Annotated in this window: 65 protein-coding genes and 1 other annotated feature (1 of these 66 only partly in view); of the genes, 46 read left to right on the plus strand and 19 right to left on the minus strand. The window is 54.1% G+C overall.

Translation table 11 applies throughout. From position 1 onward, the window contains the following. Positions 1-449: 449 nt before the first annotated feature. The 3 genes from clpB to rluD form a co-directional block, all read right to left on the minus strand. On the minus strand, positions 450-3023 hold the full coding sequence (gene clpB / locus CWM53_RS00940; protein WP_061153632.1) for an ATP-dependent chaperone ClpB: 2574 nt from the start codon (positions 3021-3023) through the stop codon (positions 450-452). A gap of 129 nt (positions 3024-3152) precedes the next feature. Continuing rightward, a complete protein-coding gene (gene yfiH / locus CWM53_RS00945) occupies positions 3153-3884 on the minus strand; it encodes a purine nucleoside phosphorylase YfiH (RefSeq protein ID WP_100730348.1) in 732 nt (243 codons plus the stop codon). Next, positions 3881-4861: a 23S rRNA pseudouridine(1911/1915/1917) synthase RluD gene (rluD, locus tag CWM53_RS00950; protein WP_100730349.1), complete on the minus strand. Its 981-nt coding sequence runs from the start codon at positions 4859-4861 to the stop codon at positions 3881-3883. The genes yfiH and rluD overlap by 4 nt, the downstream gene beginning before the upstream one ends. 131 nt (positions 4862-4992) lie before the next feature. Here rluD and bamD point away from each other — a divergent pair, with 131 nt between their 5' ends. The 4 genes from bamD to pheA all read left to right on the plus strand — a co-directional run bounded on the left by bamD (position 4993) and on the right by pheA (position 7752). Further along, positions 4993-5730, plus strand: a complete 738-nt coding sequence (gene bamD, locus CWM53_RS00955) for an outer membrane protein assembly factor BamD (RefSeq protein WP_061153630.1) — start codon at positions 4993-4995, stop codon at positions 5728-5730. A gap of 271 nt (positions 5731-6001) precedes the next feature. Then, positions 6002-6337, plus strand: coding sequence for a ribosome-associated translation inhibitor RaiA (gene raiA / locus CWM53_RS00965; protein WP_061153629.1), 336 nt, complete (start codon positions 6002-6004; stop codon positions 6335-6337). Between the two features lie 105 nt (positions 6338-6442). Then, positions 6443-6567, plus strand: a sequence feature (Phe leader region). Continuing rightward, positions 6444-6491, plus strand: coding sequence for a pheA operon leader peptide PheL (gene pheL, locus CWM53_RS00970; protein WP_100632159.1), 48 nt, complete (start codon positions 6444-6446; stop codon positions 6489-6491). It overlaps the preceding feature by 48 nt. A 24-nt stretch (positions 6568-6591) precedes the next feature. Beyond that, positions 6592-7752 carry a bifunctional chorismate mutase/prephenate dehydratase gene (gene pheA, locus CWM53_RS00975; protein ID WP_061153628.1) on the plus strand — a complete coding sequence of 387 codons (1161 nt, stop codon included), beginning with the start codon at positions 6592-6594 and terminating at the stop codon, positions 7750-7752. Here the strand turns inward: pheA and CWM53_RS00980 are convergent. The 3 genes from CWM53_RS00980 to aroF form a co-directional block, all read right to left on the minus strand. Beyond that, positions 7749-8621 carry an SMP-30/gluconolactonase/LRE family protein gene (locus CWM53_RS00980; RefSeq protein ID WP_061153627.1) on the minus strand — a complete coding sequence of 291 codons (873 nt, stop codon included), beginning with the start codon at positions 8619-8621 and terminating at the stop codon, positions 7749-7751. The two genes, pheA and CWM53_RS00980, sit on opposite strands and share 4 nt — an antisense overlap. A gap of 62 nt (positions 8622-8683) precedes the next feature. Beyond that, positions 8684-9805 (minus strand): bifunctional chorismate mutase/prephenate dehydrogenase, encoded by a 1122-nt coding sequence (tyrA, locus tag CWM53_RS00985; RefSeq protein WP_061153626.1) that lies wholly within the window; start codon positions 9803-9805, stop codon positions 8684-8686. Positions 9806-9814: 9 nt separating this feature from the next. Continuing rightward, positions 9815-10885: a 3-deoxy-7-phosphoheptulonate synthase AroF gene (aroF, locus tag CWM53_RS00990; RefSeq protein WP_074387822.1), complete on the minus strand. Its 1071-nt coding sequence runs from the start codon at positions 10883-10885 to the stop codon at positions 9815-9817. Between the two features lie 343 nt (positions 10886-11228). Between aroF and CWM53_RS00995 the strand changes: the two genes are divergently transcribed. From CWM53_RS00995 to CWM53_RS01005, 3 genes are read left to right on the plus strand one after another with little or no spacing between them, the layout of a single operon-like run. After that, entirely contained in the window at positions 11229-11738 is a 510-nt protein-coding gene (locus CWM53_RS00995) for a YfiR family protein (RefSeq protein WP_012540842.1), read from the plus strand. Then, positions 11731-12954: a diguanylate cyclase DgcN gene (dgcN, locus tag CWM53_RS01000; RefSeq protein ID WP_074387821.1), complete on the plus strand. Its 1224-nt coding sequence runs from the start codon at positions 11731-11733 to the stop codon at positions 12952-12954. The genes CWM53_RS00995 and dgcN overlap by 8 nt, the downstream gene beginning before the upstream one ends. A gap of 13 nt (positions 12955-12967) precedes the next feature. Beyond that, positions 12968-13450 carry an OmpA family protein gene (locus CWM53_RS01005; RefSeq protein WP_100675887.1) on the plus strand — a complete coding sequence of 161 codons (483 nt, stop codon included), beginning with the start codon at positions 12968-12970 and terminating at the stop codon, positions 13448-13450. Positions 13451-13458: 8 nt separating this feature from the next. Here CWM53_RS01005 and CWM53_RS01010 read toward each other — a convergent pair whose 3' ends face one another. Both CWM53_RS01010 and CWM53_RS01015 read right to left on the minus strand, forming a co-directional pair. Beyond that, positions 13459-14826: a PepSY-associated TM helix domain-containing protein gene (locus CWM53_RS01010; protein WP_100730350.1), complete on the minus strand. Its 1368-nt coding sequence runs from the start codon at positions 14824-14826 to the stop codon at positions 13459-13461. Between the two features lie 56 nt (positions 14827-14882). Next, complete coding sequence (locus CWM53_RS01015; protein WP_074387819.1) at positions 14883-15341, minus strand: DUF2946 domain-containing protein; 459 nt, start codon at positions 15339-15341, stop codon at positions 14883-14885. A gap of 487 nt (positions 15342-15828) precedes the next feature. On the opposite strand from CWM53_RS01015, the gene CWM53_RS01020 reads away from it, so the two are divergent. After that, positions 15829-16638 carry a hypothetical protein gene (locus CWM53_RS01020; RefSeq protein WP_085834605.1) on the plus strand — a complete coding sequence of 270 codons (810 nt, stop codon included), beginning with the start codon at positions 15829-15831 and terminating at the stop codon, positions 16636-16638. Positions 16639-16695: 57 nt separating this feature from the next. Here the strand turns inward: CWM53_RS01020 and CWM53_RS01025 are convergent, their stop codons facing one another. The 3 genes from CWM53_RS01025 to CWM53_RS01035 are packed head-to-tail and all read right to left on the minus strand — an operon-like array spanning position 16696 to position 18957. After that, positions 16696-17739, minus strand: a complete 1044-nt coding sequence (locus tag CWM53_RS01025; protein ID WP_085834604.1) for a site-specific integrase — start codon at positions 17737-17739, stop codon at positions 16696-16698. A gap of 24 nt (positions 17740-17763) precedes the next feature. After that, a complete protein-coding gene (locus CWM53_RS01030) occupies positions 17764-18102 on the minus strand; it encodes a DUF2511 domain-containing protein (protein WP_085834603.1) in 339 nt (112 codons plus the stop codon). 9 nt (positions 18103-18111) lie between these two features. After that, on the minus strand, positions 18112-18957 hold the full coding sequence (locus tag CWM53_RS01035) for a phage repressor protein CI (RefSeq protein WP_085834602.1): 846 nt from the start codon (positions 18955-18957) through the stop codon (positions 18112-18114). Between the two features lie 113 nt (positions 18958-19070). Here CWM53_RS01035 and CWM53_RS01040 point away from each other — a divergent pair, with 113 nt between their 5' ends. The 10 genes from CWM53_RS01040 (at position 19071) to CWM53_RS01085 (ending at position 25071) form a co-directional block, all read left to right on the plus strand. After that, complete coding sequence (locus CWM53_RS01040; RefSeq protein WP_085834601.1) at positions 19071-19442, plus strand: Cro/Cl family transcriptional regulator; 372 nt, start codon at positions 19071-19073, stop codon at positions 19440-19442. 32 nt (positions 19443-19474) lie between these two features. Next, on the plus strand, positions 19475-19984 hold the full coding sequence (locus tag CWM53_RS01045) for a phage regulatory CII family protein (protein WP_085834600.1): 510 nt from the start codon (positions 19475-19477) through the stop codon (positions 19982-19984). Between the two features lie 7 nt (positions 19985-19991). Next, entirely contained in the window at positions 19992-20192 is a 201-nt protein-coding gene (locus tag CWM53_RS01050; protein ID WP_085834599.1) for a phage filamentation protein Fil family protein, read from the plus strand. Positions 20193-20272: 80 nt separating this feature from the next. Continuing rightward, on the plus strand, positions 20273-20560 hold the full coding sequence (locus CWM53_RS01055; protein WP_004195894.1) for a hypothetical protein: 288 nt from the start codon (positions 20273-20275) through the stop codon (positions 20558-20560). Between the two features lie 65 nt (positions 20561-20625). Next, on the plus strand, positions 20626-20850 hold the full coding sequence (locus tag CWM53_RS01060) for a DUF2732 family protein (protein WP_085834597.1): 225 nt from the start codon (positions 20626-20628) through the stop codon (positions 20848-20850). Then, positions 20850-21071, plus strand: a complete 222-nt coding sequence (locus tag CWM53_RS01065) for a TraR/DksA family transcriptional regulator (protein ID WP_085834596.1) — start codon at positions 20850-20852, stop codon at positions 21069-21071. The genes CWM53_RS01060 and CWM53_RS01065 overlap by 1 nt, the downstream gene beginning before the upstream one ends. A 148-nt stretch (positions 21072-21219) precedes the next feature. After that, positions 21220-23295, plus strand: a complete 2076-nt coding sequence (locus CWM53_RS01070; protein ID WP_165784998.1) for a replication endonuclease — start codon at positions 21220-21222, stop codon at positions 23293-23295. A gap of 112 nt (positions 23296-23407) precedes the next feature. After that, the gene (locus tag CWM53_RS31790; protein ID WP_100730352.1) at positions 23408-23590 is read left to right on the plus strand and encodes a hypothetical protein; all 183 of its coding nucleotides are present in this window, start codon (positions 23408-23410) and stop codon (positions 23588-23590) included. 288 nt (positions 23591-23878) lie between these two features. Further along, on the plus strand, positions 23879-24364 hold the full coding sequence (locus CWM53_RS01080; protein WP_100730353.1) for an ImmA/IrrE family metallo-endopeptidase: 486 nt from the start codon (positions 23879-23881) through the stop codon (positions 24362-24364). A 68-nt stretch (positions 24365-24432) separates the two neighbouring features. Further along, positions 24433-25071, plus strand: a complete 639-nt coding sequence (locus CWM53_RS01085; protein WP_227521683.1) for a hypothetical protein — start codon at positions 24433-24435, stop codon at positions 25069-25071. A 397-nt stretch (positions 25072-25468) separates the two neighbouring features. Here the strand turns inward: CWM53_RS01085 and CWM53_RS01090 are convergent, their stop codons facing one another. Together CWM53_RS01090 and CWM53_RS01095 are read right to left on the minus strand one after the other, a co-directional pair. Continuing rightward, on the minus strand, positions 25469-26512 hold the full coding sequence (locus CWM53_RS01090) for a phage portal protein (RefSeq protein WP_100730355.1): 1044 nt from the start codon (positions 26510-26512) through the stop codon (positions 25469-25471). Then, positions 26512-28281, minus strand: a complete 1770-nt coding sequence (locus CWM53_RS01095; RefSeq protein ID WP_100730356.1) for a terminase ATPase subunit family protein — start codon at positions 28279-28281, stop codon at positions 26512-26514. Before CWM53_RS01095 ends, CWM53_RS01090 begins: the two co-directional genes overlap by 1 nt. 165 nt (positions 28282-28446) lie before the next feature. On the opposite strand from CWM53_RS01095, the gene CWM53_RS01100 reads away from it, so the two are divergent. From CWM53_RS01100 to CWM53_RS01145, 11 genes are all read left to right on the plus strand, one after another. Beyond that, positions 28447-29301: a GPO family capsid scaffolding protein gene (locus CWM53_RS01100; protein WP_094909437.1), complete on the plus strand. Its 855-nt coding sequence runs from the start codon at positions 28447-28449 to the stop codon at positions 29299-29301. Positions 29302-29374: 73 nt separating this feature from the next. Continuing rightward, entirely contained in the window at positions 29375-30433 is a 1059-nt protein-coding gene (locus CWM53_RS01105) for a phage major capsid protein, P2 family (RefSeq protein WP_100730357.1), read from the plus strand. A gap of 3 nt (positions 30434-30436) precedes the next feature. After that, positions 30437-31180, plus strand: a complete 744-nt coding sequence (locus CWM53_RS01110; protein ID WP_100730358.1) for a terminase endonuclease subunit — start codon at positions 30437-30439, stop codon at positions 31178-31180. A 96-nt stretch (positions 31181-31276) separates the two neighbouring features. Then, on the plus strand, positions 31277-31783 hold the full coding sequence (locus CWM53_RS01115; RefSeq protein WP_100730359.1) for a head completion/stabilization protein: 507 nt from the start codon (positions 31277-31279) through the stop codon (positions 31781-31783). Then, positions 31783-31986 carry a tail protein X gene (locus CWM53_RS01120; RefSeq protein ID WP_004175163.1) on the plus strand — a complete coding sequence of 68 codons (204 nt, stop codon included), beginning with the start codon at positions 31783-31785 and terminating at the stop codon, positions 31984-31986. The genes CWM53_RS01115 and CWM53_RS01120 overlap by 1 nt, the downstream gene beginning before the upstream one ends. 4 nt (positions 31987-31990) lie before the next feature. Then, a complete protein-coding gene (locus CWM53_RS01125; RefSeq protein ID WP_100730360.1) occupies positions 31991-32281 on the plus strand; it encodes a phage holin family protein in 291 nt (96 codons plus the stop codon). Continuing rightward, on the plus strand, positions 32268-32765 hold the full coding sequence (locus CWM53_RS01130; RefSeq protein ID WP_100730361.1) for a glycoside hydrolase family protein: 498 nt from the start codon (positions 32268-32270) through the stop codon (positions 32763-32765). Before CWM53_RS01125 ends, CWM53_RS01130 begins: the two co-directional genes overlap by 14 nt. Further along, complete coding sequence (lysB, locus tag CWM53_RS01135; protein WP_100730362.1) at positions 32762-33193, plus strand: Rz-like lysis system protein LysB; 432 nt, start codon at positions 32762-32764, stop codon at positions 33191-33193. Before CWM53_RS01130 ends, lysB begins: the two co-directional genes overlap by 4 nt. Continuing rightward, positions 33075-33326: an Rz1-like lysis system protein LysC gene (gene lysC, locus CWM53_RS31795; RefSeq protein ID WP_133123802.1), complete on the plus strand. Its 252-nt coding sequence runs from the start codon at positions 33075-33077 to the stop codon at positions 33324-33326. The genes lysB and lysC overlap by 119 nt, the downstream gene beginning before the upstream one ends. Next, positions 33289-33756: a phage tail protein gene (locus tag CWM53_RS01140; protein ID WP_100730363.1), complete on the plus strand. Its 468-nt coding sequence runs from the start codon at positions 33289-33291 to the stop codon at positions 33754-33756. Before lysC ends, CWM53_RS01140 begins: the two co-directional genes overlap by 38 nt. Further along, positions 33749-34198 (plus strand): phage virion morphogenesis protein, encoded by a 450-nt coding sequence (locus tag CWM53_RS01145; RefSeq protein ID WP_100730364.1) that lies wholly within the window; start codon positions 33749-33751, stop codon positions 34196-34198. The genes CWM53_RS01140 and CWM53_RS01145 overlap by 8 nt, the downstream gene beginning before the upstream one ends. Positions 34199-34245: 47 nt before the next feature. Here the strand turns inward: CWM53_RS01145 and CWM53_RS01150 are convergent, their stop codons facing one another. Beyond that, positions 34246-35319, minus strand: a complete 1074-nt coding sequence (locus CWM53_RS01150) for a GTP pyrophosphokinase family protein (RefSeq protein WP_100730365.1) — start codon at positions 35317-35319, stop codon at positions 34246-34248. Positions 35320-35497: 178 nt separating this feature from the next. Between CWM53_RS01150 and CWM53_RS01155 the strand changes: the two genes are divergently transcribed. The 15 genes from CWM53_RS01155 to CWM53_RS01225 all read left to right on the plus strand — a co-directional run bounded on the left by CWM53_RS01155 (position 35498) and on the right by CWM53_RS01225 (position 48913). Further along, positions 35498-36091, plus strand: coding sequence for a phage baseplate assembly protein V (locus tag CWM53_RS01155; protein ID WP_413773685.1), 594 nt, complete (start codon positions 35498-35500; stop codon positions 36089-36091). Then, positions 36088-36435 carry a GPW/gp25 family protein gene (locus CWM53_RS01160; RefSeq protein ID WP_100730367.1) on the plus strand — a complete coding sequence of 116 codons (348 nt, stop codon included), beginning with the start codon at positions 36088-36090 and terminating at the stop codon, positions 36433-36435. The genes CWM53_RS01155 and CWM53_RS01160 overlap by 4 nt, the downstream gene beginning before the upstream one ends. A gap of 4 nt (positions 36436-36439) precedes the next feature. Beyond that, positions 36440-37348 carry a baseplate assembly protein gene (locus tag CWM53_RS01165; protein ID WP_100730368.1) on the plus strand — a complete coding sequence of 303 codons (909 nt, stop codon included), beginning with the start codon at positions 36440-36442 and terminating at the stop codon, positions 37346-37348. Between the two features lie 7 nt (positions 37349-37355). Beyond that, positions 37356-38015: a phage tail protein I gene (locus tag CWM53_RS01170; protein WP_073972717.1), complete on the plus strand. Its 660-nt coding sequence runs from the start codon at positions 37356-37358 to the stop codon at positions 38013-38015. Position 38016: 1 nt separating this feature from the next. Further along, complete coding sequence (locus CWM53_RS01175) at positions 38017-39966, plus strand: CotH kinase family protein (protein WP_100730369.1); 1950 nt, start codon at positions 38017-38019, stop codon at positions 39964-39966. 10 nt (positions 39967-39976) lie between these two features. After that, positions 39977-41095, plus strand: a complete 1119-nt coding sequence (locus tag CWM53_RS01180; RefSeq protein WP_100730370.1) for a hypothetical protein — start codon at positions 39977-39979, stop codon at positions 41093-41095. Positions 41096-41146: 51 nt separating this feature from the next. Then, positions 41147-42226 carry a phage tail protein gene (locus CWM53_RS01185; RefSeq protein WP_100730371.1) on the plus strand — a complete coding sequence of 360 codons (1080 nt, stop codon included), beginning with the start codon at positions 41147-41149 and terminating at the stop codon, positions 42224-42226. 110 nt (positions 42227-42336) lie between these two features. Further along, on the plus strand, positions 42337-43518 hold the full coding sequence (locus CWM53_RS01190) for a phage tail sheath protein (RefSeq protein WP_100730372.1): 1182 nt from the start codon (positions 42337-42339) through the stop codon (positions 43516-43518). 13 nt (positions 43519-43531) lie between these two features. Continuing rightward, the gene (locus CWM53_RS01195) at positions 43532-44047 is read left to right on the plus strand and encodes a phage major tail tube protein (RefSeq protein WP_100730373.1); all 516 of its coding nucleotides are present in this window, start codon (positions 43532-43534) and stop codon (positions 44045-44047) included. A 60-nt stretch (positions 44048-44107) separates the two neighbouring features. Further along, complete coding sequence (locus CWM53_RS01200) at positions 44108-44383, plus strand: phage tail assembly protein (RefSeq protein WP_040230585.1); 276 nt, start codon at positions 44108-44110, stop codon at positions 44381-44383. A gap of 32 nt (positions 44384-44415) precedes the next feature. Next, positions 44416-44535: a GpE family phage tail protein gene (locus CWM53_RS01205; protein ID WP_085834573.1), complete on the plus strand. Its 120-nt coding sequence runs from the start codon at positions 44416-44418 to the stop codon at positions 44533-44535. Then, a complete protein-coding gene (locus CWM53_RS01210) occupies positions 44528-46966 on the plus strand; it encodes a phage tail tape measure protein (RefSeq protein ID WP_100730374.1) in 2439 nt (812 codons plus the stop codon). The genes CWM53_RS01205 and CWM53_RS01210 overlap by 8 nt, the downstream gene beginning before the upstream one ends. An 11-nt stretch (positions 46967-46977) precedes the next feature. Continuing rightward, positions 46978-47457: a phage tail protein gene (locus CWM53_RS01215; RefSeq protein WP_085834571.1), complete on the plus strand. Its 480-nt coding sequence runs from the start codon at positions 46978-46980 to the stop codon at positions 47455-47457. After that, complete coding sequence (locus tag CWM53_RS01220) at positions 47457-48614, plus strand: phage late control D family protein (RefSeq protein WP_085834570.1); 1158 nt, start codon at positions 47457-47459, stop codon at positions 48612-48614. The genes CWM53_RS01215 and CWM53_RS01220 overlap by 1 nt, the downstream gene beginning before the upstream one ends. 80 nt (positions 48615-48694) lie before the next feature. Beyond that, the gene (locus CWM53_RS01225) at positions 48695-48913 is read left to right on the plus strand and encodes a DNA-binding transcriptional regulator (RefSeq protein ID WP_019704610.1); all 219 of its coding nucleotides are present in this window, start codon (positions 48695-48697) and stop codon (positions 48911-48913) included. A 150-nt stretch (positions 48914-49063) separates the two neighbouring features. Here CWM53_RS01225 and rplS read toward each other — a convergent pair whose 3' ends face one another. The 5 genes from rplS to ffh all read right to left on the minus strand — a co-directional run bounded on the left by rplS (position 49064) and on the right by ffh (position 52737). Then, entirely contained in the window at positions 49064-49411 is a 348-nt protein-coding gene (gene rplS / locus CWM53_RS01230) for a 50S ribosomal protein L19 (protein ID WP_002914145.1), read from the minus strand. Positions 49412-49450: 39 nt separating this feature from the next. Then, positions 49451-50218: a tRNA (guanosine(37)-N1)-methyltransferase TrmD gene (gene trmD / locus CWM53_RS01235; RefSeq protein WP_008806092.1), complete on the minus strand. Its 768-nt coding sequence runs from the start codon at positions 50216-50218 to the stop codon at positions 49451-49453. A 31-nt stretch (positions 50219-50249) separates the two neighbouring features. Further along, on the minus strand, positions 50250-50798 hold the full coding sequence (gene rimM, locus CWM53_RS01240) for a ribosome maturation factor RimM (RefSeq protein ID WP_008806093.1): 549 nt from the start codon (positions 50796-50798) through the stop codon (positions 50250-50252). Between the two features lie 18 nt (positions 50799-50816). After that, complete coding sequence (rpsP, locus tag CWM53_RS01245; protein WP_012540839.1) at positions 50817-51065, minus strand: 30S ribosomal protein S16; 249 nt, start codon at positions 51063-51065, stop codon at positions 50817-50819. Between the two features lie 307 nt (positions 51066-51372). Beyond that, positions 51373-52737: a signal recognition particle protein gene (ffh, locus tag CWM53_RS01250; RefSeq protein WP_002914152.1), complete on the minus strand. Its 1365-nt coding sequence runs from the start codon at positions 52735-52737 to the stop codon at positions 51373-51375. Positions 52738-52900: 163 nt separating this feature from the next. Here ffh and CWM53_RS01255 point away from each other — a divergent pair, with 163 nt between their 5' ends. Further along, complete coding sequence (locus tag CWM53_RS01255; protein ID WP_023282914.1) at positions 52901-53692, plus strand: inner membrane protein YpjD; 792 nt, start codon at positions 52901-52903, stop codon at positions 53690-53692. A 19-nt stretch (positions 53693-53711) separates the two neighbouring features. After that, on the plus strand, positions 53712-54483 hold the 5' portion of the coding sequence (locus CWM53_RS01260) for an HlyC/CorC family transporter (RefSeq protein ID WP_061153620.1). The gene runs 515 nt beyond the window's last position; the window shows 772 of its 1287 coding nt (coding positions 1-772); its start codon is at positions 53712-53714; the stop codon falls past the right edge of the window.

Below are 54483 nucleotides of genomic sequence, written 5' to 3' on the forward strand. Positions count from 1 at the left end.
TAAACTTCGTAATGAATTACGTATGTTCACTCAGAGACTTGGTATTCATTTTTCGTCCGAGGACGTTAAGAATCCATGTCACTTTGAGTGCCCACACAGATTGTCTGATAAATTGTTAAAGAGCAGTTGCAACGCGGCTTTCAGCTCACCGTTGCGAGGTCCCGTATAATACGTTTTCCTCATTCAGAGTCAAGCGCTTATTTTGCTTTTCTCTGTCGGTTTTCAGCGTTGAACTTCACCGCCAAAACCCTGCTGACCCGGCGGCTTGCTTGCCGTTGTTCCGTGTCAGTGGAGGCGCATTATAGGGAGTAATTCTGAAGTGACAAGGATAAATTCAAAAAAAGAATCCAACCGCTCACTTTTCAATCAAAATGATTGTTGAGCTTTAATTCTTGCCTGGTTTTTAAACAAAAACGAGCCCGTTGGGCCCGTTTTTGTCGTTTTGTGACTTACTGCACTGCCACGATACGGTCGTCTTTCACCACCAGTTCGACGGTTTTTCCCGGAACCAGCTCACCGGAAAGGATCTGCTGGGCTAACGGGTTTTCAATTTGCTGCTGAATAGCACGTTTCAATGGACGAGCGCCGTACACCGGATCGTAGCCATTGGCACTGAGCAACTTCAACGCCTCATCGGACATCCGCACTTCATACCCACGCTCTTCCAGACGTTTATACAGACGCTGCAGCTGGATCTGGGCAATAGAAGCAATATGTTTTTCACCCAGCGGATGGAAGACCACCACTTCGTCGATACGGTTGATAAACTCCGGACGGAAGCTCTGGCTAACCACACCAAGCACCAGATCCTTCATATGACCGTAGTCCAGCTCGCCAAAACGTTCCTGAATCAGATCGGAACCGAGGTTCGAGGTCATGATGACCACCGTATTACGGAAGTCGACCGTTCTCCCCTGCCCGTCGGTCAGACGCCCGTCGTCGAGTACCTGCAGCAGAATGTTGAACACATCCGGGTGCGCTTTTTCCACTTCATCCAGCAGGATGACGGAATAAGGACGACGACGCACCGCTTCGGTCAGGTAGCCGCCCTCTTCATAACCGACGTATCCCGGAGGCGCACCGACCAGACGCGAGACGGAGTGTTTCTCCATAAACTCGGACATATCGATACGCACCATCGCGTCGTCGCTGTCGAACATAAAATTAGCCAGCGTTTTGCAAAGTTCGGTTTTACCGACCCCGGTTGGACCGAGGAACAGGAACGAACCAATCGGTCGGTTCGGATCGGACAGCCCGGCACGGCTGCGGCGAATAGCGTTAGATACCGCTTCAACCGCCTCATCCTGGCCAATCACCCGATGATGCAGATCCTGCTCCATACGCAGCAGTTTTTCACGCTCGCTTTCCATCATTCGCGCCACAGGAATGCCGGTCCAGCGTGCCAGCACTTCGGCAATCTCCGCATCCGTTACTTTGTTACGTAACAGGCGCATGGTTTTACCTTCGGACTGAGTGGCAGCCGCCAGCTGTTTTTCCAGTTCCGGAATTTTGCCGTACTGCAGCTCGGACATCCGCGCCAGGTCGCCGACGCGGCGCGCCTGTTCAATAGCGATTTTCGCCTGTTCAAGCTCGGCTTTAATAGTCTGGGTACCGGAGAGGGATGCTTTTTCCGCTTTCCACTCTTCTTCCAGTACCGAGTACTGACGCTCTTTATCCGCCAGCTCCTCATTGAGCATATCAAGACGCTTCAGGCTCGCTTCATCAGACTCTTTCTTCAGCGCCTGCTGTTCCAGTTTCAGCTGGATAATACGGCGATCGAGACGGTCCAGCTCCTCCGGCTTGGAATCGATCTGCATACGAATGCTGGACGCCGCCTCATCGATAAGGTCGATGGCTTTATCCGGCAGCTGACGGTCGGCAATATAGCGATGCGACAAGGTTGCCGCCGCGACAATCGCCGGGTCAGTGATCTGCACGTGGTGGTGCAGCTCGTAACGTTCTTTCAGGCCACGCAGAATAGCAATGGTATCTTCTACCGTCGGCTCGGCGACGAACACCTTCTGGAAACGACGTTCCAGCGCGGCGTCTTTTTCGATGTACTGACGGTATTCATCAAGCGTGGTCGCCCCGACGCAGTGCAGTTCACCACGCGCCAGCGCTGGCTTCAGCATGTTGCCCGCGTCCATCGCGCCGTCGGCTTTACCGGCACCTACCATGGTATGCAGTTCGTCGATAAACAGAATGACGTTGCCTTCCTGTTTTGACAGGTCAGTCAGCACGCCTTTCAGACGCTCTTCAAACTCACCGCGGTATTTCGCCCCGGCCACCAGCGCCCCCATATCCAGCGCCAGCACCCGACGGCCTTTCAGCCCTTCAGGTACTTCGCCGTTAACGATGCGCTGCGCCAGCCCTTCGACGATTGCCGTTTTACCCACCCCGGGTTCACCAATCAGTACCGGGTTGTTTTTGGTACGACGCTGCAGTACCTGAATGGTACGGCGAATCTCTTCATCACGGCCGATCACCGGATCCAGCTTGCCCTGCTCGGCTCGCTCGGTCAGATCGACGGTAAATTTCTTCAATGCCTGACGTTGGTCTTCGGCACCCTGATCGTTCACGCTTTCACCTCCGCGCATTTGTTCAATCGCCTGAGTCACGTTGGCGGTTGTTGCTCCGGCAGATTTTAAAAGGTCGGTCAGCGTACCGCGCGATTCAAGCGCCGCCAGAACGAACAGTTCCGACGAAATAAAGTTGTCCTTTTTCTTTTGCGCCAGCTTGTCGCAAAGGTTCAGGATCCGCACTAAATCCTGAGAAGGTTGTACATCGCCGCCGGTGCCTTCCACCTGCGGTAAACGGCTCAAGGCCTGTTCGATGTCAGTGCGTAGTTTCCCGGCATTCACGCCCGCCGAGGTTAATAAAGGACGTACCGATCCCCCTTCCTGATTCAGCAAGGCGCTCATTAAATGAAGAGGTTCGATGAATTGGTTGTCGTGCCCGAGTGCGAGTGACTGGGCATCGGCAAGAGCAAGCTGGAATTTATTGGTAAGACGATCCAGACGCATAACTCCTCCCATAAACAGGTCAAATTTGCTACTGGAGATTAAATGAGGTCATCCCTCAATTATTCAAGGTTAAAGACCTGAACTATGCGAAAAATAAGTTTGCCTTCTGGATCGTCTTGATTCTCTAGGTTATATCAGCCAAATGAAACTTGCCATACGACCAGTGGTCTTGTCGCGCCGGTAAGAGAAAAAATCATCCTTTTCGCTTAGCGTGCAGCGATCGCCGCCGAAAATCTGCTCAACGCCGACGTTTGTCAGACGCTGCCGAGCCAGTTGATAGATATCAGCAAAATATTTCTCGCCTGCCGGACGAAAAGCCCGGTGCGCGTTCTCGTCCTTCGCCATAAAGGCATCCCGGACTTCCGGCCCCACCTCAAACGCCTGCGGACCGATGGCAGGGCCCAGCCACGCCATCATGTTTTCGGCTTTATCGGCGAAACGGGCAACCGTCTCTTCCAGAACGCCTTCGCATAAGCCGCGCCATCCCGCATGCGCCGCGGCGACTTCGGTGCCGTCGCGGTTACAGAACAGGACCGGCAGGCAGTCGGCGGTCATCACCGCGCAGACGGTGCCTGGCGTACGACTATAAGAAGCATCTGCGCGTTTCGACGGATAGGGTCCGCCGTCCAGCGTCAGAACATCGGTGCCATGAACCTGCTCCAGCCAAACCGGGTAAGACGGCAAGCCACCGGCGGCAAACATCCGCCGCCGGTTTTCTTCAACATGCTGCAGATTGTCTCCGCAATGGGCGCCCAGGTTGAGCGAGTCATAGGGCGGCAGACTCACGCCGCCAATGCGGGTCGAACTACAGGCCGCCACGCTGCGGGGCATCGGCCACTGCGGTACAATCAGTTTAGTCATAACCAGTCAATATCGTCCTTATGGGCTTCAAAATCGGCACGCATCGCCTCGATGAGCTCGACCATATCCTGTGGGATAGGCGCATGCCACTCCATTTCAATGCCGGTGATCGGGTGGTACAGACGTAGCATGGTGGCGTGCAGCGCCTGGCGGTCGAATTTACGCAGTGCGGTGATGAACTCCTCCGACGCGCCCTTAGGCGGACGCGGCCGGCCGCCATACACCTGGTCACCCACCAGCGGATGGGTGATATGCGACATATGCACGCGGATCTGGTGCGTACGACCGGTTTCCAGGCGCAGACGCAGGCGGGTATGGATGCGGAAATGTTCCATAATCCGATAGTGGGTCACCGCCGGTTTGCCCATCGGATGTACCGCCATATGGGTACGTTTTGTCGGGTGACGACTGATCGGCTCTTCCACTGTGCCACCGGAAGTCATATGGCCGATGGCCACCGCTTCATACTCGCGGGTGATCTCGCGCAGCTGCAGCGACTCCACCAGCCGGGTTTGTGCCGGAATGGTTTTCGCCACCACCATCAGACCGGTGGTGTCCTTATCCAGACGGTGCACGATCCCCGCGCGCGGCACATCGGCAATCGGCGGATAGTAGTGCAGCAGCGCATTCAGCACAGTACCGTCAGGGTTGCCCGCGCCAGGATGCACAACCAGATCGCGCGGTTTGTTAATCACGAGGATGTCATCATCTTCGTAAACGATATTGAGCGGAATATCCTGCGGCTGGAAGCGCGCTTCTTCTTCGATTTCGACATCGATAGCGATGTGCTCTCCCCCCAGCACTTTTTCTTTCGGCTTATCGCTAATGGTGCCATTGACTAATACGCGTTGGTCAAGGATCCATTCTTTTATCCGCGATCGCGAATAATCAGGGAACAATTCGGCCAAAGCCTGATCTAAGCGTTGACCGAGTTGATTTTCGGTCACCGTTGCGGTGAGTTGTACTCGTTGTGCCATATACAGCTTCTTCGTTTAACGTTGGGTTTTACGGCTTTGCCGTTTAATATAGTGTGCTATTGTAGCTGGTCTTAATCGGGAGCAGGAACAGAGATTCTCCCGCATAAACATTTTGAGGAAGTCAAAACGTCATGACGCGCATGAAATACCTGGTGGCAGCCGCCACACTGAGCCTGGCTTTGGTGGGTTGCTCCGGCTCTAAGGAAGAGGTGCCTGATAATCCGCCGAATGAAATCTACGCGACTGCCCAGCAAAAGCTGCAGGACGGTAACTGGAAACAGGCGATAACGCAACTGGAAGCGTTGGATAACCGTTATCCATTCGGCCCTTATTCCCAACAGGTACAACTGGATCTGATTTATGCGTATTACAAAAACGCCGATCTGCCGCTGGCTCAGGCGGCCATCGATCGCTTCATGCGTTTGAACCCCACCCACCCGAATATCGATTACGTCATCTATATGCGCGGCCTGACCAACATGGCCCTGGATGACAGCGCCCTGCAGGGTTTCTTTGGCGTTGACCGCTCTGACCGCGATCCGCAGCACGCGCGCGATGCCTTCAATGACTTCTCCAAACTGGTTCGTGGTTACCCGAACAGCCAGTATGCCACTGACGCCTATAAACGCATGGTGTTCCTGAAAGATCGCCTGGCCAAATATGAGCTGTCGGTCGTGGATTACTACACCGACCGTGGCGCCTGGGTTGCCGTCGTGAACCGCGTGGAGGGTATGATGCGTAACTATCCGGATACCCAGGCCACCCGCGATGCCCTGCCGAAGATGGAAAACGCCTATCGTCAGATGCAGATGAACGCCCAGGCAGACAAAGTCGCCAAAATCATCGCCGCCAACGACAAGAACACCTGAGGGTAACATCCGAAAGCAAAACGGCAGCCAGCGGCTGCCGTTTTTTTATACTTTATCCCGGCTAGCTGAAGCGGTTTAGCGCCGGGTTAACTCATCAAATATGGCCTGCTTTGTCGGGTTCGACAAGTAAAATCTCACTTCTTCCTGCCCTGTCTCACAAAATGAATTCGTTGACAAAAAGTGACAATAAAATGTGATTTAGATCACACATTTTGACATTGGGAAAGGTATGCTGGATTCACCAAGACGGGAAAGACAAGAGGTAAAATTTATGACAATGAACATTACCAGTAAACAAATGGAAATTACTCCGGCAATCCGCCAGCATGTCGCAGACCGTCTCGCCAAACTGGATAAGTGGCAAACTCATTTAATTAACCCGCACATCATTCTGTCTAAGGAGCCGCAGGGTTTTATCGCTGATGCAACCATCAATACGCCCAACGGTCATCTGGTTGCCAGTGCGCGCCATGAAGATATGTACGTCGCCATTAACGAATTGATCAACAAGCTGGAACGGCAGCTGAATAAAGTGCAACACAAAGGGGAAGCCCGCCGCGCCGCGACGTCGGTGAAAGAGGCAGGCTTTGTGGAAGAAGAAGAGTAATCCTTAACTTAAGTTGTGTCATGCCACGCGCCTTCGGGCGCGTTTTTTATTGACAGAGTGAAAACAGTACAGGTACTGTAATCCCCACTACCTAAAGGAATTCATCATGAAACGTGTCCCGTTCTTCTTCGCATTCTTTTTTACCTTCCCCTGATCGGGAGGCAATTCGTCGTATAAGAAAGAATGCGAAGACGAACAATAAGGCCTCCCACCCGGGAGGCCTTTTTTATTTGATAACGACAAAGGCAACATCTATGACCGAGGAAAACCCATTACTGGCGCTGCGCGATAAGATAAGCGCACTGGACGAGAAACTGCTTGCTCTGCTGGCGGAGCGCCGCGGGCTGGCTGTTGAGGTTGGTAAAGCCAAACTGGCTTCCCACCGTCCAGTGCGTGATATTGACCGCGAACGCGATCTGCTGGAGCGTCTGATGACCATCGGCAAGCGTCATAATCTGGATGCACACTACATCACCCGCCTGTTCCAGCTGATCATCGAAGACTCTGTCCTGACCCAACAAACCCTGCTGCAGCAGCATCTGAATAAAATTAATCCGCATTCGGCCCGCGTGGCGTTCCTCGGCCCTAAAGGCTCTTATTCGCACCTGGCGGCGCGTCAGTATGCTGCTCGCCACTTTGAGCAGTTTATTGAGAGCGGCTGCGCGAAGTTCGCCGATATTTTTAATCAGGTAGAGACCGGCCAGGCCGATTACGCGGTGGTGCCGATTGAAAACACCAGTTCTGGCGGGATCAACGACGTCTACGATCTGCTGCAGCACACCAGCCTGTCGATCGTTGGCGAGCTGACGATCCCTATCGATCATTGCGTGCTGGTCAGCACCTCGACGGATGCCGATAAAATTCAGACCGTCTACAGCCATCCTCAGCCGTTCCAGCAGTGCAGCCAGTATCTGAGCCGCTACCCGCACTGGAAAATCGAATATACCGAGAGCACCTCGGCGGCAATGGAAAAAGTGGCGCAGGCTAACTCCCCGGCCGTTGCGGCACTCGGCAGCGAAGCGGGTGGCGCCCTGTATAGCCTGCAGGTGCTGGAGCATTGCCAGGCCAACCAGACGCAGAACATCACGCGCTTCCTCGTCCTGGCGCGCAAAGCGGTGAACGTCTCCGATCAGGTTCCGGCCAAGACCACGCTGTTAATGGCGACCGGTCAGCAGGCGGGCGCCCTGGTGGAAGCCCTGCTGGTACTGCGCAACCACAATCTGATCATGACCAAACTGGAATCCCGTCCGATCCACGGCAATCCCTGGGAAGAGATGTTTTACCTTGATATTCAGGCCAATCTGGAGTCATTGCCCATGCGCAAGGCACTGAAGGAGCTGGCGGAAATCACTCGCTCCATGAAGGTCCTCGGTTGCTACCCCAGCGAAAACGTGGTGCCGGTGGATCCGGTTTAACGTTCGCGGAACGGTAATTTCTTCATCCCTGCCACCGCAACCGGCAGGGTGAAGATGGCGCCTGACAGCGGATACTGAGCCAGCTCATCGTCCTCCATATTTTCCCGGGTTGTGGTGATATAGAGCGTTTTCATATCCGCCCCACCGAAGCAGACCATTGTCGGACAACGAACCGGCATCGGGTAAGTCTCCAGCTCCTCGCCCTGCGGCGAGAAACGGGCAATCCGCCAGCCGTCAAACATCGCGCTCCAGTAACAGCCCTCCACATCGATCGCCGCCCCGTCAGGGATGCCTTCACCCGGCTGGAAACGGCGAAACACCTCGCGTCGGCCAGGCTCACCCTGTTCATCCAGCGGCGTACGGTAGATCACGGCGTTCGGCGTATCCGAGGTATACATCCAGCGCTGGTCGGCGCTAAACGCGAGGCCGTTGGCGCCATGGATATCACACTGGATCACTTTCGGCTTCAGGTCATTATCGACCCGCATCAGTAGCGCACCGTTGTAATCCCCCGGTCCCCAGAAGGTGCCGGCATAAAAACGCCCCTCGCGATCGGTTCCACCATCGTTAAACCTCGCCAGCTCCGGATTGCTCGGATTATCACAGACTTTCCGCCGCAGCAGGCCGTGGGCGTCGGTCAGCCAGATGCCACTGCGTAATGCAACGATAAACCCGCCCTTCTCACGCAGGGAGAAACAGCCGACCTCCTCCGGAAACTGCAGCACCTGGTGTTCGCCGCTGCGGGTATCGTAGCGGTGGATTTCACACTCCATGATATCGGCCCAGTAGAGGGCCTGTTCAGCCTCGCTCCAGGTCGGGCATTCCGGCAGGTATCCGGTGTAGTCAAACAGCGGTTGTGGTTCAGCCATCGTTGTCATCCCTATAAAAAAAGCCAGCGGTCGCTGGCTTTATTGTATACACCTTTTTCGCTTTACTGCCGATTATCGTTAGCCTGACGCAGCAGCGTGCGGCTCTCGCTCTGGAAACGCTGAGCGTAATCGCCAAACCAGTGTTCAACTTTACGGAAGCTGTCGATAAATGCCTGCTTATCGCCCTGCTCCAGCAGGCCAATCGCTTCGCCGAAACGCTGGTAATAGCGCTTAATCAGCGCCAGGTTATTTTCCGATGACATAATAATGTCGGCGTACAATTGCGGATCCTGGGCAAACAGGCGCCCCACCATCGCCAGCTCCAGCCGGTAAATAGGTGACGAAAGCGCCAGCAACTGCTCAAGACGCACGTTCTCTTCCGCCAGGTGCAGACCATAAGCAAAGGTGGCAAAGTGGCGCAGCGCCTGAATAAACGCCATGTTCTGATCGTGCTCAACGGCGCTGATGCGGTGCAGCCGCGCGCCCCACACCTGAATCTGCTCGAGGAACCACTGATACGCTTCCGGCTGGCGGCCATCACAATAGACCACCACCTGCTTCGCCAGGCTGCCGCTGTCCGGACCGAACATCGGGTGCAGGCCGAGAACCGGGCCCTGATGCGCGGCCAGCATCGCCTGCAGCGGCTCCGCTTTCACCGAGGCAAGGTCGATCAGAATGCAATCCGCTGGCAGCGGCGGCAGCCTGCCGATCGTCTCCACGGTGGTGTGAATCGGTACGCTGACGATGACCATGCCGGCATCGGCGACGATATCCGCCGCCCGCGCCCAATCCTCTTTTTCCAGAATACGCACCTGGTAGCCGGACAGCGTTAACATCTTCTCAAACAGACGACCCATCTGCCCGCCGCCGCCGACGATGACCACCGGCCGCAGATTCGGGTGCAGGGTTTTGAAGCCTTTGTCGTTTTCGCTGGAATAGGATTCCCGCATCACGCGACGCAGAACATCCTCGATCAGATCCGGCGGTACGCCGAGCGCAGCCGCCTCTTCACGCCGGGAGGCGAGCATCGCCGCCTCGCGCTCCGGGACGTAAATCGGTAGGCCATACTGGCTCTTCACCTCGCCGACTTCGGCCACCAGTTCCAGACGCTTAGCCAGCAGGCTAAGCAACGCTTTATCTACTTCATCAATTTGATCGCGTAACGCGGTCAGTTCAGCAACCATACTTTCCTCTTACACCAAACGGGCCGCCAGATGGCCGCGGAGATCCTTATCCAGTTCACGCAGCAGCGCATCGGTGCTTTCCCAGCTGATGCAGGCATCAGTCACCGAGACGCCGTATTTCATCGCCTCACGCGGCTGTTCAGAGGACTGATTGCCTTCGTGGATATTACTCTCGATCATCAGGCCGATAATGGAGCGATTGCCATCTTTGATCTGCGCGACAACGGATTCAGCCACGGCTGGCTGGCGGCGGAAATCTTTATTGGAGTTCCCATGACTGCAATCTACCATCAGCGACGGTTTCAGTCCCGCCTGCGCCATCTCTTTTTCGCATTTCGCCACATCTTCCGGACCGTAGTTCGGCGCCTTGCCGCCGCGCAGGATCACATGGCCATTCGGATTACCCTGCGTTTGCAACAGGCAGACCTGCCCGGCCTGGTTGATGCCGACGAAACGGTGCGGCATTGCCGCGGCACGCATCGCGTTGATGGCCGTCGCCAGGCTACCGTCGGTACCGTTTTTAAAGCCGACCGGCATCGACAGGCCGGAGGCCATTTCGCGGTGCGTTTGTGATTCCGTGGTACGTGCGCCGATGGCTGACCAGCTGAACAGATCGCCAAGGTACTGCGGACTGTTCGGATCCAGCGCTTCCGTCGCCAGCGGCAGTCCCATGTTCACGAGCTCGACCAGCAGACGACGCGCAATCTTCAGGCCGCCTTCAACATCAAACGAACCATCCATGTGCGGATCGTTAATCAGCCCCTTCCAGCCCACGGTGGTACGGGGTTTTTCAAAGTAGACGCGCATCACCAGGTAGAGGCTATCGCTGACCTCTGCGGCAAGGGCTTTAAACCGACGAGCATATTCAATCGCAGCTTCCGGATCGTGAATCGAGCAAGGACCGCAAACCACCAGCAGGCGCGGATCGCGGCCAGCGATGATATCGGAGATGGTCTCACGGGCATGCGCAATCTGCGCTTCCTGTTCAACGCTCAGCGGGAATTCCGCCTTCAGTTGCTCCGGGGTCATTAACACATGTTCGTCGGTAATATGTACGTTATTCAGCGCGTCTTTTTGCATGATTGCGATCCTGTGTAGCTCGTTTGCGATATAAGGTTGCCTCAGCGGGCATGACGTAACGATACCACACGAAGTAAAGAATTCAATCCATATTCCGTAAATTTTACTTTACACCAATAAATTAATTGGCGCTTAACCTGGCAATAAACGTACAACAATGTTTACATCACCCTAAATCACACCAAACTTGCGCACTATCGCTATGGCTATTACGAAAAATCCTGGTGAGATTTGTCCCAAAGCAAAGGGCGCATGTAATGACGGGTTTTGTTAACAGTGGTATTCTGCGCCGGGCATCGGCAGCGGTATTTCCCGCGCTATGGCGAATTTGACGGAAGCGTTAATGACAGTATTACACCGTCTTTTATTGACTGTATTTTTTCTCATCGCGGTATCTCCTGTTTTTGCTGCCGGACCTTCAGAACATGTTCGCGCTATTGTTTCCGGGATCGTGACCTACACCCGTTGGCCGGCATTAACAGGGGCGCCGAAGCTGTGCATTTTTGCCTCATCACGCTTCACCCATAGCCTGGCTCATGAAGATCCGGATGCCTTGCCCTATCAACCGGTGATAGTACGTAATAGTGAAGAAGCGTTAAAAACGACCTGCGATGGTTTTTATTTTGGCAGCGAATCACCGACCCAACAGTCGGAATTAACTCGCCGCTATGGCCCGAAGCCGCTTTTACTCATCGCAGAACAAAATACGGATTGCTCCATTGGTAGCGCGTTTTGCCTGATCATCAACGACGACAGGGTCCGCTTCTCCGTTAATCTGGACGTTCTGACGCACAGCGGGGTCCGGGTTAACCCGGACGTCCTGATGCTTGCCCGGAAAAAACCACATGAATAAGGACTTTTCACAGACCGCGCGCCCGACATTTAAACGCGCGCTTCGTCGAATTAGCGTGATAAGCGTGGTGATCTCCATGACGCTGGTCTGGCTGCTGCTAAGCACAGCCTCAATCTTCACGCTCAAGCAGTACGCGCAGAAAAATCTAGAGCTCACTGCCGCGACCATGGGTCGCAGCCTTGAAGCCGCCCTGGTATTTGGCGACAGTGCGGCGGCAGAAGACACCCTCGCTTCACTGGGGAAGCAAGGGCAGATTTCCCAGGCCATTGTACTCAATGGCCAGAAGCAGCACTTCGCCGCGTGGCGCCACGAACCACTGGCCAACAAAGAGCAAGTGAGCGGGCTTGTCAGTAAATGGCTGTTTCCGGAGCCCACGGTGCAGCCCATCTGGCACCAGGGCAAACAGATCGGCGAGCTGCAGCTGACTGCACTCGATAAGCTGATCAGCCACTTTCTTGGGATCTCGATTCTGGTACTGACCGGCAGCATTCTGCTCGCCTCGTTTATCGCCCTGCTGCTGACTCACTCTCTGCACCGGGGGATCGTTGCCGCGCTGCAGAGCATCACCGAAGTTGTGCACGATATTCGCGAAAATCGCCATTTCTCGCGTCGGGTGCCCGAGGAGCGTATTGAGGAGTTCCATCTTTTCGCTCAGGACTTTAACAGTCTGCTAGGGGAGATGGAGGACTGGCAGCGGCAGCTGCAGGCCAAAAACGCCCAGCTGTTACGTAGCTCGCTACACGACCCGCTGACCGGCCTGGCTAACCGCGCTGCCTTTCGCAACGCGCTCGCCGAACTGATGAAGAACGAGGTGGGCCATCAGACCTCGGCGTTACTGTTTCTTGACGGTGATAACTTCAAGCTGATCAATGACAACTGGGGACACGCGGCGGGCGATAAAGTGCTGACGGAGGTCGCCAGCCGCCTGATGGCCTTCGCCGGTAAACGCCATCTGGCGTGGCGCCTTGGCGGCGATGAGTTTGCCGTTCTGCTGCGCGAGGTGCGCTCGGAAGCCGAAGTGCAGGCCCTGTGTCAGGCGCTGTCCGAACAATTTCTTCCGCCATTCAACCTGCACAATGGCCATAGCGCCACGCTCTCGTTGAGCGTCGGTTATGCCCTGGCGTGGGAGCACGCCACCGCGGAATCACTGCAAGAACTTGCCGATCAGAATATGTATCGGATGAAAAACCAACGTATCCAGCAGACGCTGAAATAATAAAGGACTCATTATGCTCAGGAAATATTTCGCTCCCGCCCTGATGGCGGCGGCGCTTTTGACAGGTTGCCAGGCTCCTCAGGGAAAATTTACCCCCGAGCAGGTGGCGGCGATGAAATCTTACGGCTTCACTGAAAACAATGGCGATTGGTCCCTGGGCTTATCCGATAGCATCCTGTTTGACAAGAATGACTACCGACTACGTCCCGACAGCCGCCAGCAGATCACCACGATGGCCTCGCGGCTGGCGGCGACCGGGATCACCCATAGCCGCCTTGAAGGCCACACCGATAATTACGGTGAGGATAGCTATAACGAAGCCCTGTCGCTTAAGCGCGCCAATAGCGTGGCCGATGCCTGGGCGGAAGGCGCCCATGTCCCGCGCAGTCATTTAGTCACCCGCGGCCTTGGCAAGAAATACCCGATTGCCAGCAACGACACGGCGGCCGGGCGCGCTGAAAACCGCCGGGTCACGGTGGTCATCAGCACGCCGTAAGCCTTCGCTTAATCGCTCGACTTCGCCATCCTCATTGCCGTTGCCGCGCGCCAGCGCAGGTAGTCAACGGCAATGAACAGCACCAGACTTGCCCCCATCAACGGCATGGCCAGCCCCAGGACTAATGCTATCCCCAGCACCAGCCCACGGGCAGGCCAGACGAGTGATAACCACGCCTGCAGCAGCGAATGCGCCGGATCCCAGACCGCCTGAGGCGGACGGCGGATCCACCACAGCCGATACCCCACCCCGATAGTGACGCACAGCGCGCAGCCGAACCCCACCAGCAGCAGCTGATTCGCCAGACCAAAGAGGATCCCCATGTGGAAATCGACGCCCCAACGGGTGAGCTTCGCCATCAGCGGGAAGTCGGCGAACCGGGTGCGATCCACCACCTGCATCGTGGCGCCATCGATCGCCACCGCGTCCACCTGCGTCGGCCAGCGGCGGTCTATCTCATTCACCGTCCAGGCACGTTCCTCCGAAACCGGCGGACGGATCTCCAGCCGGCTGGCGTTCAGCCCCGCCTGACGGGCCACCGCCAGTGCCTGGTCAAACTGCGCTGGCTGCAGCGCTGACTGATGTTGCATGGCCATCCCGTCCATATGATGCCCGGCGTGGGGATCGTGCGCCATCGGCGCCTCACCGTGCAGCAGGGTATTCACCTGCGGCGTCCACCAGCCGAAAGCCGCCCGCATTTTATCCACATTACCGCCGGCCCATTGCGACCAGGTCAGGCCGGTGGCGGAGAAGAGCAGCATGCCCAGCAGTAAGCCCCAGCCCAGTGTCACGTGCAACCGACGATGATTCTGCAGGGCGTTATTGATCCGCCGTTTTGGACACGTCATCGCCCACAGGGCAATTCCCCCCAGCGCGGCGACCCACATCCATGAGGCAGCCAGTTCGCTGTAGAGTCGCCCGCTGTCGCCCAGCAGCAGCGAACGATGCGCATAATCAATCCACTGGCGCAGCGGCAGGATGCCGCTGGTACCATAGACCGTCATATCGCCCTTCACCCGTAGCGAGATCGGATCGACAAAGATGGCCCGGGATTCTGACTCGCCCAGGCTCGGGTCAACAAACATAATCCGGGTGGTCTCCCCCATCGCGGGGGCCGGCCGCACCGCCAGCAGCCGCAGATTACCCTGGGTCGCTTCTTCCGCCACCGCAATCTGGGCGCTGAGCGGCTGCGGGGTCCCGTCGGCAAGGCCATGCAGCGCGTCGTGATAGAGCCAGTTTTCCAGCTGCGGCGTCGCCACGTACAGCGTGCCGGTCAGGGCAGCGACAAAGATAAACGGTCCGATAAACAGTCCGATGTAGAAATGGAGGCGACGCAGCAGGTTTAACCATGCCGCGCGCGAGGTGCAGGTTGTCATACTTTTCCTTTTTTAAAGCAAAAGAGGTCATTGCGCGGTGCGCAGATTGATTTTTATTAAAGGGAAAAAGCAGACAGCCGCGGCGGGGCGCGGGTTTCAGGGTAGAGCCAGGGAAAGTAGTGCCAGTGTTTTAATACCGGGCGAGAAGCCGGCAGGCGAATGCGCCGCAGGAGCATGGCGACGAACAGCGCCAGCGCGAAAAGCAGTCCCGGGACATGGGCTAACAGCACGCAATAGCCACACGCCTCGGCATGGTCCAGCGGCAGTTCGTGTCCGGTATGCGTGGCGCCGTCTGTGCTATGCATCATCGCCATCTCGTGCCCGGGCATTTGCGCTATGCTCGCGGACGAGCTGTCCATCATCATGGCGTGGTACATGCCGGGCATGGCGCTCATGGGGTCTTTTTGCAGGGAGATGGAAATCAGGGGAGCCACGACGATCAGCAGGATCGCCAACAGCGCCAGCCAGGCGGCTCGCCGTTTAGGTGTCGTTTGCTGGAAACTGTTGCTGACCACCGCCCCTCCGAAATGAGGCCGTATTGTAAATGATTTACATCACGATGGTTACAACAAAGATAAAAAAAGGGCCAGCCATTTGGCCAGCCCTTCTGTCAGGATGTCGCGAAAGCGAATCTTAGTTAAGACGCTCCTAATAGAACTCAATTAAAAACAACAACATTACATATAAAACAACTAGTTAATTTGATTTTAAATGCATTGAAATGCAATGTTATGCAAGCTATGCCGCCACTTTGCCGCCACATCAACTACTAGGCCACACAGAGCTTAACTTACCCCAACGAACACTAACACATCGGTCATTGGCAAAATTCCGAATGCATTGTAATATTGACATACATTATATGATGTTACATCTTGATAAGATGTAATTATTAGTCTTAAAATCATTATTCAAATGAAACATTACAGAACAATTCTCATTATTACATAACCTACGACCTGAAAATATAATTTTTCCCCAAAAAAAGTTACGGAGAAGAACGTGTCAAAAAAAGAAGAAATCAAGATTATTGATATCAGGATGCAGAGACCAATTATAGCCAGAATGGAAAAAGAAAACATAAACCTGACGTTACAAATGTCAGATAGGGCTACACTAGCTAATGCTACAGTTAGCTTCTTCACCCCAAACAATGTTTCCATATTTTTATCCTCAGCAAAAAAAGAGCTATCAAAATCCAACTCTATATACAAAAGTCTTTTTGGAAAAATAAGCAAGCTTAAGCATAAGAAATTCAAAATATCTGATAAAGACCTACCAAGGCTCTATAATTACTTCGAATCAATTCAAACAGCAATTGTATCTATGTATACTGCAATTGAGTCATTTGCCAATATATGCATACCTCAAGATTATGTATATGAAAAAAACAACGCAAAGGGCATCAAAGAAACCTATACCAAAGAGTTAATTGAGCGATATATACCTACAAGTGAAAAAATAGACAAAATACTACCCTTAATTTTGAACTGTGATTCTCCAAAAGGCACGAAACTATGGCAGGACTTTAAAACACTAGAGTCACTTAGGAATGACATTATCCACCCTAAAACCACTAAAAAAAGCACGGAAATAAAAGAGGATTCATCTTTTTTATGTATTTTATTATCTGATGATTTTATAAAAAAAGTTTCATCGGGATTTGAATTAGTATCCTATTTTTGCAAAAAAGACACTACTCACAGTCTTTTCCCAATGGGATTTGGAGAAATTGAACTCAAACCAGTACCAATTAATGAAAGTAATTTTGAAAAAATTGATGATGGTGATGAAATAGAACTACCATCATAACAAAGATCACAAATGCTAAAGGCTAGTAGTGGATAGCCTTTAGCACTTACAGTATACTTAGTCATTGTTTAATTTAAAATTGTCACATAAACTTAATGGATTCAATGTCACAGCCTGCTCAAGATGATCTGGAGCATAGTGGGCATACTTCATTGTTTCACGAATGTTGGCATGGCCGAGTATTCTCTGTAACACCAGTATATTTCCGCCGTTCATCATAAAATGCGCGCCAAAAGTATGACGCAAAACGTGAGTCTTCTGCCCTTCCGTCAATTGAATATTTGTGAGTTTGAGCATCTTCTTAAAGTCCTGATAGCAGGGCTTAAACATTCTGCCTTGACGTTCTGACAAATCGTCGTACAGCCATTTAGGAATCGGAACCGTGCGATTCTTCTTACCTTTGGTTTTGGTGAAGGTCAGCTTGTAGGGAGAAAGTTGGGGGCGTGTAAGTCTCTCGGCTTCTCCCCATCGCGCGCCGGTAGCCAAGCACACCTTAACAATCATCGTAAGATTTTCTTTGCCATATTGTTCACAGGCTCGGAACAGTTCCGGGAGCTGAGACAAAGTTAGCCAGGACATTTCTTTCTCAGCTTCTTTGAATACGCGAATCCCTTCCAGTGGATTGGGTAAACTCCACTCCCCTAATCGTCGCAGTTCATTGAACACCGCTTCGAGGTATTGCTGCTCGCGATTGACAGTTATAGGTTTGGCGATCCACTTCGCCGGGTCTTTGTGATATCCGTTGTCTATTTCGCCACGTAATCGACGGTCACGGTAATGAGCCCAATCTTTTGCGGTAAGACGAGATGCAATAGGGTCGCCCAACCCGTTACATACAATTTGAAGCTTTGCTAACCGCGACTTACTGGCGACTAACGCCTGACCGTGCAAATTGTGCCAAAGCTGAATAATCTCACCTAAGCGTCGGCGGTCTTCTTTCTTGACAAGCCACGGCTTATCTTCACTCTCGCTTTTGGTAAATGATTCGAATGCCTCAGCCTCACCTTTAGTATTGAATTGACGGCGTATACGCCGCCCTTCCCGGCCATTTGGATAAAGCTCGCATAACCATTTACCATTTTTTTGCTTACTTACTGTCATAGCAACACCGAGACCAAAAAAATATTATTCACACAACGCTATAGCTTCACTGAAAATCGGGCCAATATCAGCGCTTTCTAATGGATCGTCAGGGTCTTTTTTAAGCACTTCTTTTAAGTCCCGCCCTTCCATTTTTCCTGATTTGACGGCGTTTTTAGCCATGCCGCTTAAGGGGTATCGTTCATCTGTATCAATGTCATAAACAAAAACGTAGTGACGATTTACACAAGATACCTTTGCATGTTCAAAGGTCAGCGGCCATTTATCACCAAAAGATTTAATATCAATCTCTTTGAAATTTTCAGCAGCAAAGCTTGAGGAAGATAGTGCAATACAGACCATTCCCAATAAAAACTTTTTCATTACTACTCCTTAAACATGCTTTTCTAAGGTAAAGATAACTGCACCTGATGGTGTGATATCAGATAGATTACATTCAAACTCAGCAGACTTATTTGAAAGCCTGACCTTTCCACCTGGCATCCTGATTACGTCAAAAACATCGAGCGCCCCATCAATGCCAATAAGCCAACGACTATTTCCTATCTTTGAGTTAGAACAATCAACAAGCCAAGATGCGCCAACCCCATCAATAAAGACCAGCTCATCAATGTTTGCAGGAACCATTGAAAGGTCTGGAGTCCAACGCCCTATATCTTTTAACTCACCAGATTCAAGACGACATTTTCTTACTGTTAAAGCTGTAAGTGATTCCCTCTCTTTGCCGTCTCGCATTTGGCCTTTGCCTGTAGATAGCCACTCTAACGATACGCCGGTATCGAGTGCACAGGTCACAACCACATCGCCTGGGAAGAAGTCTCGCCTAACCCAAGTGCTAATAGTGCCGGAAGAAATACCTAATAAATCTCCCAGCTCTTTTTGCATCGTAAAACCATAGGCATCGAGAATACGACGCAAAACCGCCCTTCCTCCATTTGCCATGATTTCATCATAGAGTTCCTTGCCTTTGAGGTTTACTTGCCCCGCATTAAATTTTGCATTTGCAAGCTCCCCATTAACAAGCCATCGCAGGTCGGCCCCAGTATCAAGAGAACATTCAACGAAAACGTTGCTTGGGATTACGTTTCTTGCAAGCCAACTACTTACGTTATTCGCATGAATACCAAGCCTTTCAGCTAATTCCTTTTGCTGCTTAAAACCGTATGCAGAAAGGACTCGCTCCAGAGCAGCTGGAGCGTCAACATCATTTTTCGCCATATCACACCAACAATAATTTTGTTTACAACAAAAAATTAGCGATCTATATTGGTATTCATCGACCAAGATGCACACCATTGCACTACATTTCAAACAACAGGAGATAATGCGATATGTCAGATGCAAAATCAATCTCGACGCAGGATTCGCAAAACTCACAAAATCAAACTGTGCTGTTAGATCAAACACAATTTGATGCCATCGTTACTGCCATGCTTCCAGCTCTGCAGACAATGATTCGCTCCGCTATGTCAGACACGATGACAGTGAAAGACTTCGCCGCCACTCGCGGTGTAAGTGAGCGTCTGGTCTGGCAATGGCTCGATGAGGGCATCCTTCTAAAAGCTCCGACCAAAGACTTTTCCAACAAAGAGGAAGCCGCTAAACGAAGCCGCACCCTCGTAAACGTAAAAGCATGGCGCGATAAGCTAACTCAACAAGCGATTGATTGTCGGTACATCGACCAGCGCACCGTTCTTAACTGAATTTGATTATGCAAGTTAGAAGGAACTTAACCATGTTTGATTTTCAGATTTCCAAACATCCCCACTATGACGAAGCGTGCCGGACTTTTGCGCAGCGTCACAATATGGCGAAGCTGGCCGAGCGTGCGGGTATGAACGTTCAAACGTTACGTAACAAGCTCAACCCGGAACAGCCGCACCAGTTAACGCCGCGCGAAATCTGGACGCTGACAGACCTGACCGAAGATTCGACCCTCGTCGATGGTTTTCTGGCGCAGATCCATTGTTTGCCATGCGTGCCGGTAAATGAGCTAGCAAAAGAGAAACTGCAATCCTACGTCATGCGCGCCATGAGTGAACTCGGCGAACTGGCGAATGGTGCCGTTTCAGGCGACCGCCTTACCCCGGCCCGTAAGCAAAACATGATTGCGAGCGTAAACGCGGGTATTCGCATGCTGTCGCTGTCGGCAATGGCGTTGCAGGCCCGGATCCAGGCTAACCCGGCAATGACGAGTGTCGTCGATACCGTCAGCGGCATCGGTGCGTCATTCGGTTTGATTTGAGGTGCTTATGTTGAATAACGAACCGTCATTCGCCTCTCTGCTAAAAAAACGTAGCCCATCCATGCACTACGGGCACGGCTGGATAATGGGTAGCGACGGCCAGCGCTGGCACCCTTGCAGCTCTCAGTCCGAATTGTTGAACGGCTTAACAGCAAAAAAAGCCTCTGTGGTTAAGCGGCTTTTAAATGCATTAATGGGGGCAAAATGAACGAAAGAATTTCAGCTCATAACACCCAGGCGAGCAAGCTTTTTAGCAATGCTGATTGTACTACTGAACAACCGAAGACCATGACCGGCGAAGAGTGTTTCGCACGGTTTCATCAAAAGCTGAAAGCCACAGAAAATAAGGCGCTGCGTAATTTCAATAAGCTTGATGAAGATTTTAAGTTTGTGGTTTTAACGCTTGCTAACCGAAATAATCCGGGCGCGTTTCGCTCTGATGAAGTCGGTAAGCCATATGAGTATTTTGATATGGATCGCCGCAAGCTGATTATTGCGTCAATGAATAAAATTTCCCGTTGGGGTGGGATTTTGCCCCGGCATATTTCCATCCACGAATGCTTTTTAGCTAATTAAATAAACCCGTAATTAATGGCGTAAACCCGCCGGGCTTCTTATTGCCCGAAATCAGGAGATTAAGAATGCACAAGCAATCTTCAGTACCTAAAGAAAATACCGACCTGCTTCTTGAGGTTATCGGTGTTGCAAAACGTGAAGAGCGAAAAGGTCGCGCTCTTGCTGTTTCCATCCGCCTAGAGGCGCTGGCAACCCACATCGCTAACAAAGGTATGAGCTCGATAGAAGCGGCTGAACTGCTGCGCCGGGAGGCCACCCGCTACGAAAACGAATCTCAGGAGCTGCACTAATGGCCGACGCAATGGATATCGCACAACAGCACGAGCAGGCAGAACGCGAGCGCCTTATCAACAACGCGCGCAGCCGTATCGCTGCACCTTCCCGCTTTCTCTGTGAGGAATGTGACGCACCAATCCCGGAAGCTCGCCGTATTGCGATTCCGGGCGTGGTCTTTTGCGTGACTTGCCAACAAATCGCCGAGCTTAAATTAAAACACTATCGGGGGGTATGAATTGGCTGTTCAATTCGCTTTTCCGTGGAATGCCCCACGGTCGGCAATAGCCAGCCCATATCTTACCTATGAGCAACAGTATCGCCGCGACAGTATGTTCGCGGCTTTGTTGCATGCGAGAAAAGCACTTTCTCTCCAGCCTGAGTGTGTGCGTTTTGACATTTATCGCACCGCTGCGGTGCTGGAGCAAAATCAGGGCAGTCAACGAGCCAATGCCTTTTTAATCAGCTTCTGCAAAAAAGCATTGCCACGTCTGGAACTGGTCGCAAAAAAATATGAGTGCGCGGGTATCAATAGCAAAGTATCAGTCGCTGTTTTTGGTGGTCATTTTGATACCCGGCTTATGCAATATCTGGCATCCCGCATGGTCAATATGGTCGCCAGATATAACCGCCTCCCGGATATGCAGCGCGCCGATATTGACCTGCTGGCCCGTGACATTGCTAATTTCATTCGTTCTGAGCTGGCAAATATTGATGATTCAGGTTTTGGTGAGCTCAAAACACTATACACCTGGTACATGCACGCTGGCTTTATTTCTCTGCAATTCAATGTCACCCCTCCCCATTGGGAGCGCGTGGCAAATAAATACTTCAACAATGATGATATCGCTCCCGCAGTAATCCGCATGTTTACTGAGTCATGGTGGCGTAGTCGTCTGCGTCGTGTCGCGTCGGCATGGCGCGAACATCTGCAAATTGCCGTTGGTAACGTCAGCAAGAAAAAGCACGCATACGCGAGTAAAAACTGCGTGACTGATTGGCGTGAGCAGAAGCGCCGCACGCGCGAGTTTCTGAAAGGGCTGGATCTGGAAGACGAAGACGGCAACCGCATCAGCCTTATAGAAAAATACGACGGTTCGGTCGCCAACCCTGCGATACGCCGCTGCGAGCTGATGACCCGCATCCGCGGATTTGAAAATATATGCAATGAACTCGGGTATGTCGGGGAGTTTTACACCCTGACCGCGCCATCTAAATACCACGCCACCACCAAAGCGGGCTACCGTAACAGCAAATGGAACGGCTCCAGCCCGGCAGATACACAAAGCTACCTTACTGGCTTATGGGCGCGCATCCGCGCGAAGCTTCACCGTGAAGATATTCGTATTTTCGGGATCCGCGTAGCAGAACCCCACCACGATGGAACCCCGCACTGGCACATGCTTATGTTCATGCTGCCGGAAGATGTCGAGCGCGTGCGCCACATCATCCGTGATTATGCGTGGGAGGAAGACCGCCACGAACTGAGAAGCGATAAAGCCAAAAAAGCACGCTTTCATGCCGAGGCCATCGACCCGGAAAAGGGCAGCGCTACCGGCTATGTCGCTAAATACATTTCCAAAAATATCGACGGTTATGCACTTGATGGTGAGCTCGACGACGAAAGCGGCGAACTGTTGAAAGAGACCGCGCCTGCCGTTTCTGCCTGGGCCGCGCGCTGGCACATCCGTCAATTTCAGTTTATCGGTGGCGCACCGGTGACGGTCTACCGTGAGTTACGTCGTCTCGCTGATACCGAGACCGCGCACGGCCTGAGCGTTGAGTTTGCCGCCGTTCATGATGCCGCCGACGCCGGTGATTGGGCTGGTTACGTTAACGCCCAGGGCGGGCCATTTGTTCGCCGCGACGATTTGCAGGTACGCACGTTTTACGAACCACGTACCGAGTTTAATCAGTACGGCGAGGAGACCATCTGCATTCGTGGCGTTTACGACTCTGCCATCGGCGCAGATACTCCGATTATGACCCGGCTCACGCAGTGGAAGATTGTACCGAAGCGTGCAGTTGATTTGGCCGTTGATGTTAAGGGCGCACCTGCGCCCTCTCGGAGTTCTGTCAATAACTGTACGGGAAGCGAAAGCGATCCACCGATACTGGATTTATCAAAACCGCTAAGTCGAAGCGAAAGACGGTCATTAACCAATCGACTAAGAGTGAAAAAACCAGTCAAAAGGCGTGAATTTATCCACGGAACTGATGAGCAGAACGATTCAATAGCCAAGACTATAGACGAAATACAAATATGCGCCGGTGTAACCATTAGCCGGGGTGAAGCTCTGCATCTTATGGCCGGGGGGAAAAGCCGTATTGGTAGCAAATGGTGTAGGGGATCATCGAAGGGAGACATTTTCGCATCCCCCCCTTCTCACCAAGAAAAAGCGACAAAAATTCTAAGGAGAGTTGCGGCTATCTCTAACAGAACCAATGAAAAAAGGAGCTAATATCAATTTAATCATGCACCTACTACTTCGATTGAATTGTTAATTTCTCTTTCAATTTCATCAACAATTGGTATACTGTATAAATATACAGTTATTATTGTTGGAGGGATTCATGATTGGCGATTGTTTCAGCCAAACGCAGCATAAGTGGGCATGTGTGCAGTTCATTGCCGAGGTGTCTCTGATAGCTAATTGCAAATCATCAGATCTCAAGCTTGCCCTCTCCATCATTGCTGACCTCGCAAGCAGGGAAAATAACAAAGCTGATGACAAGATTTTTTATGAGGTTCAATGAGCGATGCGAGTAAGTATCACGTTAAAGTAGATTTGATCCGAGAGGCGAGGTTTGTCGAAAAAATCTCAACTATTTTGGGTATTGCTGGTCTAAGGTTAGTAAGCAAACATCTTTACATGCCGAAGGTGGTCTACACATTGTCACTTTGAATGCATGCCAAGCAGCACAAAAAATGTTATGGGAAAATGGGGATTAGTGTTATATTAATGGCTGAAAAAAACAGCCTTGACAATAAATTACAAGTATGGTAAGGCTGTATCCCCTTAACTTCAAATGTAGGAGGCTACCATGAGCATCGCAGCTAAAAATCTGCTTAATCGCTATTGGGATCGCCGACTACCTGTCGATCCGTTTAAACTCGCCGCGGCGTGGGGTGCGAAAGTAGAGCCACTCAGGGATTCGGCGTATAACAACGATGGGTTAAGCGGCCTAGCGGTCATCAAAAGAAGCGTGCCCCGGATTTACTTTGATTCCAGTGAACATGACAACCGTCAACGTTTCACCGTAGCTCATGAGCTCGGTCATCATGTTCTGGGGCATACACAGGATGGAGAATACCATCGCGATAACGTGGGTAACTACTCAACCGGAACCCGTGATTATCGAGAAATAGAAGCAAACCAGTTTGCCGCAGAGCTTTTAATGCCAGAGGATGCCATTCATCAATTAGTATCCCGGGAAGGTGTTAACAGCACTTTGCGTCTGGCAAGTATTTTTAACGTTTCTGAGGCTGCTATGTACTGGCGGCTCAGGGCTCTGGGCATGGCTTACTGATAGCTCTTTAACTTTTTTCAAACCCGTTTAAAATCACCATTACTCTTAAAAATAATGGTGATTTTTTTATGGCAGATATCGACCTTTCTGGTGAGTCCCCGACTCCATCCCCACAAACATCAAATTCCCCAGCTTCTTCGACACCTCGTGGCGATACTGACCCGAATATTTTATTGCGCAGGGACGCCCGTGATGGAATGGAACGCCGGGGGATGCGTCTGGTTCTGTCTGCCGTTGTGCTGTTTTTTGCCGTAGTGTTTCTGTGGCAGGGCTTGCACTTTGCGCTTAAAGTTGGAAATGGCCTGCTTGAGGCGAAAAGTAGCATTGTCTCTGCGTTAACGCAGAAAAGCGAAAAAGATATCTGCGAACCGAAAACCGAGTGTACAGAACCGAAACAGCAGACCACACACCCAACAGTGCCAACCGCGAAAAAAACGGATGCCCCAGCAAAAAAAGCTGATACTCCAATCACTGTGCCAAATTTATCTACGGACTGGCTTTCTGCCAGCTCACTGATTGCAATCGTCGCTTTCATTCTTGGCGTCGGGTTGACGTTGCTTCTGACCCTTCTTAAGTCTGCTTTCCAGCATCCTACAGATAAAAATATTAACGGACAAAAAACGACTGATGCTATTGAGCTGGCTACCCCACTCAGTGAATTAATCATGGGTGCGATTAATTACCTCAGAAACAAATTTTCTAAGTAACCACTCTCCACATGCCAACCAGACCGGCCTCAAGATGGCCGGTTTTTTTATGCCATTTTTCTGCGTATTTTCAGTTTTTTAGCGGTGCATGCATCAGGCGCATGAGTTTGCATACATTTTTTATGTCAAGTTTTGCCAGCCAGCGCTAGTACTGGCGCGGCTAGGGGCTCCTGATGCACCTGCATTAAAAACGCCCCGTTAAGCGCGCAGGCGAGGCGGGGAAAGCACTGCGCGCCAGCGTACTTTTGCGAATTTATTTTCGCAGCCTGAGCGCGTCGCTGTGCCGCGCGGGTTCGCGGGGGTGTCGGTGGATGGTGCGGGGATGTCTGAGGGCGTGGCGGGCTTCTGAGGCGGTCAGGCGTGGGGGTAAGAAAAAGCCGCCCGGAGGCGGCGAAAATCAGTCACTTTCGGTGTCGAGGGTGTAACTTTTGAACCGGATCACCTCCTGACCGGCCCACGCGTTGACCTCGCGCATCCGGTCTTGTAGCGGAATGAGCTCGTTACGGACAAACACTTTTGCCACTTTCTCGATGTCACCGAGCGAACCGACGTTTTCCGGCTTGCCGCCCATCAACTGGAACGGGATGCGGTGCGCGTCGAGCAGGTCGGCGGCGCTGACTTTTTTGATATTGAAGAAATCGTCTTTCGTTGCCACCTCACTGAGCGGCACAATTTTAATGCCGTCCGGTTTTCCATGCGGAGCGTAGAAAAACAGATTTTTGAAGTTCCCAAGTCCCTTTGAGCTGCGCATCGCATCACGCAGCGCCTCAACATCGGTACCACTTTGCGCGGCGTCCGTCACATACATGATGTAGCCCGCGTGTGCGCCGTTCTGGTAATACTTGCGACGGAACAGCGTCGCCGCCTCATTCAGCCAGGCGGAATTGAGCGCGCTGAGATATTCCGGCATGCCGTACAGCTCCTGATTGATGTCAGGCTCCAGCAGGTGAAACACGGAGCCCGGCGCGAACGGGTGCGGCTGGTCGAATGACGGCACCCACCAGTAGATATCCTCCTCAATACCACGCCGCGTGTATTTAGCCGGTGACGCTTCCAGCTTCAGCGGGCGACCGGTGACACTCTTTCGGAGCTCTAAAAACGCGTTGCCAAACACCAGAAAATCAAGCGCGAAGCGGCTGAAGTCCTGTTGTGACAGTAGCGGGTGCGGAATAAACGTTGAGGCCAGAATGTTGCGCTTAACGTAAATTGGCGAGCTGTGATGAACGGCGGCGCGCAGGCTTTTCGCCAGCCCGTTAAAACTGACCGGCGGTTCGAACCAGCGGCCATTATTGACGCATTCCACGTAATCCAGAATATCGCGGCGGTCGAGCACGGCGCTCGGTTCACCAAAGGTAAACGCCTCCATTTTTTGGGGCGCGCTGTCTTTCATGTTGCGCGGGCGCTTTTGTGGCTGTGGCTTGCGGCCTTTGTATTTACTCATCAGTTGAACTCCAGAATGGATGATGTTACCTGGCCGCTGCCAGCGGTCAGCGGTTCGTTTAACAGCGCGTGCATGGTCGCCCAGGCGACGTCCGCGTGACTGGCTTCCTCGGTGCGGCTGGCCTCATAGGTGGCGCTGCGCCCGCTGCTGGTCATGGTCTTACGGATTGCCATAAACGAGGTGGTGATGTCGGTGGCGCTGACGTCATATTCGAGACAGCCACGGCGGATAACGTCTTTTGCTTTCAGCACCATTGCGGTTTTCATTTCCGGTGTGTAGCGGATATCGCGGGCGGCGGGATAAAACGAGCGAACCAGCTGGAAGACGCCAATACCGAGGCCGGTCGCATCGATACCGATGTACCCGACGTTGTATTTTTCGGTGAGCTGGCGGATGGATTCGGCCTGAGTCGCGAAGTCCATGCCTTTCCACTGATGGCGCTCCAGAATGCGAAACTTGCCCCCGGCGACAACCGGCGGTGCGAGCACCACACACCCGGCGCTGTCGCCGCTGTGCGAAGGGTCGTATCCCACCCAGACCGGGCGGGAGCCGAACGGGTTGTCGGCGAACGGCGAAAAGTCCTCCCACTCTTCCAGACTGTCGACCATGCAGCGTTGCAAATCCTCGAACGGGAACACCGACGCCTTGTCGTCAACGAACTCGCACATAAACAGATTGCGGAAGTCGTCGACGCTGTTTTCGCGCTTGAGTTGCTCCAGATTGAACAGCGTACAGCCCCCGGCGAGCGCATCCTCAATGGTGACAATCTGCCGCCACTGACCGTCAGGACACGCCACGCCAGCGGCGAGCGCGTCATGACTGATATCGATGTCAACCCGCTCGCTGGCGCTGGCGCGGCCCCGGTTGAATAATTCCCCCGACCAGAACGGGTAAGCGCCGTGTGCCAGGGTGGAAGGTGTCGAAAAGTAGGTGCTGCGCAGGTGGCTTTGTGAGGCCATGCCCGACGACACTTTGCGCAGTTTCTGGAAGTTGGGGATCCAGAAAATTTCATCGACATACAGGTCGCCGTTATGACTCTGCGCGGTGTTGGAGTTGGTGCCGAGAAAAATCAGTTTTGCGCCGTTGTTGCCGATAACAATCGGGTCGCCGGTCAGCTCAACATCAACCCGGCGGGCAAACTGGATGATGTACTCGCGGAATACATACGCCTGCGTTTTACTCGCCGACAGAAAAATCTGGTTATGGCCGGTTTTCAGCGCGTGCAGCAGCGCCTCGCGGGAAAAGTAGAACGTCGCCCCAATCTGGCGTGATTTCAGGATGTCGCGAATTCGGTGCTCAAGCCCGGCGCGGTGCCAGCGGAGCTGATATTCGAAAGACTCCGCGAAAAAAATCTCTTCCAGTTTTTCGATCGCCTCGTCGCTGAAAAAGTTCTTTGTCGGCTTTTTACGTTCGCCTTTGTTGCGGTTGGCCACGCGGGGATTCAGGTCAGCCTCGTTTCCGGTCTGGCCATAGCGATTAATCCGCGCGAAGCGCTCCATCTGCCGGGCCAGAAAATCGGCGACCTTGAAATCGTGGGGCGTCAGGCTGGGTTTCGCATAAAGCTGGATCAGCCGGGCCTCTAAGGTGCTTTCGACCCGGTTAAGCGGTGCGGTTTCCTCCCAGTGGTCGCGCTGTTTCCAGCTCTGCACCGTCGGGCGTTTGGTCTGCAACATGTCGGCAATCTGCGGCACGGAAAACCCCTGCCAGTACAGCAAAGCCGCCTGGCGTCGCGGGTCGTTTAACAAAGTGGTGTCGGTGGTGATGGTCATGGATGCCTCGCCGTGATTGATACAGGGCAAGGCTAAAGAAACGGGGGATGTGAATCGCTAAGGTGCTGTTGTGTGAGGGATAAACCATCCGCGACTGATGGCGGGAGAGCGGCGAGGTCGGGAAACTAGCCCCGACCCGTTAACCCGATATCAGGACTCCTGACAATGGCAAAAAAAGTTTCAAAATGGTTTCGCATCGGCGTCGAAGGCGATACCTGTGACGGCCGCGTTATCAGCGCGACGGATATTCAGGAAATGGCTGAGACCTTTGACCCCCGCGTCTACGGTTGCCGCATTAACCTCGAACACCTGAAAGGCATCCTGCCGGAAGGTCCGTTCAGCCGTTACGGCGATGTGGTCGAGCTGAAGTCTGAAAAAATTGACGACGATTCGGTACTGAACGGCAAGCTGGCGCTGTTCGCTAAAATCACCCCGACCGATGACCTGATCGCAATGAATAAAAAATTGCAGAAGGTTTACACCTCCATGGAAATCCAGCCGAATTTTGCCAATAGCGGCAAATGCTACCTGGTCGGCCTCGCCGTGACCGATGATCCGGCCAGCCTCGGCACTGAATACCTCGAATTTTGCCGGGGGGCCAAATTTAACCCCCTTAACCGCTTCAAAGCCGCACCGGGCAACCTGATTTCTGTTGCCACCCTCGCCGAGCTGGAATTCGAAGACCTGCCGGAAAATGTGTTCACCGCCCTGAGCGACAAGGTGAAGACGATTTTCAGCCGCAAACAGGCCAGTGATGACGCCCGTTTTCAGGATGTGCATGAAGCCGTGACGACCGTCAGTGAGCATGTGCAGGAAAACCTCACCGCTACCGGGCAACGTCTTGTCGCACTGGAAAATGCCTTTGCGACGCTGAAACAGGACGTCACCACGAAGGCCGACCAGACCCGCCAGGCATTCAGCCAGTTAAAAACATCGCTGGATAACACCGAAAGCACCACGCAGCCCCGCCGCAAGCTCTCCACCGGTGGCGGTGGTGATGAGCTGCTGACTGACTGCTAAACGGTCGTGAATTTATCGCCGGGCGACAGGTTTGCCCGGTCAGACAACCCGATTTAACCCAACAGGAAAGACTATGCGTCAGGAAACCCGTTTTAAATTCAATGGCTATCTGTCCCGCGTTGCCGAGCTGAACGGCATCGACCCGGACGACGTGAGTAAAAAATTCTCCGTCGAGCCGTCCGTCACGCAAACCATGATGAACACCGTGCAGATGTCCTCGGCCTTTTTGCAGAAAATTAATATCGTGCCGGTGGATGAGCTGAAGGGTGAAAAAATTGGCGTCGGCGTCAATGGCACCATCGCCAGCACCACGGACACCAACAGCGGCCAGGAGCGTAAAACTGCCGACTTCGCTGCGCTGGAATCCAAAAAATACGAATGCGACCAGGTCAACTTTGACTTCCATTTCAAATATAAAAAGCTGGATTTGTGGGCGCGCTTCCAGGACTTCCAGCGCCGTATTCGCGATGCCATCATCCAGCGACAGGCGCTTGATTTCATCATGGCCGGGTTCAACGGCGTTGAGCGTGCCGAAACCTCTGACCGCAAAGCCCATCCGATGCTGCAGGATGTCGCCGTGGGCTGGCCGCAGAAATACCGCAATGAAGCGGCGACCCGTGTGATGAGCAAAGTCGTCGACGAGGAAGGGAATGTTGTTTCCGCTGTGATCCGTGTGGGTAAAAACGGCGATTACGTCAGCCTTGATGCACTGGTCATGGATGCCACCGACAACCTGATTGACGAGATTTATCAGGAAGATTCGGAGCTTGTCGCGATTGTGGGTCGTAAGCTGCTGGCCGACAAATACTTCCCCATCGTCAACAAAGACCAGCCCAACAGCGAAGCGCTGGCGGCTGACATCATCATCAGCCAGAAACGCATCGGCAACCTGCCCGCCGTTCGCGTGCCGTATTTCCCGGCGAACGCGATTATGGTGACGCGTCTCGATAACCTGTCCATCTATTTCATGGACGAAAGTCACCACCGCTCCATCATCGAAAACCCGAAACTCGACCAGGTGGAAAACTACGAATCGATGAACATCGATTACGTGGTCGAAACCTACGCTGCCGGGTGCTTCATTGAAAATATCAAGCTGGGCGATTTCTCTGCCGCGCAACCGGAGGGCTAACCGATGACGAGCCCCGCACAGCGTCACATGATGCGGGTCTCGGCCATTGAAACCGCGCAGCGGGAAAATAACCCGCTGCGGCATGCCACTGCCTACGAGCAGATGCTGGTTAAGCTGGCCGCAGACCAACGTACGTTAAAAGCCATCTTTGGTAAAGAGCTGAAAGCCAGGAAAAAGCGCGAGCTGCTGCCGTTCTATCTGCCGTGGATCAGTGGCGTGCTGGAACAGGGTAAAGGCGCGCAGGATGACATCGTGATGACCGTCATGCTGTGGCGTCTCGATGTCGGCGATATCGGCGGCGCGATGGATATTGCCCGCTACGCCTTTAAGTACGGTCTGACCATGCCAGGCAGACACCGCCGCCCGCCACAGTACATGTTTACCGAAGAGGTGGCACTCGCCGCCATGCGTGCCCACGCCGCCGGTGAACCGGTCGTCGTCAGCCAGCTACTCGACACACTGGCGCTGACCGCCGCCGCCGATATGCCTGATGAGGTGCGCGCAAAACTGCACAAAATCACCGGCCAGGTGCTGCGGGACAACAAACAGCCCGCCGATGCGCTGGCCCACCTTAAACGCGCAATGCAGCTCGACTGTCAGGCAGGCGTCAAAAAAGACATTGAACGGCTTGAGCGAGAGCTGAAGCCCAGACCGGCAATGGTCGTTAAAGCCCCGGTAAGCGCGCCGCGCGCCGTGAAAACCACGGCACCGGCTAAACGTGGCCGACCAAAAAAGACCGCCGGTTAACAGAATGCGCCCCGCGCCAGGGCGGCACGCCGGTCGATGAGGGGTTTTTACCCGACCTGAGACCGGCGTCCACCGCCCACCTATTCAGAGGTAGTCATGACGACGCTGATTATTAAAAAGAACGATGAGCCGCAGCCGGGTGGTGTGGTGGTCATCCCGCCGCCTGCCAGTGATGAGCCGGTGATTAAAAACACGTTTTTCTTTCCTGACATCGACCCGAAACGCGTGCGTGAAGGGATGCGCCTTGAACAGACCGTCGCCCCGTCCCGGCTGCGTGAGGCCATCAAAACCGGCATCGCCGAAACCAATGCCGAGCTGTATCTGTGGCGCGAGCAGCAGATTGCCGGGGGGTTTAGCAAGCTGGCCAGTGTGCCGGCGGATGAGCTCGACGGCGAGAGCGTGCGTGTTTTCTACTACCTGCGCGCCGTGACCTCAATGGCGACCGCTACGCTCTACGAGCGTTATCGCGGCGTGGATGCCAGCGCCAGAGGCGATAAAAAGGCCGACAGTATCGACACCACGGTCGACGAGCTGTGGCGGGACATGCGCTGGGCCGTGTCACGCGTCCAGGACAAACCCCGCTGCATCGTGAGCCAAATCTGATGCAGGCCATCGCGCAACAGGGCGACACGCTCGACATGATTTGCGCCCGCTATTACGGGCGTACTGAGGGGGTCTTCGAGTCGGTGCTGGCCGCTAATCCGGGGCTGGCCGAACTCGGCGCTGTGCTGCCACATGGCACGGTGGTCGAGCTGCCCGACGTCCAGTCATCCCCCGTAACTGAAACAATTAATCTGTGGGAGTAAACACATGACGGAAGGTGAAAAAAGCGTCCTGTCCCTCTTTGTTATCGGCGTGCTGATTGTCGTCGGTAAAGTGCTGGCCGGTGGCGAGCCCATCAACGCCCGGCTTTTTATTGGTCGCATGTTGCTGGGCGGCTTTGTCTCGATGGTGGCCGGGGTGGCCCTGGTGCAGTTTCCCGACCTGCCGCCCGCCGCCGTGTGCGGATTTGGCTCCATGCTGGGTATCGCCGGTTATCAGGCGGTGGAAATTGCGATTCAGCGCAGGGTTAAAAAAGGGGAAAACGATGGCGGTCATTAAGACACACCCCAACGTCGCGGCATTCCTCGACATGCTGGCGTTTTCAGAGGGGACGGCGACGCACCCGCTGACCAGAAACAACGGGTACGACGTCATTGTCACCGGTATCGATGGCAAGCCAGAGATTTTTACCGACTATCGCGAACATCCGTTTGCCGGTGGACGCCCGGCGAAGGTCTTTAATCGTCGCGGGGAAAAATCCACGGCATCCGGGCGTTACCAGCAGCTTTACCTGTTCTGGCCGCATTACAAAAAGCAGCTCGCTTTGCCGGATTTCAGCCCGGCATCACAGGACCGGCTCGCCATTCAGCTGATCCGTGAGCGTGGCGCGCTGGAAGATTTGCAGCAGGGGCGCATCGAGCGCGCGATTTCCCGCTGTCGCAATATCTGGGCGTCATTGCCGGGGGCCGGATACGGTCAGCGCGAGCACAGTCCCGACAGGCTGGTCGCCGTGTGGCGCAAGGCCGGAGGCGTATCCGCATGAAAACAGTCATTATCCTGCTGGCGCTGGCCTGTGTGGGGCTGCTGTGGATGCGCCACGATAACAGCAATTTGCGCGCTTCTTTTGAACGCGCGAACCGGGTCGCCGGTACGCAGAAAACCACGATTATTATGCTGAAAAATCAGCTCAACATTGCCGCAGAGCAGTCGCAACGTAAAGAGCTGGCGCAGGTCGCCATGCGGGACAAACTCACTGCGGCTAACCTGCTCGCTTTCCGCCGTGAACAAACCATCACGAGGTTACTTAATGAAAATGACGCGTTTCGCCGCTGGTATCGCGCTGATTTACCTGATGCTGTGCGCCGGTTGCACCAGCGCGCCGCCTGCACCAACGCCGCCGCCGGTGATTGTGTACAACGCCTGCCCGAAGGTCAGCCCCTGCCCGATGCCGGGCAGCGACCCGCTGACTAATGGCGACCTGAGTGCGGATATACGCCAGCTCGAAAACGCCCTCCAGAGCTGTGCCATTCAGGTTGATACGGTGAAACACTGTCAGGATGAAATCGATGCAAAAGCCCAACAGTCTGCGAAAAGCCTTAACTGATGCGGTGCCGGTACTGCGTACCAACCCCGATATGCTGCGCGTCTTTATCGATAACGGGAATAATGCGGCAACGCTGGCGAGTTCCCTGTCGTATGAAAAGCGGTACACGCTTAACATCGTGGTCACGGATTTTACCGACGATATCGACCTGCTGTTTGTGCCGATTATGGCCTGGCTGCGCGTCAATCAGCCGGACATCATGACAACCGACGAGGGCAGAAAAAAAGGATTTGCCTGGTACGCTGACATCAATAACGACAGCAGCCTCGACGTCAGTATCAGCCTGTTGCTGACCGAGCGCACGCTGGTTAAAGAGGCCGACGGCGCGCTGTACGTGGAGAACATCCCGGAGCCGCCACCGCCGGAGCCGGTGACGCGCCCTGTCGAGATGTGGAGTAATGGCGAACTGGTGAGTAAATGGGATGAATGACTTCAAACCCTTTGAGGACAAGCTCGCCGGATTGATAGCGGCCCTTTCCCCCGCCGGGCGGCGTCGGATGACCGTCGACATTGCGAAGAAACTGCGCCAGCGGCAACAGCAGCGCATTAAATCACAAAAAGCGCCGGACGGTTCGCCCTTTGCCCCGCGTAAGCGCCCGCCCGTCAGGGCAAAGCAAGGCCGGATTAAGCGCGAGATGTTTGCGAAGCTGCGCACCAGTCGCTATATGAAAGCGAGCGGTAACGACAGCGCGGCGGTGGTGGAATTTACCGGGAAAGTGCAGCGCATTGCTCGTGCTCACCAATTTGGATTAAAAGATAAACCGACAGTCTATAGCGCAAATGTGCCCTATCCGAAAAGAGTACTGTTAGGATTCAATAATGTTGAAAGATGCCTTGTAGAAGAAATAATTGCTCACCATCTGGTTAAGTGAGCAATTATTTTAAGCCCTTTCCTTTTATGAATTAAAAAAGGTGGCTATCAATCATCGGTTATCGTTTTTCTTATGTTATTGAAAAAACCATTCCTTAGTGAATTATTTTTATAACCCATCACCCTAAAGAATCTATCTTCAATATCTTCTGATTTAAGGTTGACAATGCCTATTTGAATTGCATATAAAATAATGGCGTCCCGTGATAAGCCAGTTCTCATAAGTAAGTCCATGAACATTTTTGATGAGTTACCGATTCTTTTATATAGTAGTTTTCTATTGCTAATTAATAATTCATCAAGCTGCTTGATTGTTTTAATGTTGAGTAATGTTAATCCATCAAGCAACTTTTTCTTGTCCACGCTTTCTGATGTTCCGGTAACATTGATTTTGTATAGCTCGGAGAAATCAGATGCTATTTCATCTATCACTTTGCTTTTGTTAATATATTCCTTTAGAAATACAGCATCTAATAAGGCGTCATCACCACCTTGTTCAATTTTCTTGGCTGCATCTTTTTGTCTGGCTGAGATGGCCTTTTTGATTTTAATAAACTCATCATCAGCAAGTTCCAATAATCCTGCGAGTCGGGAGAAGTATCTTCTTATTTCATTAGGCAAGCCAGACGCAGTTTTATAACCGAGGTCATGTTCAATTTCAGCCCATGCATGCTGCAGGATTGATCTTATCTGTATCTCGGCTTTAATGCTCTTATATGGAACGTACTCCCGGAGGCATGTTCTATTTTCATTCAGGCTTACAATGTAATGAAGTGATAAATAACCAAATCTGTCAGGCTCTAAACTTGTTCTTTTGTCTATAGAGTTTTCGGTGTCAACTATAAACTCTTGCTCAAGAAGCTTTGCTACTTTGTCAACGTCATCAGAGTAATAAGTGATGATTCTAATTCCTACGATATCTGTTATTTCTGATATATCTTCATATTTATCTTTGTCAATTATTTTTTTCTCAAGGCTGTTTCTGTCTTTTATGCGATAGTCTAGGGAATGAACAGATGCTCCTGTATCTAAGATAAGAGTCTTGAGAAGGGATGTTAAAGAGAGTGCATATGATTCATATTTATTTTTTTGTTCGTCATAGGCTGAGAGTATGTCGTTCATATTGCATACCTTAAGAATTTTTTTTTATTTTCATATGATTTTAGTCCGGAGCGCAAGCTGTATGTTGTGCTGTATCTAGCAAAACATTCGCAGATTGCCCCCGGAACACGCCGACGGCATCCTTTCTCCTATGAATACTCTCGCATCTATCCAGGAACTCGCCCGGGCGATACGCAACATGATCCGCACCGGCATCGTCGTCGAAACTGACCTCGTCGCCGGACGCTGTCGCGTTCAGACCGGTGGCATTTATACCGACTGGCTCCAGTGGTTAACCCACCGTGCCGGGCGCTCACGCACCTGGTGGGCTCCCTCCGTTGGTGAGCAGGTGATGATTCTGGCTGTGGGCGGTGAACTCGATACCGCTTTTGTGCTGCCCGGCATTTATTCCGATGACAACCCCGCGCCGTCGGCCTCGGCGGATGCCTGGCACGTTGAGTTTCCCGACGGCGCCGTCATGAGTTATGAGCCGGAAACCGGCGCGCTGACCGTCACCGGCATTGAAACTGCCGATGTGACCGCTTCCGGTTCGGTTGCCGTCAGCGTGCCGGTGGTGCTGGTCAAAGCCTCCACCCGCGTCACCCTCGATACCCCGGAGGTGGTCTGCACCAATAAGCTGACGACCGGCACGCTGGAGGTGAAGCAAGGTGGCAGGATGTCCGGTGATATCGAGCACAGCGGCGGCGCTTTCACCTCAAACGGTGTTCAGGTGGATAAACACGGTCACGGCGGCATCAGACGCGGCGATGAATGGACGGAGGGGACCCAATGACCGCCCGTTACCTCGGTATGAACCGCGCGACCGGCGAGCGTATTGCAGACGTGGACCATATCAGCCAGAGCATCGGGGATATTCTGAGCACGCCCGTTGGTTCCCGCGTCATGCGTCGTGAATATGGTTCGCTGTTGTCACAGATGACTGACCAGCCCCAGACCCCGGCGCTTGAGCTGCAAATTATGGCGGCGTGCTACATGGCGATCCTCAAATGGGAGCCGCGTGTCAGGCTGACCGGTATCACTACCGCGCGGCAGTTTAACGGGCAGATGGTTGTCGACGTGACCGGACAAATTACCGATACCGGCGAGAGCCTTTCCTTAACCATTCCTGTGAGTTGAATCTATGGCAGTTATCGACCTGAGCCAGCTCCCCGCGCCAGATGTGGTGGAAACGCTGGATTTTGAAACCATCCTCGCAGAGCGTAAGGCTACGCTGGTTTCGCTCTACCCGGAGGATGAGCAGGAGGCGGTCACCAGAGCGCTGACGCTGGAGTCAGAGCCACTGGTGAAATATCTGGAAGAGAATGCCTACCGGGAGGTGATTTTACGCCAGCGTATTAACGAGGCGGCACAGGCCGGCATGGTGGCCTACGCCATTAAAAACGACCTCGACCAGCTTGCCGCAAATAATAACGTTGAACGCCTGGTCATCACCGCCGCAGACGACACCCAAATCCCGCCGGTGGCGGCGGTCATGGAGTCCGACAGCGATTTACGTCAGCGCATCCCGGCGGCCTTTGAAGGCATGAGCGTTGCCGGGCCAGCCGGTGCCTATGAATTTCACGCCATGAGCGCCGATGGTCGTGTGGCGGATGCCTCGGCGAACAGTCCCGCCCCCGCAGAAGTCACTGTCGCGGTGTTGTCGCGGGAAGGTGACGGCACGGCATCGGATGATTTGCTGCTGGCCGTCAGTACGGCGCTGAATGATGAGACGGTACGCCCGGTCGGTGACCGCCTGACAGTCGTCTCGGCTGAGATTATCCCTTATGCGGTCGACGCCGTGCTGTACGTGTACCCCGGTCCTGCGACTGAGCCCATTCTGGCCGCCGCCAGAACGCAGTTAACCGCCTATATCACTGAGCAGCGTCGCCTCGGTCGTGACATCCGGATGTCAGCGATATACGCCGCGCTGCATGTGCAGGGTGTCCAGCGCGTTGAACTGCTTCAGCCACGGGCGGATGTGGTGCTCGATAAAACTCAGGCTGCGTACTGCACCGACACCCGCGTGGTGATTGGGGGCTCGGATGAGTAATTCACTGATGGCGACCGGGTCATCACAGCTGGAACAGCGCGCTGCCGCCGCGTGTGCCGTCATCAGTGACCTGAATGTCCCCTTGCGTGACCTGTGGGATCCGTGGAAATGCCCGGTGAAATTCCTGCCGTATCTGGCGTGGGCGTTTTCCGTCGACCGCTGGGAGGAAACCTGGTCAGAGAGGGAGAAGCGTCAGGCGGTCAGCGATGCGTTCTGGATCCACCAACGTAAGGGGACGGTGGCGGCGGTTCGCCGGGTGATTGAAAACCTCGGCTACAGCATGACGTTACAGGAGTGGTGGGAGGTGGCCGACCCCGCCGGGACATTCCGCCTTGAGATTGACCTGAAGGATATCGGTATTACCGAAACGATGATTAAGGAGCTGGAGCGGATTATTGGCGATGCGCGACCGGTCAGCCGCCATATTGCCCGCCTGTCACTGTCAGCGGGGACCACCGGTCCGGTGTATACCGGCGCGGCCTCGTGCGGCGGGGAGGTCATCAGCGTGTATCCGCCGGAATATACGCCGGATGAGGCTGCCCGTTATGACGGCGGCGGGTTCCATTCCGGGTCGGTCACCTATACCGAAAATCAGCGCGGGGAAGACTCACATCGCTATGACGGGCGCACTTTTCACGATGGCCGGGGCGTTTACGCAGGAGAATAATATGAGTGCAATTAACGAACAGACAAAATGGGAAGATGAGGTTTACCTGCTGGCGCGTGAAGACCGGGTGGAGGGCGGCATTTATGGTCCGTCAAACAAACAGGCCCGGCAGCTGGCGAACCGTACCCGCTATTTAAAAACCGCCGTTGAGTCGCTGCAGGACTACCGGGATTACACCTTCTTCATGACCCCGGATGACCCGGACGGTACTGTTGCGGGGCTTGCCGGTACGCCGGAGGGGAAACTCTTTCGCGTGGTGGTGCCTGACAGCGAGGGGCAACTGCTGGCCTTTATCTATTACCAGAAGCGCAATGGCCAGGCGAACCGGCTGAATGCGCTGGCAAGTCAGCAGGCGATTACGTCCCTGCGACAGCAGCTGGAGCAGGACACCGGCGCGGCGCTGGATGGCCTGACCGCGTTGCAGTCCGGTCTCCAGTCGCTGACGGCCGCACTGATGCAGCTCGGTCTCGATGAGATGGCCGCGCAGGTGACCAGCATGGCCGCTTCACAAAAAAGTCAGTCAGACCAGATTCAGGCGCTGATGCTGGCGTTTCAGTCCGGTATGCGGGCGCTGGCTCTGGTGGAGGCCACCCCCGAGGAGGTGGAAAGTCATCAGCTGAGTAACCTCTATGCCTTCCAGGTGCTGGCCCGTCAGCTGCTCCCGCTCGACGGCTTCGACCCCTCAGCGGCAGGCAGCGGCACGGGAAACCGGGAGGCGCAGGCGAAATATCCGGGCGTGTTTGCTTTCGGTGAGCCGCGCGGTCTGATTCGCCTGGACGTGAGCTCCGACAGCGGCGCGCCGACCAGCAAGGACAACCCGGTTAACGGCACCTTAAAGGTGGACGTCGACGGAGAGATGTTCACGGCATACGTGTCCTTCAAGGTTCAGGGGGCGTCGTCGGCGGGATACCCGAAAAAGAACATGAAATTCGAGCTGTTTGCCGACGCGGCGCATACCGAAAATGTCAGCCTGAAAATCGGGGATGTGGTGCCGAAGGATAAATGGATTTTCAAGGCGAACTGGATTGACTCGACCCACCTGCGCAATGTGCTCTGCTACAACCTGTGGCAGAAGGTGATGGCGACCCGCAGCGGCTGGCCGCGCCGGGATATTGATAACAGCTACGTGGGGAAGCAGGGGGCCAGCGCCATTGATACCGGTGCCATCGGCTGCCCGAAGGGGTACGCCTGCGTGCTGTATATCAACGGTGAGTTTTACGGGATAGGGGATTTTCTCTACAACTCGTCGCGCAAGGATTACAACATCGCCAAAAACAGCCCGGAGCAAATCATGATTATCTGGGACGGGGCGATTAACATCCCGGCGCTCACGGATAACGGCACCTGGGTGATGGACTCACCCTCGAAACCCACGGCGGAAACGGCTGCCTGCCTCGACCGCTGGCGGGACTTCGCGCAGTCCGCGCAGGACGCGTTTACCGCCGCCGCCGGTACGCATCTGGATAAAAACAACGTGGTGGATTTCTACGTCTTCCTCAGCTTTATCTGCGCCCCGGACTGCGTGCAGAAGAACACCACGTTTATCACCTGGGACGGCACGAAATGGTTTTTCATGCCCTATGACCTGGATACCACCTTTGGTCTGCATTACGCCGGGACGTCCATTGCCTATCCGCCAGACCTGAATCTGTTTGATAACGGTCTCGCCATGCAGGTCAACCGCACCTTCTGGAAGAAGGTCCGTACCACCTTCCAGGCGGAAATGAATGCCCGCTATGCGGAGCTGCGGGATAACGGTCTGTTTTCACAGCGCGGCGTGCTGGAGCTGGCCCGCGACCTGCTGGGGCGTTACACCCCGGAACTGATGCAGGCTGAATATGAAAAATGGCCGAATGTGCCCTCCCTGAGCATCACCAGTCTGGACCAGATGATGGACTGGACCCGACAGCGTATTGCATACCTGGACACTTTTTTCAGCTACCGTCAATAAGGACACCACCATGACCACGATTTTAGTCAAAGATGCGCTGCGGACCTCCGTTGAGGCGGCTTCGGGCGGAAAACAGACGGTGCTGTATACCCCGAAGGGACAGCCGACCTTTGTGAATATTATCCCGAAGGTGAGTATCGAAAGCCTGAACCCGGCGCTGGGGATTTCCGGCGTACACCCGGCCTTTAAGCAGGGCGACAGGGAAATCCCGTACCTGTATGTCGGAACCTATCAGGGATGCGTGCTTGACGGCGAGGTCCTGAGTCTGCCCAACGTGGATGCGAATGCCTGTAATGCCTCCGGCGAAACCCTTATTCCGTTACTGAAAACGATGGGCAGCACCTGGCACGGCATGACCTCGGTCGAGTGGGCGCTGATACAGGCGATGGCGGTGAAGAGCGGATACTGTCCGCTCGGGGCTGATGTGTACGGCAAATCGCCACGGGATGCGACCCAGACCGGGCGCCGTATCGACGGCAAAGAGGCGGGCGATTTGTCCTCGCAGTCTCCGCGCATTTATACCGGCTCCGGTCCGGTCTCCTATCGTCAGGATAAAAAATACAACGGTATCAGCGACCTTGCCGGAAATGTCTGGGAGCGTACCTACGGCGCGCGTGTGGTGGGCGGTGAAATCCAGCTCTACGGGACCGGCAATGAGGCCGCGCTCGCTACCTCTGCGGTGTTCGGTGCACACGGCGCTGATGTGCCGGGCTGGTACGCCATTCATGCGGTGACCGGAGCCTTTATCACCCCGACGCACACCGGGAATACATCCACGGCGGACTATGTGGCCACCACGCCCGGCAGCGTGCGGGCGGTGACACAGACCACCGGGCTGGCTGACAACGAGTTTTATCACCCGGCCTGGGGCGGAACCTTCGTGCAGCCGCAGAACACGCTGCCGGAAGCGGTAAAAAATCTTCTGGAGCTGTATGGTGTGTGGCCGTCCCGGACCGGGAAGGCGATTATCCCGCCGGGGTCCACCGTCAACTACAACCCGGGCGCGACAGTCTGCATGCATCCGGTACGGGGCATGAATGATATTTTCCAGTTTGGCTTTGCCAATAATACCGAAACGGTAAACACCCAGATGGGCCTGCGCCCGGTGTATTACGCGCCCCTGAGTTAATCCCGAGGCCGCCCCGCTCCGGCGGGGAAGCCCGCTATTACGGACTGCCTTATGAGTAGAAAATTCAGCGCCATACTGACCACGCAGGGGGCTGAACGCCTGGCCGCTGCGGCGGTGAAGGGTATCCCCCTGGGTATCACTCACATGGCCGTCGGCGACGGGGGCGGCGTCCTGCCGGTGCCGTCCCCGGACCAGACCGCCCTGATTAACGAGCAGTACCGCGCACCGTTAAACCGGCTGGTCATCGCCGACCAGGCGGCAAATGTTATCCGCGCCGAAATGATAATGCCGCCGCAGGCCGGGGGCTTCTGGATACGCGAGGCCGCACTCTTTGACGAGACCGGCATCTGCCTGGCGGTGGCGAACCTGCCTGAATCCTACAAGCCGCTTCTGGCGGAAGGGTCGGGACGTTTCCAGGTGATTAACATCTGGCTGATGGTAAGCCAGACTGCCGATGTGCAGATGATTGCGGACCCGTCAGTCATCCTGGCGACGGTGGAAGAAGTCCGCCGGGCGGGGAACAACGCCAAAGATTATGCTGATGACATTGTTTCCACCCTGGAGAATGAGACAAGGGAGGCCATTGCATCAGCGGTCAGCACCGCCATTCGTGATTTCTGGGAAGCGGAAAACCCTGTCGGCACGGTCCGGTTTTACAGCCAGCATATTGACCCGAATGAGCGCTATCCGTGGTCAACGTGGACCTATACCGGTGAAAACAGAACCCTCCGAGTGGCAAAAGCGGACGGTTCGAACGTCGGCGCCACCGGCGGCAGCGATACGGTCACCCTGCAGCGGGCGAATCTTCCCGCCGTGCAGGTTGATGTAGCCGGCTCAGCCTCCGAGGTGGAGGAGCAGAGACTGAGAACCGGCAGAGGCGGCGGACATAAGCACAAAGGCGGGATGGCGGGGCCAGGTGAGGCCTGGGACAGTAATTATATTGTGGGCTCCGATAATGACAGCCGCAGGACGCGAAACTATACCTCTGACGAGGGTGAGCACGACCACGAATACACGGTACCGGGTCACGGCCACACGGTCAGCGGGAAGACAGAAAACCTCGGTAACGGTCAGGCCATCAGCGTGACTGAGGCCCATACTTTGCTGATGTGCTGGAGCCGCGTTGCCTGACTCTCTGACGGTCATTCCTGTTGTACTGCCCCTGTTCCAACGGGGATGACTCGTCACCCCTTCCCCCACGACTGAAAATAATGCTCCCCCTTAACCACGGAGTTAAACGGATGAGCGATTTTCATCACGGCGTCCAGGTTGTCGAGATTAACGACGGCACCCGCGTCATTTCCACCGTATCCACAGCGATTATCGGCATGGTCTGCACGGCCAGCGATGCCGATGCCACCACCTTCCCGCTCAACAAGCCTGTCCTTATTACCAGCGTGCAAAGCGCCATTGCAAAAGCAGGAACCAAAGGCACCCTGGCCGCCTCCCTCCAGGCCATCGCCGACCAGTCGAAGCCGGTCGTTGTTGTTGTACGCGTTGCGGAAGGGACCGGCGATGATGCCGAAGCGCAGACTGTCTCTAATATCATCGGCGGCACTGACGAGAGCGGCAATTACACCGGGCTCAAAGCGCTGCTCACGGCGGAGGCCGTCACCGGCGTTAAACCGCGCATCCTCGGCGTGCCGGGTCTCGACTCCCTTGAGGTGGCAACCGCGCTTGCGCCGGTTTGTCAGAAGCTGCGCGCCTTTGGCTATATCAGCGCCTGGAACTGTCAGACCCTTTCCGAGGCCATGCTTTATCGTAAGCATTTCAGCCAGCGCGAGCTGATGGTTATCTGGCCGGATTTTCTGGCATGGGATACCACGGCGAACGCGACCGAAACCGCCTGGGCGACCGCCCGCGCGCTGGGCCTGCGCGCCAGAATCGACCAGGAGACCGGCTGGCATAAAACCCTGTCAAACGTCGGCGTGAATGGCGTCACCGGCATCAGCGCGTCGGTCTTCTGGGATTTGCAGGAGTCCGGCACCGATGCCGACCTGCTGAACGAGGCTGGCGTCACCACACTCATTCGCAAAGACGGTTTCCGCTTCTGGGGCAACCGCTGTTGCTCTGATGACCCGCTGTTCCTGTTTGAGAACTATACCCGCACCGCGCAGGTTATCGCCGACACCATGGCCGCCGGTCACATGTGGGCAGTCGACAAGCCCATCACCGCCACTCTCATCCGTGACATCGTTGCGGGTATCAATGCGAAATTCCGCGAGATGAAAACGGCGGGTTACATCGTCGATGCGACCTGCTGGTTTGATGAAGCGGCCAACGACGCGGCGACCCTCAAAGCCGGGAAACTGTATATCGATTACGACTATACGCCGGTTCCCCCTCTCGAAAACCTGACGCTGCGCCAGCGCATTACCGATAAATACCTGGCGAATCTGGTGTCATCGGTGAACAGCAATTAAGGAGCCTTAACCCATGGCAATGCCGCGAAAACTTAAATTCCTGAACACATTTCTGGATGGCGTCAGCTACCTCGGCGTTATCGAGTCCGTCATCCTGCCCAAACTGACCCGTAAGCTGGAAAACTACCGGGGCGGCGGGATGTCCGGCTCGGCCCCGGTCGATTTTGGCCTCGACGATGATGCATTGACGATGGAAATCTCCCTCGGCGGCTTCCCTGATGATGCGATCTGGTCGCTTTACGGTGCCGTCGGTACCGGGACGCTGCTGCGCTATGCAGGCTCTTACCAGCGGGACGATACCGGCGAAACCGTCGCGGTGGAAGTTGAGACCCGTTTCAAGGTGAAGGAAGTCGATAACGGCGAGAGCAAACAGGGCGAGGATACCAGCAGCAAATTATCGCTGGTCTGCACGTACTACAGGCTGACCATGAACGGTAAAGAGCTGGTTGAAATCGATGTCCTCAACATGATTGAGAAGGTGAACGGCGTCGACCGCCTCGACCAGCACCGCCGCAATATCGGTCTGTAATTTTTCCCCGGTCAGCACGGCTGGCCGGTTAACCCCGAATCCGTAAACAGCGAGAAACTTATGAGCAAAGAAAATATCGTCACCCTGGAAAACCCCATCAAACGCGGCGAGCAGGTCATCGAAACCATCACCCTGATGAAACCCAACGCCGGAACCCTGCGCGGCGTCAGCCTGGCTGATGTCGCCCGCTCCGAAGTGGACGCCCTCATTAAAGTGCTGCCGCGTATGACCAGCCCGTCACTCACCGAGTCGGATGTCGTGATGATGGATTTACCCGATTTGATGGCGCTGGCAACAAAGGTGATCGGTTTTTTGTCGCCGAATTTGGCGGATTAACTTTCCCGAAAAACCTGTCGGTCGATGACCTGATGGCGGATGTCGCGGTGATTTTCCACTGGCCGCCATCAGAGTTATATCCCATGAGCCTGACCGAGCTCACCTCCTGGCGCGAAAAGGCCATTCAACGAAGCGGAAACACGAATGAGTAGCGACGTTAAATTACAGGTTTTACTCAAGGCTGTTGACCAGGCGACCCGCCCGTTTAAAACCATCCAGACAGCGAGTAAAGCGCTGTCTGGTGATATCCGGGACACTCAAAAATCACTGCGTGAACTGAACGGTCAGGCATCCCGTATTGACGGGTTTCGCAAGGCCAGCGCGCAACTTGCCGTTACCGGTCAGGAGCTGAAGAAAGCTAAACAGGAAGCCGCCGCGCTGGCGATCCAGTTTAGAAATACGGAACAGCCGACGCGCGCGCAGGCGCAGGCAATGGATGCCGCCCGAAAAAGTGCCGCCGAGCTCCAGCTCAAACACAACAGCTTGCGGCAGGCCGTACAGCGACAGCGGCATGAACTCAGTCAGGCGGGAATTAATACCCGCACCCTGGCAGCAGACGAGCGTCGGTTAAAAACCAGCATCAGCGAAACGACAGCACAGCTCAATCGTCAGCGTGAAGCGCTGGCGCGGGTCAGCGCACAACAGGCAAAACTCAACGCGGTTAAGCAGCGATATCAGGCCGGTAAAGAGATGGCCGGTAAAATGGCCGGTGCGGGTGCTGCCGGGGTTGGTATCGCGACAGCGGGAACAATGGCCGGGGTTAAGCTGATGGTGCCGGGCTATGATTTCTCATTAAAAAACTCTGAATTGCAGGCGGTGCTCGGGGTCGGTAAGCAGTCACCAGAAATGCAGGCGTTACGCAAACAGGCGCGCCAGCTTGGGGATAATACTGCTGCATCGTCAGACGATGCAGCAGCTGCACAGGTAATTGTAGCTAAATCTGGCGCTGATAAAGATGGCATTTTGGCGCAAACTCCCGCCATTCTGAATATGTCGTTAGCGAACAAAAAAACAATGGAGGAAAACGCTACTTTACTTATTGGGACAAAATCCGCCTTTGGGCTTGCCGATGATAAGGCGTCGCATATCGCTGACGTTATATCTATGGCGATAAATAAATCTCAGGCCACCTTTGAGGGATTAAGCGACTCGCTTACATATGTCGGCCCGGTAGCTAAAGATGCCGGTGTTAGTCTGGAGGAAACCGCCGCAATGCTTGGCGCATTGCATGATGCAAAAATTACCGGGTCAATGGCAGGGACTGGAGGTCGTGCCATATTAAGTCGCTTGCAAGCTCCAACTGGTCAGGCTTATGCGGCAATTAAAGAGCTTGGTGTCAAGACTATGGATAGCAAGGGCAATACGCGCCCAATATTTACCATCCTGAAGGAAATGCAGGCCAGTTTTGAAAAAAATAAACTGGGTACCGGGCAACGAGCCGAATATATGAAAACTATATTCGGTGAGGAAGCTAGTTCAGCCGCCAGCATATTGATGACCGCTGCGGCTAGCGGAAAACTGGATAACCTGACCAAGTTAATTAAAGAATCTGACGGCAAAACAGAGGAACTGGTCAAGGTGATGCAGGATAACCTCGGCGGTGACTTTAAGGAATTTCAGTCTGCTTATGAGGCTGTGGGTACTGACCTATACGACCAACAAGAGGCCTCTCTGCGTAAGCTCACCCAAACGGCGACGCAGTATGTGTTAAAGATTGATATTTGGATCCAGAAAAATAAAGGCCTTGCGCAAACCATAGGAATCATTGCCGGGGGCGCACTGGCTCTGATTGGCATAATCGGCGGCATTGGTCTCATTGCGTGGCCGGTTGTCATGGGGATTAACGCCATTATTGCCGCTGCTGGCGTGATGGGTACCGTCTTTACTGTTGCTGGTAGTGCCATAGCGACCGCGCTCGGTGCGATTACCTGGCCGATTGTAGCCGTCGGTGCAGCGATTGTGGCCGGTGCGCTGCTTATCCGTAAATATTGGGAACCCATCAGCGCATTTTTCTCGGGGGTGATTGAAGGCATCATCAGCGCCTTTGCACCAGTCGGGGAAATGTTCGCTCCACTGGCCCCCATTTTTGACGGCCTCGGCGAGAAATTGCGCAAAGTCTGGCAGTGGTTTAAAGACCTGATTGCGCCAGTCAAGGCAACGCAGGAGACGCTCGATAGCTGCAAAAATGTTGGCATCGTTTTCGGTCAGGCTCTGGCCGATGCACTGATGTTACCTCTGAATATTTTCAATAAGCTGCGCGGTGGCCTCGATGTCATTCTCGAAAAGCTCGGCCTTGTGAAAAAGGAGTCGAGCAGCATTGATGCAGAAACATCAAAAGCGCCGTCGGTTGGTCAGGGCGGTGGCTATATCCCGGCGACAAGCTCACTTAGCGGGTATCAGGCTTATCAGCCTGTTACGGCTCCCATCGGTCGTACCTACATTGACCAGAGCAGCCCAACCTATCAAATCAACATGCCGGGTGGTGCTCCGAGCGGTCAACTCGGAAACCAGTTGCAGGACGCGTTAGAAAAATATGAACGCGACAAGCGAGCCAAAGCCCGCGCCAGCATGATGCACGATTAAGGAGGCGGATTATGATGCTTGCTCTTGGAATGTTTGTTTTTATGCGCCAGACGCTGCCCCACCAGACGATGCAACGCGACGCCGAATATCGATGGCCGTCAAATTCACGCGTCGGGAAACGGGATTCGTTTCAGTTTTTAGGGCCGGGTGAGGAAAAAATCACCCTGGCCGGGACGCTTTACCCGGAGTTGACCGGTGGTAAGTTGACGATGACGGCTATTCGCCTGATGGCTGACCAGGGGCGCGCCTGGCCGTTACTGGATGGTACCGGCACGATTTACGGTATGTACGTCATCAATAATATCAGCGAGACAGGAAGCCTGTTTTTTGCTGACGGAACGGCGCGTAAAATTGATTTTACGCTGACGCTCACCCGCGTGGATGAATCCCTTGCGGCGCTGTATGGCGATATCGGCGAACAGGCAAAATCACTGATTGGCAAGGCGGGAAATATGGCGTCGTCAGTGGCCGGCATGGTGGGGATTAGCTGATGCTGGATATGCTGAATCTGAATGCAGGTGGCGTACTGACGCCCGATTTTATGCTGATGCTAGACAGCAAAGATATTACCGGCAACATCAGTAATCGGTTGATGAGTCTGACCATGACAGACAATCGCGGATTCGAGGCCGACCAGCTCGACATCGAGCTTGATGATGCTGACGGGCTGGTCGAACTGCCGTTACGCGGTGCCGTACTGACGCTTTACCTCGGGTGGAAAGGCTTTGCGTTGATGGGTAAGGGAAGTTTTACCGTCGATGAGGTTGAACATCATGGCGCGCCGGACACGGTGACAATCCGCGCCCGTAGCGCCGATTTTCGGGGGACGCTGAACTCACGTCGGGAAGAGTCATGGCATGACAAAACGCTCGGCGAAATCGTGGCAGCGATAGCGACACGTAACAAACTGGTGTCGAGCGTTATACCGGAGCTGGCCGGAATAAAAATTCCGCATATCGACCAGTCACAGGAATCGGACGCCAAATTTTTGACACGCCTCGCCGAGCGAAACGGCGGTGAGGTTTCGGTAAAAGCGGGAAAGTTGCTGTTACTCAAAGCCGGTCGCGGGGTTACAGCCAGCGGAAAAGCCATTCCGCAGGTCACGATCACCCGCAGTGATGGCGACCGCCATCAGTTTTCCATTGCTGACCGTGGGGCATATACCGGCGTTACAGCAAAATGGTTGCACACCAAAGACCCGAAGCCACAAAAGCAAAAGGTTGCGTTAAAACGCAAACCCAAAGAGCAGCATTTACGCGCGCTACAGCACCCCAAAGCCAAACCGGTAACGAAGAAAAAAACGGTGAAGACACCGGAAGCCAGGGAAGGTGAATATATGGTCGGTGAGGATGACAACGTGTTTGCCCTGACGACTATTTTTTCAACCAAAGCGCAGGCCATGCGAGCCGCCCAGGCCAAATGGGACAAACTGCAACGTGGGGTTGCTGAGTTTTCTATCAGGCTGGCGACGGGGCGAGCAGACCTTTACCCGGAGACGCCGGTGCAGGTCTCAGGCTTTAAGCGCGTCATAGACGAGCAATCATGGACAATTACTAAGGTTATGCACTCTCTGAGCAATAACGGATTCACGACGAGCCTAGAGCTTGAGGTGAGGCTTACGGATGTTGAATACGAGTCAACCGAATAGAACGCAAAATCAACTTTAATTTGCATTTGCAAACCACGGGACTATTATGCTCATTAACGCCAGGGGGGGGGGATTAAAAAATGATGCACTGTCCATTATGTCAAGATGCTGCGCACGCTCGGTCAAGTCGATATCTAAGCACAGAGACAAAAGAGAGATATCATCAGTGTCAAAATATAAACTGCGGCTGCACCTTTGTTACTCACGAAACGCTTGCTAGATTTATTGTTAAGCCTGGAGAAATTGACCCGGCCCCACCACATCCGACACGTTACGCCCAGCATCAGCTATGGCTGTAAAAAAAGACCTGCGAAAGCAGGTTTTTTTATGCCCATCGCCATTAGGTAATTCTCTGCCGCCAATTTGCCGCCATCGCCAATAAAAAAGGGGTTAGCACATAGCTAACCCCTTGTTTTATAACACGCTTAGGATGCAGCGTGAAACGCTTATCAGTTAAGACGCTCTTTGATACGAGCAGACTTACCAGTGCGCTCACGCAGGTAGTACAGTTTAGCTTTACGTACAGCACCACGACGTTTAACAGCAATGCTGTCAACTACCGGAGAGTGAGTCTGGAAGACACGCTCAACGCCTTCGCCGTTGGAAATTTTGCGAACAGTGAATGCAGAGTGCAGACCGCGGTTACGAATAGCGATAACCACGCCCTCGAATGCCTGCAGACGTTTTTTGGAACCTTCAACAACCCATACTTTCACTTCCACGGTATCACCCGGACGGAAGGAAGGTACGTCCTGCTTCATCTGTTCTTGTTCAAGTTGCTTAATAATGTTGCTCATAATTTAATCTCTTATCCTGGGTAAACTGATATTGGGGGCTCACGCCTGCCCATCATGTTTATGCTGCTGTTGCGCGTGTTCGCTTTTGAACTGCGCCAGCAACTTTGCTTGCTCTTCAGTCAGAGCCAGGTTTTCCAGAAGTTCAGGTCTTCTAAGCCAGGTGCGGCCCAGCGACTGCTTCAGACGCCAGCGACGTATCTCAGCATGGTTTCCCGACAGCAATACTGGCGGTACCTCCATCTCTTCTAACACTTCAGGACGGGTATAGTGCGGGCAATCCAGCAACCCATCAGCAAAGGAATCTTCCGTTGCCGAAGCTTCATGGCCCAGTACTCCCGGAATGAACCGGGAAACGGAGTCAATCAGCGTCATTGCCGGTAACTCACCACCGCTGAGAACGTAATCGCCGATTGACCATTCTTCGTCAATTTCGGTTTGGATTACGCGCTCGTCTATCCCTTCGTAGCGACCGCACACCAGAATCAGTTTCTGATTCGTTGCCAGTTCGCTGACGCCCGCTTGATCAAGCTTGCGTCCCTGAGGTGACAGATAAATCACCTTCGCGCCTTCACCTGCCGCGGCTTTTGCTGCATGAATAGCATCCCGTAAAGGTTGCACCATCATTAGCATCCCCGGTCCGCCGCCGTAAGGACGATCGTCCACGGTACGGTGCCGGTCATGAGCGAAGTCGCGAGGACTCCAGCTTTCGATGCTCAGCAGGCCATTTTTTACTGCCCGGCCAGTTACCCCGTAATCGGTAATTGCGCGGAACATTTCAGGAAACAGGCTAATTATGCCAATCCACATAGCGCCGTCTTTTACCGTTTATCCGGAGAATTTAAAAACCAGGATCCCAATCTACTTCGATAGTACGCGTAGTGAGATCGACTTTCTTGATAACCTGCCCATCGAGGAACGGAACCAACCGCTCCTTGATGCCAAATGCATCTTTCAGGTTTGCCTTGATGACGAGTACGTCATTAGACCCGGTTTCCATCATATCGATGACTTTACCGAGGCTATAGCCTTCCGTCGTAACTACCTGGCAGCCCATCAGGTCTTTCCAGTAGTAGTCACCCTCTTCCAGCTCCGGCAACTGCGATGAATCCACGATAATTTCGCAATTAGTCAGTAGATTCGCGGCATCACGATCGTCAACGCCTTTCAGCTTGATGATGATGTCCTGATTGTGGTGGCGCCAGCCTTCCAGCTCAACAACCTGCCACTGACCCGCCTTCTGGATTAACCAGGGCTGATAGTCAAAAATGCTTTCGGCGTCTTCGGTGGAGGAAAACACTCTGAGCCAACCACGGATACCGTAGGAAGAACCCATTTTCCCCAATACGATCGGATCAACAGGTGCTTGTGCGGTGTGTTGCTTGCTCATCATGACCACCGTGACAGATTAAGCTGCTTTGTTAGCGGCTTTGATCAGCGCGGCAACGCGATCGGAAACAGTAGCGCCCAGGCCAACCCAGTGAGCGATACGATCCAGATCCAGGCGAGTTTCTTCTTCCGCGCCGCTAGCGATCGGGTTGAAGAAACCAACGCGCTCGATGAAGCGACCGTTGCGTGCATTACGGCTGTCGGTGACAACAACCTGGTAGAACGGACGCTTTTTAGCGCCGTGACGTGCTAAACGAATAGTTACCATAACATCCTCTTGTGTGAATAAAACAACCGGGCCCCATCGAGGAACGGAGCCCGGTGTCATATTAAAAGCCCGAAAATTTTACTGATTTCTGTGCAAAAATCAATTCAAAACTACATTACGCTAAATAATTCGAGTTGCAGGACAAAACGCGAAAGCGTTTTGAACAGCGCTTGCGCTGGCCCCGAAGGGGTGAGGCCGAATGGCCGAATCACGCGGCAAGTGAGTAAATCCCCGGGAGCGTACACAAGTACGTGACCGGGGTGAACGAACGCAGCCAACGCATCTGCGGCTTGAATTATGACGCGTATTAGCGGCCCGGGAAGCCTGGCGGCATCATCCCTTTCATCCCGCGCATCATCTTCATCATGCCGCCTTTCGACTTCATCTTCTTCATCATGCGCTGCATGTCGTCGAACTGCTTCAGCAGACGGTTCACATCCTGCACCTGCATCCCGCAGCCAGCGGCGATACGGCGCTTACGTGAGCCTTTGATGATTTCCGGCTTGGCGCGCTCTTTCAGGGTCATCGAGTTGATGATGGCTTCCATACGCACCAGCACTTTGTCGTCCATCTGCGCTTTTACGTTGTCCGGGATCTGGCCCATACCCGGTAGCTTGCCCATCAGGCTGGCCATGCCGCCCATGTTTTTCATCTGACGCAGCTGCTCAAGGAAGTCGGTCAGATCGAAACCGTCGCCTTTCTTCAGCTTGGAGGCCAGCTTCTCGGCCTGCGCGCGGTCAACTTTGCTCTCGATATCTTCGATCAGCGACAGCACGTCGCCCATGCCGAGGATACGGGAAGCGACGCGGTCCGGATGGAACGGCTCCAGCGCTTCGGTTTTCTCGCCGACGCCGAGGAATTTAATCGGCTTGCCGGTAATATGGCGAATCGACAGCGCCGCGCCGCCGCGGGCGTCGCCGTCCACTTTGGTCAGCACCACGCCAGTCAGCGGCAGCGCTTCGTTAAAGGCCTTCGCGGTATTCGCCGCATCCTGACCGGTCATCGCATCGACGACGAACAGGGTTTCAACCGGGTTAATGGCGGCGTGGACGTGCTTGATTTCGTCCATCATCGCTTCGTCAACGTGCAGACGACCGGCGGTATCCACCAGCAGCACGTCGTAGAATTTGAGTTTCGCTTCTTTCAGCGCCGCATTGACGATATCCACCGGCTTCTGGCCGACGTCAGACGGGAAGAAATCGACGCCGACCTGCTCGGCCAGGGTTTCCAGCTGTTTAATCGCCGCCGGACGGTAAACGTCCGCGGAGACCACCAGCACTTTCTTCTTGTGCTTCTCGCGCAGGAATTTCCCCAGCTTACCGACGCTGGTCGTTTTACCGGCGCCCTGCAGACCCGCCATCAGCACCACCGCCGGCGGCTGCGCCGCCAGGTCGAGCGTCTGGTTCTCTTCGCCCATCGCCGCCACCAGCTCGTTGCGGACGATTTTGACGAACTCCTGACCCGGGGTCAGGCTTTTATTGACTTCATGGCCGACCGCGCTCTCTTTCACGCGGCTGATGAAATCACGTACCACCGGAAGCGCAACGTCCGCTTCCAGCAGCGCCATGCGCACTTCGCGCAGGGTGTCTTTAATATTGTCTTCTGTAAGGCGTCCGCGGCCGCTAATGTTGCGCAGCGTACGCGACAAACGATCGGTTAAATTATCAAACATTGTCTCTCGCCTGAGGTGGAAACGGTCGGTCGCCGCAGCGACACACAAAACGAATGTGGCGGAGTATAACACGACATCAATCTGAATGTGCTGCAACGGTTGGAGCAGAGGCCTGCTGACGTTATACTGCTTCTCTTTCTTATTTAGCCAACAGCCGACACCTATGCCTGTTTTTGCTCTACTCGCCCTTGTCGCCTACTCCATCAGCCTGGCGCTGATTATCCCCGGCTTGCTGCAAAAAAACAGCAGCTGGCGGCGTATGGCGATTTTATCTGCGACTATCGCGTTGATCTGCCATGCTTTTGCGCTGGAAGCACGGATATTCCCCGGCGGCGAGAGCGGGCAAAACCTCAGCTTACTGAACGTCGGGTCGCTGGTCAGCCTGATGATCTGTACGGTGATGACTATCGTGGCCTCGCGCAATCGCGGCTGGCTGCTGCTGCCTATTGTCTATGCCTTCGCGCTAATCAATCTGGCCTTCGCCACTTTCGTGCCTAACGAATATATCACTCACCTGGAAACCACCCCGGGGATGCTGGTGCATATCGGTCTGTCGCTCTTCTCGTACGCCACGCTGATCATTGCCGCGCTGTATGCGCTGCAGCTGGCGTGGATCGACTACCAGTTAAAGAACAAAAAGCTAGCCTTCAGTAGCGAAATGCCGCCGCTGATGAGCATTGAGCGCAAAATGTTTCACATCACCCAGGTCGGCGTGGTGCTGCTGACCCTGACCCTGTGCAGCGGCCTGTTCTATATGCACAATCTGTTCAGCAGCGAAAACATTGATAAAGCGGTGCTGTCGATTATTGCGTGGTTCGTCTATATCGTCCTGCTGTGGGGCCACTATCATGAAGGATGGCGCGGACGTCGCGTGGTCTGGTTCAGCGTCGCTGGCGCCGGTCTGCTGACGCTGGCCTATTTTGGTAGCCGCGTGCTGCAGCAGTTCGTGAGCTAAGTCTTTTAAGGAATCCTACGTGGAACATATCTCCACCACCACGCTGATCATAACGCTGATCGTCATGGTGATTATCTCTGCCTATTTCTCCGGCTCCGAAACCGGCATGATGACGCTGAACCGCTACCGGCTACGTCATATGGCGAAACAAGGCAACCGCCAGGCTAAGCGCGTGGAGAAGCTGCTGCGCAAGCCGGACCGCCTGATTAGCCTCGTGCTCATCGGCAATAACCTTGTCAACATTCTCGCCTCGGCGCTGGGCACCATCGTCGGCATGCGCCTGTACGGCGACGCCGGCGTCGCGATCGCCACCGGCGTGCTCACCTTTGTGGTACTGGTATTTGCCGAGGTGCTGCCGAAGACCATCGCCGCCCTCTATCCGGAAAAGGTCGCCTACCCCAGCAGCTTCCTGCTGGCGCCGCTGCAGGTGCTGATGATGCCGCTGGTGTGGTTGCTGAATACCATCACCCGCATGTTGATGCGCATGATGGGCATCCGCACCGATACCGTCATCAGTAGCGCCCTGAGCAAAGATGAACTGCGCACGATTGTGAATGAATCCCGTTCACAAATCTCACGGCGCAACCAGGATATGCTGCTGTCGGTCCTGGATCTGGAAAAAGTCAGCGTTAACGACATCATGGTGCCGCGCAATGAGATTGTCGGCATCGACATCAATGATGACTGGAAATCTATCGTCCGCCAACTGACCCACTCGCCGCATGGCCGCATCGTGCTCTACCGCGATTCGCTGGACGATGCCATCAGCATGCTGCGTGTTCGCGAAGCCT

The sequence above is a fragment of the Klebsiella sp. A-Nf5 genome (assembly GCF_002810545.1).
GTDB classification, from domain to species: domain Bacteria; phylum Pseudomonadota; class Gammaproteobacteria; order Enterobacterales; family Enterobacteriaceae; genus Klebsiella; species Klebsiella variicola.

Excerpts from the sequence above, each read along its gene's own strand:
- CWM53_RS01080 (WP_100730353.1), top strand. The coding sequence starts at position 23,879 with ATGAGCATCGCAGCTAAAAATCTGCTTAATCGCTATTGGGATCGCCGA.
- CWM53_RS01255 (WP_023282914.1), top strand. The coding sequence starts at position 52,901 with ATGCCTGTTTTTGCTCTACTCGCCCTTGTCGCCTACTCCATCAGCCTG.
- CWM53_RS01150 (WP_100730365.1), bottom strand. The coding sequence starts at position 35,319 with ATGAACGACATACTCTCAGCCTATGACGAACAAAAAAATAAATATGAA.
- CWM53_RS01065 (WP_085834596.1), top strand. The coding sequence starts at position 20,850 with ATGGCCGACGCAATGGATATCGCACAACAGCACGAGCAGGCAGAACGC.
- lysB (WP_100730362.1), top strand. The coding sequence starts at position 32,762 with ATGAAAACAGTCATTATCCTGCTGGCGCTGGCCTGTGTGGGGCTGCTG.
- aroF (WP_074387822.1), bottom strand. The coding sequence starts at position 10,885 with ATGCAAAAAGACGCGCTGAATAACGTACATATTACCGACGAACATGTG.
- CWM53_RS00995 (WP_012540842.1), top strand. The coding sequence starts at position 11,229 with ATGACAGTATTACACCGTCTTTTATTGACTGTATTTTTTCTCATCGCG.
- yfiH (WP_100730348.1), bottom strand. The coding sequence starts at position 3,884 with ATGACTAAACTGATTGTACCGCAGTGGCCGATGCCCCGCAGCGTGGCG.
- CWM53_RS01055 (WP_004195894.1), top strand. The coding sequence starts at position 20,273 with ATGACCGGCGAAGAGTGTTTCGCACGGTTTCATCAAAAGCTGAAAGCC.
- rimM (WP_008806093.1), bottom strand. The coding sequence starts at position 50,798 with ATGAGCAAGCAACACACCGCACAAGCACCTGTTGATCCGATCGTATTG.
- CWM53_RS01200 (WP_040230585.1), top strand. The coding sequence starts at position 44,108 with ATGAGCAAAGAAAATATCGTCACCCTGGAAAACCCCATCAAACGCGGC.
- CWM53_RS01155 (WP_413773685.1), top strand. The coding sequence starts at position 35,498 with ATGATCCGCACCGGCATCGTCGTCGAAACTGACCTCGTCGCCGGACGC.
- CWM53_RS01085 (WP_227521683.1), top strand. The coding sequence starts at position 24,433 with ATGGCAGATATCGACCTTTCTGGTGAGTCCCCGACTCCATCCCCACAA.
- CWM53_RS01195 (WP_100730373.1), top strand. The coding sequence starts at position 43,532 with ATGGCAATGCCGCGAAAACTTAAATTCCTGAACACATTTCTGGATGGC.
- rplS (WP_002914145.1), bottom strand. The coding sequence starts at position 49,411 with ATGAGCAACATTATTAAGCAACTTGAACAAGAACAGATGAAGCAGGAC.
- tyrA (WP_061153626.1), bottom strand. The coding sequence starts at position 9,805 with ATGGTTGCTGAACTGACCGCGTTACGCGATCAAATTGATGAAGTAGAT.
- CWM53_RS31790 (WP_100730352.1), top strand. The coding sequence starts at position 23,408 with ATGATTGGCGATTGTTTCAGCCAAACGCAGCATAAGTGGGCATGTGTG.
- CWM53_RS01060 (WP_085834597.1), top strand. The coding sequence starts at position 20,626 with ATGCACAAGCAATCTTCAGTACCTAAAGAAAATACCGACCTGCTTCTT.
- CWM53_RS01125 (WP_100730360.1), top strand. The coding sequence starts at position 31,991 with ATGACGGAAGGTGAAAAAAGCGTCCTGTCCCTCTTTGTTATCGGCGTG.
- CWM53_RS00980 (WP_061153627.1), bottom strand. The coding sequence starts at position 8,621 with ATGGCTGAACCACAACCGCTGTTTGACTACACCGGATACCTGCCGGAA.
- dgcN (WP_074387821.1), top strand. The coding sequence starts at position 11,731 with ATGAATAAGGACTTTTCACAGACCGCGCGCCCGACATTTAAACGCGCG.
- CWM53_RS01045 (WP_085834600.1), top strand. The coding sequence starts at position 19,475 with ATGTTTGATTTTCAGATTTCCAAACATCCCCACTATGACGAAGCGTGC.
- CWM53_RS01115 (WP_100730359.1), top strand. The coding sequence starts at position 31,277 with ATGACGACGCTGATTATTAAAAAGAACGATGAGCCGCAGCCGGGTGGT.
- CWM53_RS01090 (WP_100730355.1), bottom strand. The coding sequence starts at position 26,512 with ATGAGTAAATACAAAGGCCGCAAGCCACAGCCACAAAAGCGCCCGCGC.
- ffh (WP_002914152.1), bottom strand. The coding sequence starts at position 52,737 with ATGTTTGATAATTTAACCGATCGTTTGTCGCGTACGCTGCGCAACATT.
- rpsP (WP_012540839.1), bottom strand. The coding sequence starts at position 51,065 with ATGGTAACTATTCGTTTAGCACGTCACGGCGCTAAAAAGCGTCCGTTC.
- rluD (WP_100730349.1), bottom strand. The coding sequence starts at position 4,861 with ATGGCACAACGAGTACAACTCACCGCAACGGTGACCGAAAATCAACTC.
- pheA (WP_061153628.1), top strand. The coding sequence starts at position 6,592 with ATGACCGAGGAAAACCCATTACTGGCGCTGCGCGATAAGATAAGCGCA.
- CWM53_RS01190 (WP_100730372.1), top strand. The coding sequence starts at position 42,337 with ATGAGCGATTTTCATCACGGCGTCCAGGTTGTCGAGATTAACGACGGC.
- CWM53_RS01095 (WP_100730356.1), bottom strand. The coding sequence starts at position 28,281 with ATGACCATCACCACCGACACCACTTTGTTAAACGACCCGCGACGCCAG.
- CWM53_RS01175 (WP_100730369.1), top strand. The coding sequence starts at position 38,017 with ATGAGTGCAATTAACGAACAGACAAAATGGGAAGATGAGGTTTACCTG.
- CWM53_RS01225 (WP_019704610.1), top strand. The coding sequence starts at position 48,695 with ATGATGCACTGTCCATTATGTCAAGATGCTGCGCACGCTCGGTCAAGT.
- CWM53_RS01220 (WP_085834570.1), top strand. The coding sequence starts at position 47,457 with ATGCTGGATATGCTGAATCTGAATGCAGGTGGCGTACTGACGCCCGAT.
- CWM53_RS01215 (WP_085834571.1), top strand. The coding sequence starts at position 46,978 with ATGATGCTTGCTCTTGGAATGTTTGTTTTTATGCGCCAGACGCTGCCC.
- CWM53_RS01100 (WP_094909437.1), top strand. The coding sequence starts at position 28,447 with ATGGCAAAAAAAGTTTCAAAATGGTTTCGCATCGGCGTCGAAGGCGAT.
- CWM53_RS01205 (WP_085834573.1), top strand. The coding sequence starts at position 44,416 with ATGGCGGATGTCGCGGTGATTTTCCACTGGCCGCCATCAGAGTTATAT.
- trmD (WP_008806092.1), bottom strand. The coding sequence starts at position 50,218 with ATGTGGATTGGCATAATTAGCCTGTTTCCTGAAATGTTCCGCGCAATT.
- CWM53_RS01165 (WP_100730368.1), top strand. The coding sequence starts at position 36,440 with ATGGCAGTTATCGACCTGAGCCAGCTCCCCGCGCCAGATGTGGTGGAA.
- CWM53_RS01120 (WP_004175163.1), top strand. The coding sequence starts at position 31,783 with ATGCAGGCCATCGCGCAACAGGGCGACACGCTCGACATGATTTGCGCC.
- CWM53_RS01105 (WP_100730357.1), top strand. The coding sequence starts at position 29,375 with ATGCGTCAGGAAACCCGTTTTAAATTCAATGGCTATCTGTCCCGCGTT.
- CWM53_RS01035 (WP_085834602.1), bottom strand. The coding sequence starts at position 18,957 with ATGGCGAAAAATGATGTTGACGCTCCAGCTGCTCTGGAGCGAGTCCTT.
- CWM53_RS01145 (WP_100730364.1), top strand. The coding sequence starts at position 33,749 with ATGAATGACTTCAAACCCTTTGAGGACAAGCTCGCCGGATTGATAGCG.
- CWM53_RS01005 (WP_100675887.1), top strand. The coding sequence starts at position 12,968 with ATGCTCAGGAAATATTTCGCTCCCGCCCTGATGGCGGCGGCGCTTTTG.
- CWM53_RS01010 (WP_100730350.1), bottom strand. The coding sequence starts at position 14,826 with ATGACAACCTGCACCTCGCGCGCGGCATGGTTAAACCTGCTGCGTCGC.
- CWM53_RS01025 (WP_085834604.1), bottom strand. The coding sequence starts at position 17,739 with ATGACAGTAAGTAAGCAAAAAAATGGTAAATGGTTATGCGAGCTTTAT.
- CWM53_RS01110 (WP_100730358.1), top strand. The coding sequence starts at position 30,437 with ATGACGAGCCCCGCACAGCGTCACATGATGCGGGTCTCGGCCATTGAA.
- CWM53_RS01140 (WP_100730363.1), top strand. The coding sequence starts at position 33,289 with ATGCAAAAGCCCAACAGTCTGCGAAAAGCCTTAACTGATGCGGTGCCG.
- CWM53_RS01160 (WP_100730367.1), top strand. The coding sequence starts at position 36,088 with ATGACCGCCCGTTACCTCGGTATGAACCGCGCGACCGGCGAGCGTATT.
- CWM53_RS01130 (WP_100730361.1), top strand. The coding sequence starts at position 32,268 with ATGGCGGTCATTAAGACACACCCCAACGTCGCGGCATTCCTCGACATG.
- CWM53_RS01185 (WP_100730371.1), top strand. The coding sequence starts at position 41,147 with ATGAGTAGAAAATTCAGCGCCATACTGACCACGCAGGGGGCTGAACGC.
- CWM53_RS01040 (WP_085834601.1), top strand. The coding sequence starts at position 19,071 with ATGTCAGATGCAAAATCAATCTCGACGCAGGATTCGCAAAACTCACAA.
- raiA (WP_061153629.1), top strand. The coding sequence starts at position 6,002 with ATGACAATGAACATTACCAGTAAACAAATGGAAATTACTCCGGCAATC.
- CWM53_RS01180 (WP_100730370.1), top strand. The coding sequence starts at position 39,977 with ATGACCACGATTTTAGTCAAAGATGCGCTGCGGACCTCCGTTGAGGCG.
- bamD (WP_061153630.1), top strand. The coding sequence starts at position 4,993 with ATGACGCGCATGAAATACCTGGTGGCAGCCGCCACACTGAGCCTGGCT.
- CWM53_RS01030 (WP_085834603.1), bottom strand. The coding sequence starts at position 18,102 with ATGAAAAAGTTTTTATTGGGAATGGTCTGTATTGCACTATCTTCCTCA.
- clpB (WP_061153632.1), bottom strand. The coding sequence starts at position 3,023 with ATGCGTCTGGATCGTCTTACCAATAAATTCCAGCTTGCTCTTGCCGAT.
- CWM53_RS01210 (WP_100730374.1), top strand. The coding sequence starts at position 44,528 with ATGAGTAGCGACGTTAAATTACAGGTTTTACTCAAGGCTGTTGACCAG.
- CWM53_RS01170 (WP_073972717.1), top strand. The coding sequence starts at position 37,356 with ATGGCGACCGGGTCATCACAGCTGGAACAGCGCGCTGCCGCCGCGTGT.
- CWM53_RS01050 (WP_085834599.1), top strand. The coding sequence starts at position 19,992 with ATGTTGAATAACGAACCGTCATTCGCCTCTCTGCTAAAAAAACGTAGC.
- lysC (WP_133123802.1), top strand. The coding sequence starts at position 33,075 with ATGCTGTGCGCCGGTTGCACCAGCGCGCCGCCTGCACCAACGCCGCCG.